Source organism: Methylobacterium sp. FW102-HT35C08 (assembly GCF_058790235.1).
This window is the reverse complement of the sequence record NZ_JBYTCL010000002.1, coordinates 6249938-6305861: the sequence shown is the minus strand read 5'-3', so window position 1 is coordinate 6305861 and position 55924 is coordinate 6249938. Positions and strand designations below refer to the sequence as shown.

The window sequence follows — 55924 nt, the reverse complement described above, 5'->3', positions numbered from 1 at the left end:
AAGCGGCTTCTATAGTCAGAGGGCCGCCCTGCGTCAACGCGGAACAGACCGCGCGCCACGGAGCAAGCCACGTGTCTTAAATCTTGACATTTTTCCTAAGTTCTTGTGTTGTTTGGGCTGAACCGCGGAACGGCGGAGCGAGGCGACGATGCGTGACAAGTCTCAACGCACGGCGAGGCGATCATGCTGCGCAACGTTCTTGCCGGCCTCGCCCTGGAGACCAAGCTGATCCGCCTGCAGCGGCAACTCCAAGACAAAGGCTGGGAGACGCAGCCGCACGCACCAGCGGGACAGCCAAACGGCGGCGAGTGGGTGCAAGGCCCCGGAGGTGGCCGATGGGCCTCAATCCACGAGGATCAGCCCAGCGGCCCCTCTCCTCAAGACCCGCCCCCACTCCCGGAAGCCACAACGCTGGAAGATGGGACGCGCGTCCTGTCGGTCCGAATACACACAGGGCGAAAGCCCTTCGACGAACAACACACGGTCATCGCGCCGGATGGTGAAAGCCGGATCTTCGAGACATCCGGGGAGACGCAGACGATCCAGGACGGTCAGAACGGTGATGTGCTGTCGCGCAGCACGTTGACGGCGACGGACCTCGTCTCGGAGCCCCTCGTGCAGCCGGCCTTTCTGCCAGCTGTGCCGTTGGCGATCGAAGGTGCGCTCGCCGCGATTCAGTCGGCGCGAACACTCGATCTCGCTCTATCGCCGCTGACGGTTCTGTCCGCGCGCAAGAATGGCTTCGGAGCGGCACTGGGTCTGACCGCACACGAATATGCGATCGACGAGAATTCTCAGGCGAACGTGGCGATCTGGGTCGGCCCGATTGGCCAGCAAGCTCTCAACGGTGCTTGCCCACGCAACGGCGAAGTTCTAGCCATGACCAACGATGTCGCGAAGGCGGTCAGGGCGTCGGGAAACTATCTGAACGCGACGGATTTCGGCAACAAGGTGCATATCGAAATTAAGAGGCGCGTAGATCTACATAACGATCAAGATTTCAAAGCCGAGATCCTGCTCGATCTCACTGGAATCAGGCCGAACGCACGAAACCCTGGAAACGTTAGGCTCGACCTGCTGGAAAACGTCAGAATCTCGCAGACCGTGTGCATCTACGACTACAAAAACCGGCAACGGGGAGATCTCAATGGCTCGTGCCGGACGATCTCCGGACCGACAGCGCTCGAGCGTCAAGCCTCACTCCGGCCAGCGCAAAGCCGCCGCCGCCGCCAGCGTTCCCACCACGGCGGCGATCAGCGTCAGAGCGCCGAGCACGGCCAGCGGCACGAGAAACGGCACCGTCCCGCCGCTCGCCGCCTGAGCGGCGGAGACGCCGAAGATCAGCGTCGGAATCATCAGTGGCAGCACCAGCACGGCGAGGATCAGCCCGCCCCGCCGAATCGACGCCGTCAACGCGGCCCCCACCGCGCCGATGAAGCTCAGCGCCGGCGTGCCGGCCAGCAGCGTCAGGGACGTCGCGCCCATGGCGGTGCCGTCGAGGGCAACGAGCAGGCCGAAGAGCGGCGCGGCCAGCGCCAGCGGCAGGCCGGTGGTCAGCCAGTGCGCCGTCACTTTGCCGAGCACCACGAGTTCGAGGGGCACCGGCGCGGCGGTCATCAGGTCGAGGGACCCGTCCTCCTCGTCGGCCTGGAACAGGCGGTCGAGGCCGATCAGCGTCGCCAGCACCGCGGCGAGCCACAGGATCGCCGGGCCAATCCGCGACAGCAGGTTGAGGTCGGGCCCCAGCGCGAAGGGCACCAGGGCGACGATCATCAGGAAGAAGACCAGCGACAGGGCGCCGGAGCCGCCGACGCGGCCGGCGAGGCGGAGGTCGCGGGCGATCAGGGCGAGGAAGGCCTGAATCACGCCCATTCCTCCAGCACGTCCGATGCAGGCGCCGTGGCGGCCGCCTCGATGCGCAGTTCCGCAGCGCCGGCCAGGCCGAGGGATTGGTGGGTCGCCGCGATCACCAAGCCGCCGCCGGCCCGATGCCCTTCCATCAGCTCGGCGAGCACCGCCTGCGAGGTGGTGTCCAGGGCCGCGGTCGGCTCGTCCAGGAGCCAGAGCGGCCGGGCGCAAACCAGCAGCCTGGCCAGGGCAACGCGCCGCCGCTGGCCCGCCGAGAGATAGGCCACCGGCAGGTCATGGGCATGGCCGAGACCGAGGCGCTCCAGCGCGGCGCGCGGGTCGAGGCGCGGCGCACCGAGGAGCCGCTGCGCGAACAGGAGGTTCTCCCCAGCCGTCAGGGACGACTTCAGCCCGTCGCGGTGGCCGACCGTGTGCAGGCATTCCGGCAGGCTCGCCTCCCCGACATCGGCGACCGTGATCCGCCCGGCATCGGGCCGCAGCCGCCCTGACAGGATCGCGAGCAGGCTCGACTTGCCCGCGCCGTTCCGCCCGGTCACCGCCAGGGCGTCTCCGGGTCCGAGGGCGAAGGACAGGTTGGAGAAAATGCGGCGCCCGGAGCGGCGGCAGGCCAGATCGTCCACGCTGAGCCGCACTCGATCCCCCGCCCCCGTCCCGACGCCGCGCAGCTGTTCTGCGAAGTCGTCTCCATGCCCGATTGCGCCGGGGAACGGAACCGCACGGTCCAGCTGCGCTTTCGTACTGCAACGGAGGATTGCCCATGGCCGAGGCGAGAAACCCGAACGAGGCGGACGTCGCCGCGACGCCGGACGCGGTGGCCGGCCGCGCCAAGGTCGAGGCGCGGATGGCCCAATGCACCGTCGAGGAGCAGGCGGCGTTCTGGGAGGCGGTCGGCCGCTGCTTCGGCGGCGGCAAACCGCCGGAGATTGAGCCGGCCTCCGGCTGATCAGGCCCCCTTGCGGGTCAGGGCCCGCAGCGCGCCGCGGAACGTCCGCACATCCTGCTCGGTCAGGCTCATGCGGTGGAGCATGTCGCGCATGTTGCGCGCGATGATCTCCTTCTTCTCCGGCGGATAGAAGCCGGCCTCGTCGAGCGCCGCCTCCAGGCTTCCAAACAGCGCGATCAGCGCTTCGCGGGTCGCCGGCGGCGAGAGCAGCTCGCCCGAGAAGGGCAGCCGCGCCCGCCCGTTCGCCTGCCGCCACGTGTAGCCGACCAGCAGCACCGCCTGCGCGAGGTTGAGCGAGGGAAAATCCGGCGAGACCGGGAAGGTGATGATCGCGTCGGCGAGCGACACCTCGTCGTTGGTCAGCCCGACCCGCTCGCGCCCGAACATCACCGCGGTGCGCTGGCCCTCCCGGGCCACGAGCTCACCCATGGCCTCTTCGGGCGCGAAAACCCGTTTCATCTGCCCGCGCTCGCGCGCCGTGGTCGCCAGCACGTACCGGCAATCCGCGATGGCCTCGGCGACGCTGCCGAAGATCACGGCCCCGTCCAGGACATGCGTCGCACCCGAGGCCGCCTCGCGGACGCCCTTCTTGGGCCAGCCGTTCTTCGGGTTGACGAGGCGCAGCTCCGAAAGGCCGAAATTCGCCATGGCGCGGGCGGTCATACCGATATTCTCGGCGAGCTGCGGCTCCACCAGGATCACGGCCGGGGCGATCCCCGGCGGGATTTCGGTGGCCTTCCTCTGGGCGACGTCCTGGGAATCGCGGCTGGTCATGCAGGCCGTCTGGCACGGTCGGCCCTCGCCCGTCGAGGGTTGGGTGACGAAGCCGGCCGGATGACAGCGCGCGCCTTCCGTCGCCGGAAGCCCCGCGCTATGTCGCGGGGCGATTCCGGCCCGAGACGCCCACAACGGCTCTCAGGGTGGCGACCGCACGGCCCTTGCATGCCGTGCACCGGAACAAGGCGGGAAGGCATCGGCCCATGGCGAAGATCAAGGTAGCAAACCCCGTCGTCGAGCTCGACGGCGACGAGATGACCCGGATCATCTGGGCCGAGATCAAGAACAAGCTCATCCACCCCTATCTCGACGTCGACCTCGAGTACTACGATCTCGGCGTCGAGCACCGCGACGCCACCAACGACAAGGTCACGGTCGATGCTGCCGAGGCGATCAAGCGCCACGGCGTCGGCGTGAAGTGCGCGACCATCACGCCCGACGAGCAGCGGGTGCAGGAATTCGGCCTCAAGGAAATGTGGCGGTCGCCGAACGGCACGATCCGCAACATCCTCGGCGGCGTGATCTTCCGCGAGCCGATCATCTGCAAGAACGTGCCGCGCCTCGTGCCCGGCTGGACCCAGCCCTTCGTGATCGGCCGCCACGCCTACGGCGACCAGTACCGCGCCACGGACTTCAAGGTGCCCGGCAAGGGCCGCCTCACCATCAAGTTCGAGGGTGATGACGGCACCGTCATCGAGAAGGAGGTGTTCAAGTTCCCCGAGGCCGGCGTCGCGATGTCGATGTACAACCTCGACCAGTCCATCATCGACTTCGCCCGGGCCTCGATGAATTACGGCCTCGCGCGCAAGTATCCGGTCTACCTGTCGACCAAGAACACCATCCTCAAGGCCTATGACGGCCGGTTCAAGGACCTGTTCCAGAAGGTCTACGAGGAGGAGTTCGAGGCCAAGTTCAAGCCGCTCGGCATCACTTACGAGCACCGCCTGATCGACGACATGGTCGCCTCGTGCCTGAAGTGGTCGGGCGGCTACGTCTGGGCCTGCAAGAACTACGACGGCGACGTGCAATCCGACACGGCCGCCCAGGGCTTCGGCTCGCTCGGCCTGATGACCTCCGTGCTGATGACGCCGGATGGTCAGACCGTCGAGGCCGAGGCCGCCCACGGCACCGTCACCCGCCACTACCGCGAGCACCAGAAGGGCCGCGAGACCTCGACCAACTCGATCGCGTCGATCTTCGCCTGGACCCGCGGCCTGTCCCACCGCGCCAAGCTCGACGGCAACGACGATCTGGCGAAGTTCTCCGCCACCCTGGAGAAGGTCTGCGTCGACACGGTCGAGGCCGGCTTCATGACCAAGGACCTGGCGCTGCTGGTCGGGCCCGATCAGAAGTGGCTGTCCACGACGGGCTTCCTCGACAAGGTCGACCAGAACCTGAAGACCGCCATGGGTGCGTGAGGCACGCGCACGACCTTGAGAGCGGCGGGCGTTCCGGACGCCCGCCGTTTCCCGTCGGCACCCCGTCCGCCGAGAAAGCTTCGACCGGGGCGCGGAACGAACGGGCGCTCAGGCGGCAACCAGCAACGCGGCGCCGGCGACGCCGGACAGAACGAGCCGCAGGCGGCCCAGCCAGAGCGGTGCGAGGCCGCGGCGGGGTAGGTCCTGATCGATAAGCCCCCAGGCCAGCACGAGACCGCCGAGGATGCGCAGGTCCCAGGGCGCCGGCGCCGCCATGGCGGCCCAGGCCACCAGGGACGGGACGATCGCCACGATGTAGTCGCCGTTTCCGGCATTGCGCGCCGCCGCGGCACCCCAGCGGATTCCGCCCAGGAAGGAGGCGATCACCGCCCCGTAGGCGGAGAGGATGGTGCGCGGCGCCAATCCGATGCTGCTCAACCCGCCATCGGTGCCGGAGACGGCCAGGGCCGCAAATCCGAGAAACGGGATCAGGCCGGCCACACCCAGAACGATGGCGCTGATCGGGACAGGGTTCCGGTGCGCCATCCATCCTCCGAGCGGCGGCCAGGGTGGGTCACCCGCACGATCCGGAACCGGTCCGACGCCGCCCGGCCGGAGCGTTCCCGCATCGCGGCACGGCGGTCAAGCTCGGATCGCGGGCCTCGCGGGGCGGCAGCTCGCCGCTAGGTCCGCCGTGCGGGCGCCGAGAAGGCCACCGTGTTCGGCGCGGGCGCGCCGAGGAGCGACATCGGGGCGTTTGCACCGGCCCTCGGGGCCGGCGGCTCGTTGACGGCCGCGTCGATCTTTCGCGGCTTGAACGTCGCCGCCAAGCCCTTCGCCTTGGCGAGGTCGGCCGGGCTCAGCTTGTTGGCGACGTCGTCCCGCTTCTTGGCGGCGTCGTCGTCGCCCTGAGCTGCCGCCGCCGCGAACCACGCATACGACTGCACGAGATCCTGCGTCAGCCCCAGCCCCCGCGCGTACAGCACTCCCAGATTGTATTGGCTGTCGCGGACGCCGAATTCGGCGCCCTGTCGAAACCACGAGGCGGCGGAGGCGAAATCCGGCTTGCCGCTGGCGGCGGGATTTTCGGCGTAGAGCACCGCGAGATTGTGCATCGAGCGGGCGTGTCCCTGCTCGGCGGCGCGGCCGTACCACAGCTTCGCCTTGTCGAGATCCCGAACGAGGCCGGATCCCTTCTCGTACTGACCGCCGAGCTTGTACTGAGCCGGGGCGTAGCCGGCCGTGGCGAGCTTCTCGTAGAGCTTGGCCGCGACCGCGAGGTCGCGGGGCATGCCGCGGCCGTCGGCCTCCCGGGTCGCAAGATCGAAGATCGCCGCGCCGTCGCCGTCCAGTGCGGCCGCCTTCAGCTTCGCGAGAGCCGGCGGCAGGTTGCCGAGATCAGCCTGCAGGCTGTTCATCCCCGAGATCTGCGGCACCGACGCCTTGGAAGCCGGCGGGTGCGCCTCGGCCGGAGGCGGGGTCGGCAGGGCCTGCGTGGTCGTCGGTTCGCTGACCGGCGCCTTCGCAGCCGGCGTGTCCTTCGGCGCTTCCTTGGTCTCGTCGCGGCCGGCATCCGGCACAGCCGCCTTCGCCGGCTCCTCACGGACCGGGGCGGCCTGGCTCGCGACGACCGGACGCTGCTCCTCCGCGCCGCGCATGGTGATCGCCTGAAGCGCGCCCAGGGCCAGCACGATGGCGGCCAGGCCGAGCAGCAGCGGCCGGCGGCGGCGGTCGATCTCGGCGCGCAGGCGCGCGAAGCGGCCGTCTTCCGACACTGACGGCGTCAGCACCATCTTCTGGTCGCGCGCGTCGCGGCGCTCGGCCGGTGCCTCCGCGGCGAGTTCCGCCTGAGCGGCTTGCGCAGCGCGGCGCGCCGCCGCGATGAAGCTGGTCTTGATATCGGTTTCGGCGGCAGCCTCCCCGGTCTCACCGGCCCGGATCAGGTCCGCGGTGCGCTGCTTCACAGAGCGGCGCGCACCGGCCTCCCGGCCCGCACGCGAAGCACGGTTGGGACGCCCGCTGCCCGGCTCGAGGAGGTCGTCGGAGATCCGCAGGGACTCGGCGCCGTCCTGCCGGGCCGCAACCCTTGCCTCCGCCGGGGCCAGAGCGGCCTCCGGGCTGGTCGAGGATTTCAGGCGCTCGTCCAGGGATGGCGCCCGCGCGCCGACGGTATCCACCGGGCCGAGGCGGTCGATCAGCCGTTCGAGCGCGGATTGCACCCCGTTCAGCGTGGCGCCGAGGCGCTGATCCGAGGTGACCTGCCGCGCCTGCATGTCCGCCAGGCTGGCCCGCAGCAGGCCGATTTCGCCGCTGTCGGCGCCGATCGCGGAGCCCTTGAGGGTCTGGGCCACGGCGCTGCGCGCGGCGCGTTCCACCACGGCCTCGCTCGGCGCGGCTTCGCGCAGGGCCGTCACCTGCCGCAGCAGCTCGCCCATCGTATGCTCGAGGCTGACGAGCGCCGGATCAGAGACGCGCGGGGCGTCGAGCCGGCCGGCCAAGGTGACCACCTGCCGCTCAAGCGCATCGAGCCCTTCGTGCTCAGAACGAATGCCGACCTGGTCGACCTTGTCGGCGAGGCTGCGCAGCATGGCGTGGATGGAAGCCATCTCGCCGGATCGCGCACCGGTGCCGTCTTCGGCGTGCTCGGACCAGTCGTCCCGCGCGCAGAGAAGATCGACCTTGCCGGCCATCGCCTGGATCTGCTCGGCCAGGGCCGCCGGCGCGGCGATCTTCACGTCGCTGCGGATCTCCTCCAGCAGCGGCCGCAGATCCTGGCCGGTCCCGACCCGCTGCAGCTGCGCGATCTGCGCGCTCACGGCCTGCAGGCTGTTCGCGAGGCTCTGAATCCGCTCGGGACCCGCCAGGGTACCGATCAGGCGGCGGATCTCCTCGAGTTCCGAGAATAGGCCGGCGAGGGTCTGCCCGTGGGGATCCGCGGCACCCGTGGCGGCGATCGTGTCGAGGCGCTCGGCAAGGCGGCGCACATCCTCGGCGACGCGGCTGTGAACATTCTCGGCGACCTCTTCGGCCAGGCGCTCGACCTGAGCCCGGACCTGCTCGATCGGGACCGCGATAGCGGTGAGATCGGTCCCCGCCTGGGCGCGCTCGACGCCACTCGCCAGCGAAACGACAGCCTGCTCCAGCGCACCGATATCGCGGCTCGTGGCCAGCTGATTGATCGCCTCGCGCAGGCGGGCAGTCTCGTCCTGCAACTCGGACAGGGCCGCAGAAGGCGCGGCAACCTCCTCGATCCGGGCTTCGAGCCGGCGGGCGAGGTCCAGGCGCATGCTGGCGACCACGCCCCCGTCGGAGGCGGCATCGAGCGTGGGTCCGGCGGCGACCTCTTGCGACAGCTCCCGCTGCCGCTGGCGAATATCCTGGACCGCGTTGCGGATGTCGGCGGCTGCGGGACGGGCGCGGCGGCCCGGCGGGCGGGTGGCGGCGACCTGCTCCCCGAGCTGCGACATCCGGCGCTCAATATCGCCGAGACGGTCGGTGACTTCCTGGACGGGCGCAGCCTTCAGGGCGCGCTCGATGCGCGCCTCGATCTCGGCGAGCCGGCGTGCCTCGGCCTCCTGAGCGCTGCGCCGTTCCTCGTCGAGCACCCGGTTGAGGCCGTCGAGGCGGTCCATCAGGGCGTTGATGCCGTTGCCGTAGCCTTCGGCCGATTCGGCCTTGGCCGTGCGGCGTTCCTCGGCGGCCACGGTCTCGGACCGGCCGGTGGTATGCGCGAGTTGCTCGGCGCGATGACGGCGACGGTGACGCCGATTGCCTCCCGGCGCCGGCTGCCCCTGCGGCACCACCGAGGCGATCCAGGTCTCCAGCGGAACGCCCGCGCGCGCCGCGACATCCCGGGCGGCATCCAACACCTCGGGATCGAAACTGTCGAGCTGCGGCATCGCGTTGCGGGTCATCGGTGGCCTGTCGTCGGCAGCGTTCGGCAACCGATCCTGTGCGCGACGGAGACATCCCGGCTGGGTATCCGCGGAACGCGCACATCGGATCGTTCGAGCGTGACGATTAACTTTCTTGGTAAACACGAGGTTAAGGGCTCGATGGTCCGGTAATTACCTAGCCCAGAAGCCCGTGATGGCAGAGGCCGGTCGTCACCCTGCGGCAAGGCTTCGCCGTTGATCGCCGGGCGGCGGACCGTTTACATGCGGCCAACGCGGCGGATCGATGCAAGAGGTCCGCGCACAGCCGGGGGAAGCCAGAGATGCCGCAGTACCGCGCACCGGTCGACGACACGCTGTTCCTGCTCACGGACGTCCTGGGATTTCACGCGCGCGACAACTTGGCCGGCTTCGCCGATGCTTCGCCGGACGTTGTCGAGGCGGTCCTGCGCGAGGGCGCAAAGCTGGCGGAAGAGGTGCTGGCCCCGCTGAACCGGACGGGCGATGTCGAGGGCTGCCGCCGGGAGGCCGACGGCACCGTCCGCACGCCGACCGGCTTCAAGGCGGCCTACGATACCTACGCGCAAGGCGGCTGGATGGGCCTCTCGGTCCCCGAGGCCTATGGCGGACAGGGGCTGCCGCACACGCTCAACACGGCGATCCAGGAATTTGCTTCGGGCGCCAATCTCGCTTTCGGGATGTATCCCGGCCTGACGCAGGGGGCGATGGCCGCCCTGCTGGTTCACGGCACGGAGGAGCAGAAGGCGCTCTACCTGCCCAAGATGGTCGAGGGCGCCTGGACCGGCACCATGAACCTCACCGAGCCGCATTGCGGCACGGATCTCGGCCTGCTGAAGACTAAGGCGGTTCCGAACGGCGACGGCTCCTACAGCCTCACCGGCACCAAGATCTTCATCTCGGCCGGCGAGCACGACCTCGCCGAGAACATCGTGCACCTCGTCATCGCCCGGATCGAGGGCGCGCCCGCCGGGACCAAGGGCATCTCACTCTTCGTCGTGCCCAAGTTCCTGGTAAACGCCGACGGGTCGCTGGGCGCGCGCAACGGCGTGTCCTGCGGCTCTCTCGAGCACAAGATGGGCATCCACGGGAACGCCACCTGCGTCATGAACTACGACGGGGCGACCGGCTGGCTGGTCGGCCAGGAGAATCGCGGCCTCAACGCCATGTTCGTGATGATGAACGAGGCGCGACTCGCCGTGGGCGTCCAGGGCCTCGGGCAGTCGGAGGTCGCCTACCAGAACGCCGCCGCCTACGCGAAGGACCGCCTCCAGGGCCGGGCGCTCACCGGCGCCAAGGCACCCGAGAAGGCGGCCGACCCGATCATCGTCCATCCAGACGTGCGGCGCACGTTGATGCAGATCCGTGCCTTCAACGAGGCGTCGCGCGCCCTGATGCTCTGGACCGCGCTTCAGGCCGACATCCTGCACCGCTCCGAGGATGCCAAGGAGCGGCAGGCTGCCGACGATTATCTCGGGCTGATGACCCCGGTGGTGAAGGGCGTGCTCACCGATCGCGGCTTCGCCAACGCGGTGGAAGCGCAGCAGCTCCTCGGCGGTCACGGCTACATCGAGGAATGGGGCATGTCGCAGTTCGTGCGCGATGCCCGCATCGCCATGATCTACGAAGGCGCCAACGGCATCCAGGCCATGGACCTGATCGGCCGCAAGCTGCCCAAGGACGGCGGCCGGGCGATGATGGCCTTCCTTGGGGAGGTCCAGACCTTCCTCAAGGATCACGGCGAGGACTCGGCCATGGCGCCGTTCGTCAAGCCGCTTCAGGCCGGGGTGAACGACCTGCAGGGCGCGGTGATGTGGCTGATGCAGAACGCCTTCGCGAAGCCCGACAATGCCGGGGCGGGCGCGACCGACTTCATGCACCTCTTCGGCCTCGTGGCACTGGGCTACATGTGGGCGCGGATTGCCAAGGCGGCCTTGGCCAAGCACGCCGAGGCGCCCTCTCCGCGCTGGGAGTCTAAGCTGGCAGGCGGCCGGTTCTTCATGGAGCGGATGCTGCCGGAGACCGGCCTGCGCCTGACGCGGATCAAGGCCGGGGCCGAGAGCACCATGGTCCTCGAGGCGGACGCTTTCTGAGCGTCTCGCCGACCGCGCCCTTGGAGGCGTAGCGCGCGGCGGACGGTCAATCCTTCTCCGCCGTCCTTGCGAGCGGAGCGAAGCCATCCAGGCAGCACCGCGATCAGATCGCGCGTTGCTCCGGGTCGCTTCGCTGTGCGCGCGATGACGCGCGGGATCAGCCGCCGAGTGCCGCGTCCAGATCCTCGATCAGGTCTGCCGGATCCTCCAAGCCGATCGACAGCCGGACCACGTCCGGACCCGCACCGGCGGCAGTTTTCTGCGCGTCGGTCAGCTGGCGGTGCGTGGTGGAGGCCGGGTGGATGATCAGCGAGCGCGTGTCGCCGATATTCGCGAGGTGCGAGAACAGCTGCAGGTTCGAGACGAGCTTGACGCCGGCCTCGTAGCCGCCCTTCAGCCCGAAGGTGAACACCGCCCCCGCCCCATTTGGCGTATAGCGCCGGGCGAGCTGGTGATAGCGGTCGCTCTCCAGCCCGGGATAGCTGACCCACGAGACCGCCGGATGCGTCGACAGATGCTTGGCCACCGTCAGCGCGTTGTCGGAATGGCGCTGCATGCGCAGCGGCAGCGTCTCGATGCCGTTGAGGATCAGGAAGGCGTTGAACGGCGACAGGGCCGGCCCGAGATCGCGCAGTCCTAGGACCCGGCAGGCGATAGCGAAGCCGAAATTGCCAAAGGTCTCGGCCAGCACCATGCCGGAATATTCCGGCCGTGGCTGGCTCATCATCGGGTAGCGCGCATCGCCCGCCCACTGGAACGAGCCGCCGTCGACGATCAGGCCGCCGATCGAGTTGCCGTGGCCCCCGAGGAACTTCGTCGCCGAATGCACGATGATGTCGGCACCGTGCTCGAACGGGCGAATCAGGTACGGCGTCGCCATGGTGTTGTCGACGACGAGAGGAATGTTGTGCTTCTTGGCGATCTGCGACAGCGCCGCGATGTCGGTGATGACGCCGCCGGGATTGGCGATCGACTCGCAGAAGATCGCCTTCGTGCGTGGCGTGATCGCCGCCTCGAAGGAGGCCGGATCATCGTTCTCGGCCCAGGCCACCGACCAGCCGAAGTTCTTGTACGAGTGATTGAACTGGTTGATCGAGCCGCCGTAGAGCTTGTTCGAGGCGACGAACTCGTCGCCCGGCTGCATCAGTGCGTGCATCGTCAGGAACTCGGCGGCGTGGCCGGATGCCACCGCCAGAGCAGCCGTTCCGCCTTCGAGCGCGGCGATGCGTTCCTCCAGCACGGCGTTCGTCGGATTGGTGATCCGCGTGTAGATGTTGCCGAAGGCCTGGAGCCCGAACAGCGAGGCTGCGTGATCGACGTCGTCGAACACGAAGCTGGTGGTCTGGTAGATCGGCGTCGCGCGCGCGCCCGTAGCTGCATCAGGGGCGGCGCCCGCATGGATCGCCAGCGTGTTGAAGCCGGGCAGGCGGTCGGTCATCGTCGAGTCTCCTCGGATCACCCAAGCCTGTACGCCCGCGCGGGAGCGTGGCGCAAGGTCGAGCCGTGCGCCACGCCCGGGCCGAGACCGCTAAGGGTCAGGCGCGTATCCGATGTCGACGTGGGGCTGTCCGGCATCGACCAAGGCGCGGTCCACGGCCTCGATGGCCAAAAGCGTCCGCGTGAGATCCTCGGCCATCGAGATCGGCGCCACGTCGAGGCCGCTGAGCCGCCGCGCGATGGCGTTCCGCTGCCGCGCCAGCGCCGCGCGGGCCCGGTTCAAGTCCTCGATCTCCTCGGGCGTCATCTGCACTCCTCCACCGGATCGGTCCCCGCTCAGCCGCCCGGCGCCCAGTCGATGTTCGGTCGCTGGGCCAGCATCCGCTCGAAATAATTGGCCACCGCCTGGGCACCATCGGTGTGCATCATGGCGACGGGATGCGCGAGGTAGGCGCGCGCGAGATCCAGGGGAATCTGGCCGGATTGGAGCGCGCTCAAGACCTCGTCGATGAAGGCATCGTTGGCCTCATTGAAGTCGTTCGACAGCTTGTTCCGGTCGTTCAGGGCCTTGATCGGCATTCCGCGTCCTTGTCGCTCGGTGGTGGTATCGAACCCGATCGTTCCCGTCCCGCCCGAACCGGACGGGACCGCCGAAGGTTCCGGCGATGGACGCGGGACCCGATACCGTGTGTGCAACGCCGCATCTCAGTAACCGTCCGAACAGCGCGATTGGAGCGGAAGTCCGATCCTGGACGTTAACCCGGCATGTCGATCGAATCTGCCCGCACCCACTCCGTCGAGATCGTCCCCTGCGTGGACGATCCGCGGTGTTACCGCTGGATCATCCGCGCCCGCAGCGGCGCGGTCGTCGAGCACTCGCCCTACGCGTTCGTGACATCGAACGGCGCGCGCATCTCCGGTGAGTGCTGGATGCGCGAGCATTTCGACGAGGGATGCGGCGGCTAGCCTCTCTCCTGATCCCGTTTCGACTTGGTGGACGGCGACGAGGCAAAAAGACGTGACCTCCCGCATTCCCGCCCGGGAGTAGGCTCCTCTTCGCAGAAATTCCGGCGCGGCAAAGCGCAACGCTTCATCCTGCCAGACGAACGCACGTGATCGCAGTCGCCGCTGCACCGTCTTTTCGAAAGCCCGAAGCGAGACGCAATATGGCGTCCGGTCAGCGCTCATTGTCCCTCCCTGCATGTCGTGAGCCGGGACGGGAGGAGCGGCATCTGGGACCGGGCCTCGGTCGAGCGCACGCACGATGCCTTAGCATCGTTTGAAAGCATCGTGACCGCATGCACGTGGCGCCAGCGCGTGTCGCAACGATTGCGCACCTCGCTATGCAACTGTTGATACAGGCCAGGATCTAAGCCGCATTACTCGATGATCTGAGTAGGCAATGATTAATCATCTCACCGCCTGAACTCTATCATAGTTGGATCTTTAATACCGCTCGTGCAGTCTCGGCGCACGTCCGAGAAGCGGCCGAGGAGTGAGCGATGCTGAGCGCCGACAGGATGGACCGGGATGGGGCGCCCATGGCTCGAACCGGCTCCGTCACCTCCATCGACGGATCCAAGGTTCATCTCGCCCTCGCCGGCCAGCATGGCCGTCCGGACGTACGTGTGACCGTCGGCAATTTCGTCCGGATCCACGCCGGGAACGCCCTGCTCATCGGCATCATCACGACCCTGTCGTCGGGCAGCGACCACGGGCGCCAGCCCGGCGCCTATGCCAGTCTCGACCTCCTCGGCGAAATCGTGATCGAGGAGGGCGCGCAGCGCTTCCGTCGGGGTGTCACCGCCTATCCTGCCATCGGCGACTCGGTCGATCTGCTGCCCCCCGCGGAGCTGCGCGTGGTCTACCAGGCTACGGCCTCCGACACGGCTTCTGTCGGCGCGCTGTATCAGGACCCGGATATCCCGGCCTGCATCAAAATCGAGGACCTGCTCACGAAGCATTTTGCGGTGCTGGGCACGACCGGGGTCGGCAAGTCGAGCGGCGTCGCGGTCATCCTCGATCAGGTGATGCGCGCGCGGCCGAGCGTGCGCATCTTCCTTCTGGACGTCCACAACGAGTACGCCGCCTGCTTTGGCGACCGTGCCAGCGTCATCAATCCGCGCAACCTCAAGCTTCCGTTCTGGCTGTTCAACCTGGAAGAGATTGCCGACGTGATCTACGGCGGCCGTTCGCCGGTCGACGAAGAGATCGAGATCCTCGCGGAGGTGATCCCGCTCGCGAAGAGCAAGTACGCCCAGTACAAGGAGGCGAGCGATCGACAGATCGTCAAGCGCTCGATCGGCAAGGGCGCCGGCTATACGATCGACACGCCCGTCCCCTACATGTTGCAGGACCTGATCGCGCTGATCGACGAGCGGATGGGGCGTCTGGAGAACCGCGTCTCGCGGATGCATTACCACCGCCTGATGACCCGGATCGAGGCGCTCCGGAACGACCCGCGCTATGCCTTCATGTTCGAGAACGCCAATGTCGGCGGCGACATGATGGGCGAGATCCTGGCGCATCTGTTCCGGCTCGATCCGGACGGGCGCCCGATGACGATCATGCAGCTGGCGGGCCTGCCGATGGAAGTGGTCGACGCCGTCGTCTGCGTCCTCTGCCGCCTCGCCTTCGAGTTCGGGATCTGGAGCGAGGGCGCGATCCCGCTCCTGTTCGTGTGCGAGGAGGCGCACCGCTACGCCTCGGCCGACCGCTCGGTCGGTTTCACTCCGACGCGCCGCGCCCTGTCGCGGATCGCCCGTGAGGGCCGCAAGCACGGCATCTATCTCGGTCTCGTGACTCAGCGCCCCGCCGAGCTCGATCCGACGATCATGTCCCAGTGCAGCACGCTGTTCGCCATGCGGATGACCAACGACCGAGACCAGGCCTTCCTGGCGGCGGCCGTCTCGGACGCGGTCAATCTGCTCACCTTCGTCCCCTCTCTGGGCACCGGCGAAGTCATCGCTTTCGGCGAGGGTGTGCCGATGCCGGCGCGGATGACCTTCTATCCCCTCCCGCCCGAGCGGCAGCCGCGCAACGATATGAGCGGGCGCGCGCCCGAGGATGGCGCGTCAATCGCCGGCGCGGCCTTCGTGGGCGCCGTCGTGGAGCGCTGGCGCGGCGCGACCATGAGTAAGGTGACCGGGCTTGAGGCGGACCAGTCAGCGCTTTCGCGGCTCGGCCGCGAGGCGGGCGGCGATGGCGGACACGGCGCGGCTCTCGATCAGGTCCATCGCCGCCTTCTCCGGCGGCCCCTCGATGGAAGCGACGCCGCCGCGGAGGCCGGCTTGCGGTCCGCCAAGACGCTCTGGCAGCAGGGCTGAGCGTGAGCCAATCCCTGCCCAGCGACCGGCAGAGCCTGCTGGAAGCCGCGATTCAGACGCTTCCGGTCGGCGTGGTGGTTCACGACGCCCACGGCCTGTGCGTGTTGGCCAACGCGGCCGCGCGCGCCCTTGGTCCGAAAGCACTTCACGACCTGCCGGAGGCGGCCTGCAATCAGCCCGAAGGCGCTGTGATCGAGGAGATCGGCGAGCGCGTGGTCGAGGCGCGGGCTATGCCGCTGCACGCCGAGCTGGATACCTTCACGCTCACCACCCTCGCCGACGTCACGCAGCATCACCGGATCCAGCGCGAGCTGATCGCCCGGGCGTTCATCGATGCCCTGACAGGCCTGCCGAACCGCACGATGTTCGAGCAGAGTATCGAGGAACTCCTCGCGGAGGTGGGACCAGCGGATCGCTTCGCCCTGGCCTTCATCGATCTCGATAACTTCAAGCATATCAACGACTATTACAGCCACGACGCGGGCGACGCGCTGCTGCGCAAGGTTGCCGACCGGGTTCGCGGCGCGTTGCGTCCGAGCGACTTGCTGGCGCGGATCGGCGGCGACGAATTCGTGCTGCTGCTCAACCCGATCTCCGATCCGAGCAGCACCCTGGCGACGGTGCAGGGCATCTCCGAACGCCTGAAGCAGCCGTTCTTCATCGACGGTCACGAGATCTTCGCGTCGGCGTCCATCGGGCTAAGCCTGTTCCCGGAGCACGGCACCACCTACGAGGTGCTGCGACGCCAGGCCGACAACGCCATGTACCGGGTGAAGGGTGGTGTGAAGGGCGGCGTCAGCGTCTTCGAGGAGACGATGAGCCACGCCGCCACCGCGCGCATGGCAGTCGAGCAGCGACTCAGGCTGGCGATCCGCGACCGCTGCTTCTGCTGCGCCTTCCAGCCGAAGGTCGACATGCGCACCCACGCGGTGCTCGGCGTCGAGGTGCTCCTGCGCTGGCGCGACGAACTGGGCATGATTCAGGCCCCCGGCGACTTCATCGAGCTCGCCATCGAACTCGGCCTGATCAACGAGATCACGCTTCAGGTCCTGACCGAGACCGTGCGGGCGATGCCCGACATCGACGAGATTTTCGGGCCCGACGTGTCGGTGAGCCTCAACATTGCCGCCAAGCAGGCTTGCGACGTCCCGTTCATGGCGGCCTTCTGCGACGCCCTCGGCGAGACCGGCCTGGCACGACGCTTCGTGCTCGAACTCACCGAGGAGGCCTTCTTCACGAAGGGCCGCTTCCAGCGCGATGTCCTGCCGCGGATCCGGGCCATCGGCGCGCGGGTCTCCATCGACGATTTCGGCGTCGGCTACTCGTCGCTCGCGGCGCTCGCGGAGATCACCGCGGACGAATTGAAGATCGACCGCTCGTTCATCACCGACATCGACAAGCGGCCGCGCAGTCAGATCGTTCTGAAGGCGATCGAGTCACTCGGGCTGGCACTGGGCATGTCGGTGGTGGCCGAGGGTGTCGAGACCTTCGAGGAGGTCGCCTACCTGCTTGGGGCGACCCAGATCCGTTGCGCGCAGGGCTTCTACTACGCCAAGCCGATGCTGATCGATCAGATCCGCCTGACGGAAGAGCGTGCGGCCGGGCCGCGGGCTACGATTGCGCACAGCCGGAACTCGGATTTCCGGTCTCCGAACCTCCTGAGGCGGGCCTAGACGGCCGCCGAGAAGCTGGGACGCTTGGGGCGCCGATCTGGCGCTCCTCTTCAGGTCGACGAGCCCACTTGGTCCATGCGGCTCGTCCAAGGAAAGGCTGCCACGGGCAGCCAGAAACGACAAAGGCCGCAGAGAGCTGCGGCCTTGGAAATCGTTCGTCTGGTTGGGAAAACTGGAGCGGGCGAAGGGATTCGAACCCTCGACCCCAACCTTGGCAAGGTTGTGCTCTACCCCTGAGCTACACCCGCTCACTGTACCGTGCCGCCCGGACTTTCGTGCCGGCGGCCCCCGGCGGCGCTCTCTAAACACCATTCCGCCGGGCGACGCAAGCGCCACTTTTGCGAACCGTGACGATTCACCAATTCGGGTCCGGCGGAAGCCCGTCGCGGATCTCCCGCAGGCGGGCGCGGGTCCCGCGGGTGGTGCCCTCGGGCAGGGCGTCGACCGGAAAGAAATCGCAGGCCGCGATCTCCCGGTCTGGCGCTTTGGGGCGCAGCATCGTGAAGGCCGGCAGGACGAACAGGGCGACGTGATCGCGCGGCGCGGCCACCACGTTCCGGTAGAGCCCGTGCAGGCGCGGCTGCCCCTCGGGGACGATCTCCGCCTCCTCGCGGAACTCACGCACCATCGCGTCGAGCGCGGTCTCGCCGCGCTCGACGCCGCCGCCCGGCAGATGCCAGCCGCTGACGTAGGTGTGGCGCACCAGCGCCACGCGGCCTTGCGGGTCGATGGCGATCCCGCGCACGCCGAGGGTCATGCCGCGGGAGGCAAGCGCACCGAGATGGAACAGGTGCCGCAGCAGGCGCCGGTCGAGGAGCATGCCGGGTCAGACGACGTCGAGGGTGATGTCCCCGAGGCCTTCGACAGCACCGACCATGCGCTGACCGCGCTCGACGGGGCCGACGCCGGACGGCGTCCCGGTGAAGATCAGGTCGCCCGGCTGCAGATCGAAGTATCCCGACAAGTAGGCGACCTGCTCGGCCACCGACCAGATCATGTCGGCGAGGTCGCCCTTCTGGCGCGTCTCGCCATCCACCGTAAGGGTGATCGCGCCGCGCGCCAGATGCCCGATCAGCGAGACCGGATGGAGCGCGCCGATCGGCCCCGAGCCGTCCGCGGCCTTACCGGTATCCCAAGGCCGGGACATCTTCTTGGCCTCGTCCTGGAGATCGCGCCGGGTCATGTCGAGGCCGACCGCGTAGCCGTAGACATGATCGAGGGCGCTCTCGACCGGGATGTCGCTGCCGCCGCCTGCGAGCGCGGCCACCATCTCGATCTCGAAATGGTAGTTGCGCGTCTTTGGCGGATAGATGTGCTTGGCGGGTTCGGACCCGACGATCTGAAGCGCGTCGGCGGGTTTCATGAAAAAGAACGGCGGCTCGCGATCCGGATCGGCCCCCATTTCGCGGGCATGGGCCGCGTAGTTGCGCCCGACGCAGTAGACGCGGCGGACCGGGAAGAGATCGCTGCTGCCGACGATGGGGAGCGCGACGCGGGGCGGGTTCTGGATAACGGAGAGCATCACTGCCTCTGCGGTGGATCGTCCGGATGGCCGGGCGCTGAGCCGCCCGAGACCTAGGAAATCGTTGTAAGGTGCGCATCGCCGCGCGCCATAGCGGCGCTTGCCAAGACGGCGCCCTGGCCTACAAAATTTTACCAATGACTCCGAACGCGGTCTCCCCAGGCACCTCCCAAGACACCCTGCTCACGGCGCTGCGTGACGCGCTCGGCGCGCGGCATGTCCTGACCGACCCGGAGGATCTGGCGCCCTATCTGGTCGAAACGCGGCGATTGTTCACCGGCTCGGCCCTGGCAGTGCTGCGGCCGGCAAGCACCGAGGAAGTCGCCTTCGCGGTCCGCGCCTGCACGCAGGCGGGCATCGCCGTGGTCCCGCTCGGCGGCAATACCGGGCTCACCGGCGGCGGCGTGCCCTCAGGCGGCGTGGTGCTCTCCCTTGAGCGGATGACCCGCTTGCGCGCGGTCGATCCGGTGGACGCCACGATCACAGTCGAGGCCGGGATGATCCTGCAGGATGTGCAGGACGCGGCGGATGCGGCCGGCATGCTCTTCCCGCTCTCCTACGCGTCCCGCGGCTCGGCGCGGATCGGCGGCGGCATCAGCACCAATGCGGGTGGGATCGCGGTCCTGGCCTACGGCAATGCCCGGGACCTCGTCCTCGGGCTGGAGGTGGTCCTGGCCGACGGGCTGGTCTGGAACGGGCTCAAGGCCCTGCGCAAGGACAATGCCGGCTACGATCTCAAGCAGCTGTTCATCGGCTCCGAAGGCACGCTGGGCATCGTGACGGCGGCGGTCCTCAAGCTGTTTCCGAAACCGCGCTCGACCAGCGTCGCCTTCGTCGGCCTAAATTCGGCGCAGGCCGCCCTGGATCTGTTCGTGTTCCTGAGGGGCCGGATGGACCGCGACCTCACGGCCTTCGAATACCTGCCGCCCTTCGCCCTGGAGGTCGTCCTGCGGCACGTTCCGGGCGCCGTACGCCCGCTCGACGGCGCCCACGGCGCCTACACGCTGATCGAGGCGGCCTCGGCGCGTCCGGATGCCGACACCCGTGCCGAGCTGGAATCGGCACTGGGCCAAGCGCTCGAGGACGGGCTGATCGCCGATGCCACGATCGGCGCGAGCGGCGCCCAGAACGACGCCCTGTGGCGTCTGCGCGAGGGTGTGCCGGAGGCGCAGACCCGTGAGGGCGCCTCGATCAAGCACGACATCTCAGTGCCGCTGTCGCGTCTGCCCGCGTTCCTCGACCGGGCAAGCGCCGCCTGCGTCGCCGCGATGCCGGGTCTGAGGCCCTGCGGCTTTGGCCATTTCGGCGACGGCAACATCCACTTCAATCTGACGCAGCCGGCCGACATGAAGCCGGCCGCGTTCCTAACCGAATGGGGCCGGTTCAACCGGATCGTCCACGACATCGTGCACGAACTGGGCGGCTCGATTGCGGCCGAGCACGGCGTCGGCCTGATCAAGCGCGACGAATTGGAGCATTACGGCGATCCGGTCGGGCTCGACCTGATGCGGCGGCTCAAGGCCGCCCTCGATCCGCAGGCCCTGCTCAATCCAGGCAAGGTCGTCGCCGCGCCCGAACGCGACCCTCCCGCCGGCTAAGAAATTTGTGCGGCGCGCCATAATTCGGCGCGCAGACGGGTGCAGGAGTGCCACGCGTCGTCGCGTTCCGCCGCGGACGCGCGGGGTGTTAAGCGGCTGCTAACGCTTCGGACTGACCTTTATCACAGACGGCGGGGACATGTCTGTCACATCAGGCATGGCATTTGCTCTCGGTACTACCTATCTCGCAGATGCGAGATCAATCGACGACCCGTCAACGACAGACAGCTTGCCATTCTTCTGGAGACCGACGGAATGCCCACCTCACAGGCCCGCGTGCAGACCACGGAAGCGAGCCGTTACCTGCAGCAGCTCTGCCGGCACTGGAGCCACAAGTTCAAGGTCGAGGCGACCCCGGAGCACGGCACCGTGCCGTTCGGCGAGGACCGTGTGTGCACGTTCGACGCCGAGCCGGACGCTCTGGTGATGCGCATCGACAGCGCCGACCCAGTCAACCTCACCCGGCTGGAGAACGTGGTCTCCGACCACCTCGCCCGCTTCGCCTTCCGCGAGAGCCTCGGCGATATCCGCTGGTCCCGCGCCGCCTGACGACGTTCACGCGGCCGGTCTGATCGGCTGATCTGCCTGCGCCCGGTGCCAGGCCGGGCGACTGAACCCGTTCGGCTTCCAGCCGGGCGGGTTTTCTCGTTCTCGGGCGCCGGGATGCCGAGCCGCTGGCGTAGCATTTGCGAACGCCGGGCCGCGCGCCCCTTCGCCGGCGCATCGGGGACCCATCGATGAAGCGACGCACGCTGCTGCGAGGCGCCGGCGCCCTGGTTGCCGGGACGCTCGCCCGGCCGGCTCTGGTCCGGGCAGCCTCCGCGACGACGCTGAAATTCGTGCCTTACGCCGATCTTGCGCTGCTCGATCCGATCATCACCACCAACTACGTCACCCGCACCCACGCGCTGATGGTGTTCGACACCCTCTACAGCCTGGATGCCGGGTATCGCGCACAGCCCCAGATGGTCGCCGGTCATCAGGTGTCGGATGACGGTCTGACCTGGCAGCTCACCCTGCGCGACGGCCTCCGCTTCCATGACGGCACGCCGGTGCTCGCCCGCGACGTGGTCGCGAGCCTCAAGCGCTGGGCGTTGCGCGACGCCTATGGTGGGGCGCTGTTCGCGACGGTGGACGCGCTGACGGCACCGTCCGACACGGTTGTGACGTTCCGCCTGAAGCGGCCGTTCCCGCTCCTGCCGGACGCGCTTGCGAAACCGACCTCCTACCTCCCCGCCATCATGCCGGAGCGGCTGAGCACGATTCCGGCAACCCAGGCTGTCTCGGAGATCGTCGGCAGCGGACCGTATCGCTACGTCCCGGACGAGCGGGTGCCCGGCTCGCTCAACGTCTATCGGCGGTTCGAATCCTACCGCCCCCGCGAGGGCGGCACACCGAGCTTCACGGCGGGGCCGCGGATCGCACATTTCGACCGCGTCGAGTGGCGCACGATTCCCGACGGCGCCACCGCGGCCGGCGCCCTGCGCTCCGGCGAGATCGACTGGTGGGAGCAGCCGCTGGTCGACCTTGTGCCCGACCTGCTGCGACAGCCGGCGGTGCGCGTCGATCTCGTGGAGACGGCCGGGCTGATCGGACAGATCCGGCTCAATCACACGCTGCCGCCGTTCGACAACCCGGCGATCTGCCGGGCCCTGCTGTCGGCCGTCGACCAGGCCGAGATGATGGACGCGGTCGCCGGCAGCGATGCCGCGATCCGGCGCGGTCCGGCGGGCGTGTTCACGCCCGGCGGCCCGATGGCGTCCGAAGTCGGCCTGGAGTCGCTCACCGGCCCGCGCGACCTGACGGCGGCGAAGCGGGCGCTCGCGGATGCGGGATACAAGGGCGAGCGAATTGTCCTGCTCGCCGGCACGGACGTGCCGCGGATCAACGCGATCTGCGAGGTGATGGCCGATCTCTGTCGCAAGCTCGGGATGAACGTCGATCTCGTCGCGACCGACTGGGGCACGGTGAACCAGCGCATCCTGAGCCCGAAGCCCCTCGACCAGGGCGGCTGGTCGATGTTCGGGATCTTCTCCGGCGGCCTGGACCATCTGTCGCCGGCCTATCACTTGGTCATCCGCGGCAACGGTCGAGCCGGCGTTCCGAGCTGGCAGACCGACACCGCGTTGGAGGAGCTGCGCAGCGCCTGGTTCGCTGCGCCCGACCTCGCATCCCAGAAGGCGGTGGCGGCGCGGATCCAGGCGCGCGTGCTGGAGATCGGCGCCTACATTCCGTGCGGCCAGTACTTCCAGCCCACCGCCTACCGACGAGACCTCGAGGGCATGCTCACCGGCCTGCCGCTGTTCTGGAATCTGCGCCGCTCGGCCTGACCACCGACGCGGTCATCAGCCGACGCTCATCAGGCTGGCATTGCCCCCCGCCGCGGCCGTGTTGACCGCGGTGGAGACCTCGTCGACGAGCCCGATCGCGGTGTAGAGGTCGCCCCCTGCCAGCGCCTCCGGGGTCCGGGCCTGGACCGGCAGGATCGCCCCGGCGCGCGCCGCGACGGTCCGGTTCAGACCCCGAAGGCCGTCGGCATCGCCCTCGAACAGGATAGCCGCGACGTCGCCAGCTGCCTCCAGAGCCGGAGCGTCGGCAACGCGTGCCGCGCAGGCCTGCGGCAGACCGCGAAGGGCGGCCCGGATCGGCTCCGGCGCGATGACGACGGCGCGATTCCCGCACGCCAGGATCGCGCCGACCTGAAGGAAGAGACCTGGCTCCGTCGCGGCGATGGCCGCGACACGCCCGCGTGCTCGGAGGCCGTAGAGGTTCCGCTCGCCGACCGGCCCCGGGAGGTCAATCTGCGCGGCGGCCGGGTATCGAGCGGATGAGAGGGCCTCCGCCAACCGACCGTGTCCCTTCGATCGCAGCCACGCTGCGTAGGGACATAGGAGCGTATCGCCGGTTCCGAGCCCGTCCAATGAAGCGGCCGGCGGCCTCCGGACCAGTCGGCCGAGATAGAGCGGGCCGCCTGCCTTCGGACCCGTCCCCGACAGCCCGGATCCGCCGAAGGGCTGCACGCCCACCACCGCGCCGATGATGTTGCGGTTCACGTAACGGTTTCCGGCCCGGACACGGTCCAGCACATGCGCGATCGTCTCGCCGATGCGGCTGTGCAGGCCGAAGGTGAGGCCGTAGCCAGTGGCATCGATCGTATCGAGGAGCCGGTCGAGATCCGTGCGGCGGTAGCGCAGCACGTGCAGCACCGGCCCGAAGACCTCGCGCTCGACATCCGCGACGCGGCTGATCTCGATCAGGGTCGGCGGCACGAAGGTTCCGTTTGCCGCCTGCGTCGGACACGCGAATTGCTCAACGGCAAAGCCGCGGTCGCGCATCGTCGCCACGTGGGCGGTGATCGTGTGCGCGGCCTCGGCGGTGATGACCGGGCCGACATCGACGGAGAGCTGGCGCGGGTCCCCGAGCGCGAGTTCACGCAAGGCGCCCCGAAGCATGTGCAGCGTGCGATCTGCGATCTCTTCCTGGAGGCACAGGATCCGCAGCGCGGAGCAGCGCTGGCCCGCGGAATCGAACGCGGACGCGATCACGTCCGCCACTACCTGCTCGGCCAGCGCCGAGGAATCGACCACCATCGCGTTCTGACCGCCGGTCTCGGCGATCAGCGGCACCGGCTCACCATGGCGGCTCAGGCGCTCGGCGAGGATGCGCTGGATGCCCTTGGCCACTGCCGTCGAGCCCGTAAACATCACCGCTTCGATGCGCCTGTCGCCAACGAGGGCGGCACCCACGGCGCCGTCGCCGGGCACAAGCTGGAGCGCGTCTTCCGGGACGCCAGCCTCATGCAGCACCCTAACCGCTTCGGCGGCGGTCAGGGGCGTCTCCTCGGCCGGCTTCGCGAGGACCGGATTGCCCGCCACCAGGGCGGCGGCGACCTGCCCGACGAAGATCGCCAGCGGGAAGTTCCACGGCGCGATGCAGGTCACCGGCCCGAGGGAAACCTGCGCGCCGTCGAAGGTGCGCTGTGCTTCGGCCGCATAGTAGCGCAGGAAGTCCACGGCCTCGCGGATCTCCGCCACAGCGTTGGCATAGGATTTCCCGGCCTCGCGCACGATCAGCCCGATCAGCACCGGCATTCGCGCCTCGAGCATGTCGGCGGCGCGGCGCAGGCACGCCGTGCGGGTGCCGAGCGGGGTCGAGGCCCAGGCTTCGGCGGCGCGTTCGGCGCGTGCAAGCGCTGCCTCGATGTCCGGCGGCGCGGCCGGACACCAGGCCCCGACACGGTCCCGACGATCGGCGGGATTGCACACCGGTCTGTCCGCCGAGGCCGGATCCGCACCGGTCGGGACCGCGTGCCACGGCATCCGGCCGCTCGCCACCAGGGCCTCGGACAACCGGACCAGCTCGGCCTCGTCTGTGAGATCGAGGCCCGCCGCGTTGGTCCGGGCCGGGCCGTAGAGGGCGCCTGGGCGCCCGATGTCGTCGTGCGGGGCGCCGGGCCGCGGCATGGCTTCCACCGTCGCGACCGGATCGGCGATCAACGTCGCGATCGGCACCGACTCGTCGGCAACCCGGTTCACGAACGACGTATTGGCGCCGTTCTCCAGAAGCCGCCGGACCAGGTAGGCGAGCAGCGTCTCGTGCGTGCCGACCGGGGCGTAGATCCGGCACGGCCGCCGCAGGTCGGTTCCGGCGACGACGGCTTCGTAAAGCGGCTCGCCCATCCCGTGCAGGCATTGGAATTCGTACTGCCCGAGCCGGAACGCCGGGCCCGCCATCTCGACGATGCTGGCCAGGGTCTGAGCGTTGTGAGTCGCGAATTGCGGGAAGACGGCGTCGGACGCGGCGAGAAGCCTGCGTGCGCTGGCGAGATACGATAGGTCGGTGTGGACCTTACGGGTGAAGACCGGGAAGTCGGCCAGCCCATCCACCTGCGCGCGCTTGATCTCGCTGTCCCAGTAGGCACCCTTCACGAGGCGCACCATCAGACGGCGCCGGCTGCGCCGGGCTAGGTCGATCAGCACGTCGATGACGAACTGGCAGCGCTTGCCGTAGGCCTGAACGACGAAACCGAGCCCGTCCCAGCCGGCAAGCGCCAGATCCAGCGCGAGGGCTTCGAGGATGTCCAGGGACAGATCGAGGCGGTCGGCCTCCTCGGCGTCGATGTTGAGGCCGATGTCGTAGCCCTTCGCCAGAACGGCGAGCGCCTGCACGCGGGGGACCAGCTCCGTGAGGACACGGCCGCGCTGCGCCCGCACGTAGCGGGGATGGAGTGCCGAGAGCTTGATCGAGATCCCCGGCCCGCGGAGCACGCCCCGCCCGGCGGACGCCTCGCCGATGGCCCGGATCGCCCCCTCGTAGGAACGGGTGTAGCGCTCCGCATCGGCGGCGGTGAGCGCGGCTTCGCCGAGCATGTCGTACGAGTAGGTGAAGCCCTTCGCTTCCATGCGGGCGGCGTTGCGCAGGGCTTCCGCGATGGTCCGTCCGGTCACGAACTGCTCGCCCATCATCCGCATGGCGAGATCGACCCCCGTGCGGATGACCGGCTCGCCGCCGCGGGCGATCAGCCGGGTCAGCGCGGCGGAGAGGCCGGCCTCGTCGCGCGTGGCAGCCAGGCGGCCGGTGACCAGCAGGCCCCAAGTCGCCGCATTGACGAACGGCGACGGGCTGTGACCGAGATGGGCGCGCCAGTCGCCGCCCGCGATCTTGTCGCGGATCAGCGCATCGCGGGTCACCGCGTCGGGGATGCGCAGGAGCGCCTCGGCGAGGCACATCAGCGCCACGCCTTCCTGGCTCGACAGCGCGTATTCGTGGATCAGGCCCTCGACCCCGCCGCGGCGGGTCTGCCGACGCAGGGCCTCGACCAAGTGCCGGGCCTGATCGGCCACGCGCCGGGCGGCATCGGGCGAGAAGCGCGCCTGATCGAGGAGCGGCGCGACGCAATCCGGTTCGGGCCGGCGGCAGGCCGCGACGACGGCCGCCCGGAGCGGAGACAATTCGGGCAGCGCCGCCGCGAAGGCGTCGAACGGCCCGGCAATACCGTCGATCGCATGGGATGCGTGCATAGATCATCCCCCCGGGTGCGGCTGGCAATTCCTCTCGCCGGCCCGGGTGCAGGCTACGCCGTCTGCTGCTGCGATTTAAGCGCCACTCACCGCTCGAGGGTGCGTCGTGCGATCACGGGGCGGCGTCCGGGGCATCGCGCAGCACCGGCGACGCTCACGCGGCCCGCGCGTTTTGACACCGGCGAAAGCGGTGGCAGAAGCCCGACATGACCGCGATCCTGATCTACGGCGCCAATGGCTATACCGGGCAGCTCCTGGCCGAGCACGCCGTCGCCCAAGGTCTGCGCCCGATCCTGGCGGGTCGCGATCCGGACAAGCTGCAGCCGCTGGCCGCGCGCTTGGGGCTGGAAACGCGCGCCGCGCGCCTCGACGATCCCCCGCGCCTGCGCGCCATTCTGGCAGGGGTCGCGACGGTGATCCACGCGGCCGGTCCGTTCTCCATGACGGCGCGGCCCATGGCCGAAGCCTGTCTCGCCGCGGGCGCGCATTACCTCGATATCACCGGTGAGATCGAGGTTCTGGAAGCCCTCGCGGCGCGGGATGCGGACGCGATGACGGCTGGGATCGTCCTGCTTCCGGCTGCCGGCTTCGACGTGGTCCCGAGTGACTGCCTCGCGGCTCATGTGGCGCGCCGCCTGCCAGGCGCGACGCAGCTCCGGATCTCGATCGGCGGCTTCGGCGGGTTCAGCCGCGGCACCGCCCGCACCATGGCCGCGGGCATCGCCTGGGGAACGCGGGTGCGCCGGGACGGCCGCATCGTGGAATTGCCGAGCCCGCCCCGCAGCAGCGCCGATTTCGGCCGGGGCCCGCGGCGCACCGTCGGGCTCGGCTGGGGCGACGTGTCGAGCGCATGGTATTCCACCGGCGTCCCCAACATCGACGTGTATTTCGAGGCGTTCCCGGCCATGGCGGCGGCGGCCGGGCTGCCTGCCGGCCTTAGGAAGATCATCGCCGGACGCACCGCGCAGCGTCTGATCAACCGCGGCATCGACCGGCTGCCGGCAGGGCCATCGGCCTCGGCGCGGGCTTCGGCCCGCAGCACCTTTCTGGCGGAGGCCTGGAATGCGGCCGGCCACCGGACGGCGAGCCGCATGGAGACGCCCGAGGGCTACACCCTGACGGCTTGGACGGCACTGGAGGTCGCCCGGCGCCTGGCCTCCGGCGCGGTGGCGGCGGGCTTCCACACGCCGGTCACCGCCTTCGGCCCGGACTTCATTCTGGGCTTTCCGAACGTGGCTCGGACGGATCTCTGACGATCATCTTCCGTCGTCATCCCGGGGCCGTGGAGCGGAGCCCGGGATCCAGACACACCGAGGTGTCAGGCATTGGCACTGACCGCGGTTCTGGATTCCGGGCCCGCCTTCGGCGTCCCGGAATGACGGGGCGGATTACCGGAGGTGAACCAGAATACCTCCGGGGGCGAGGGTCTCGACGTATCCCGGCGGACGCAATCGACACCCACCGGATCACACCGTCGCGCCGATCTGCCAGGGCGCGAACTCCGACGATCCAAAGTCGAACTGCTCGCTTTTCGTCCGCTCGCCGCCGGCGACCTGCAGGATCAGCTCGAAGATCCGCTGCCCGGCCTGCTCCACGGTCTCCTCCCCGTCGAGGATCGTGCCGCAATTGACGTCCATGTCCTCCTCGAGCCGCCGGAACATGGCCGAGTTCGTGGCGATCTTGATCGACGGCGCCGGCTTGCAGCCGAAGACGCTGCCGCGGCCGGTGGTGAAGCATACGAGATTCGCCCCGCCCGCCACCTGCCCCGTCGCCGAGACCGGGTCGTAGCCGGGCGTGTCCATGAACACGAAGCCCTTGGCGGTGACCGGATCTGCGTAGCGCAGCACCTCGACCAGGTTGGTGCTCCCAGCCTTCGCCATGGCGCCGAGCGACTTCTCCAGGATCGTGGTCAGGCCGCCGGCCTTGTTGCCGGGCGACGGATTGGCGTCGATCTCCGAGCCCTCCTTGCGGGTGTATTCCTCCCACCAGCGCATCAGGTCGACGAGCTTTTGGCCGACCTCAGGGCTCACCGCGCGGCGGGTGAACAGGTGCTCCGCCCCGTAGGTCTCGGTGGTCTCCGACAGGATCACCGTGCCGCCATTCTGCACCATGAGGTCGCTGGCGATGCCGAGCGCCGGGTTCGCCGAGACGCCCGAGTAGCCGTCCGAGCCGCCGCATTGCAGGGCGACGATCAGCTCGCTTGCCGGCACCGGCTCTCGATGGACCACGTTCGCCTCAGCCAGGATGCCCTTCACGAAGTCGATGCCGGCCTCGACGGTCTTCCGGGTCCCGCCGAGGCTCTGGATGTTCATGCTGCGGATCCGGTCGCCGAGGCCCTGCTCCTCCAGGAAGGCGCCGATCTGGTTCACCTCGCAGCCGAGCCCGATCATCACGATGTGCGAGAAGTTGACATGCCGCGCGTAGCCCGCGAGCGTCCGGCGCAGGAGCCGGAGCGGCTCGCCCATGGCCATGCCGCAGCCGGTCTTGTGGGTCAGTGCCACGACGCCGTCGACGTTCGGATACGCGGCCAGCGGATCGAGCCCGAGGATCGGGTGGCGCCGGAAGGCGTCGGCAATCAGATCGGCGACGTGGGCGCTGCAATTCACCGACGTTAGGATGCCGACATAGTTGCGCGTCGCCACACGGCCGTCGGGGCGGCGGATGCCCTGGAAGGTGGCCGGCGGGGTGACCAGACGCGTCGGCCTGGCATCGACGCCGAACGCGTAGTCGCGGGCGAACTCGCCCATCCCGAGATTGTGGACGTGGACGTGCCGGCCGGCCGCGATGTCGTCCTTGGCGAAGCCGATGATCTGGCCGTACTTGGTCACCGCCTCGCCGCTCCGGTGCGGACGCACCGCGACCTTGTGGCCGGCCGGGATCCGCTCGGCGGCCGTGACGCCGTCCGCGACCGGCGTGCCCGGTTCGATGGCACCGCGGGCAACGACGACGCCGTCGTCGGGGCGGAGGATGATGACGGGATAGGCGGACATCGGTCTCTCCTGACAATCCGTCGTTGCGGCTTCGCTCACCGGGCCGCTTCGGGCCGGAAGGCCGGGGCGCGGGCGTCCCGGACCGGCAGCGGCGCGATCTCGCCGACGACAAAGAGGTAGATGAAGGCGCCCAGCAGGCAGAAGCCGCCGGCCACCATCAGCGGGATCGCGAACGAACCCTGGGTCACGGTCAGCATGAACCCCGTGAAGGTGGTCGTCACGATCCCGGCGACGTTCGAGGCGAAATTCTGGATGCCGCCGATCGACGCGACGTGGGCGGGTGTCGGCGCGACATCCCCGGGCAGAGCCCAGATCGACGCGGCCGTGAAGGCGAGGCTGCCATAGGCCACGGCGAAGCAGAGCAGCGCCACGTAGATGTTCGGCGCGATGATCGACAGGGTGATCACCGACGACATCAGCATGCCGCCGACCAGGCAGGTCTTGCGCGCCGCCGTGAGGCTCCAGCCCCTGCGGTAGAGCGCGTCCGACGCGAAGCCGCCGAGCCAGCCAGCCGGGATCGAGGCGAGCGCCGGGAGGCTGCCCAGCGTGCCGAGCTCCGCGAGCGAGAAGCCGCGCGCCTTGACCAGGTAGGTCGGAAACCACGTGATGAAGAAGTAGATCACGAAGTTCAGACAAAAAAATCCGGCCATCATCCCCCAGACCGTGCGGTAGCGGAACAGGGACAGCCACGGCACCTGGTTCTGGGCATCGGCGGCATCGACCGCTTTCGGCCGCTCCTGCGCGGCCCGCAGCGCCGCGAGTTCCTCAGGTGTCACCGCCGGATGGTTCTCGGGCTCGCGGTAGAGCCACATCCAGAAGACCGCCCAGACGAAGCCGAGCAGGCCGGTGATGATGAAGGATTCGCGCCAGCCGAGCGTCGCGATCACCCACGAGACCAGTGGGATCGCGAGCGCCGATCCGACCCGGGAGCCGCTGTCGAAGATGCTGCTGGCGAAGCTCCGCTCCGAGCGCGGGAACCACGAGGCCGCGACCTTGGCGAAGGATGGATAGGCCCCGGCCTCGCCGACACCCAGCAGCATGCGCAGTCCGAGCAGGGACAGGAAGCCCCGGCCGACCGCGGTCAGCGCCGTGCAGGCCGACCACCAGACCACCGCGACCATCAGAGACAGTCGCGCCCCGACCCGGTCGGCGACGTAGCCGAAGGGCAGCTGCATCACCGCGTAGGTCCAGAAGAAGCCCGATAGGATCAGGCCCATGTCGGTGGCGCTGAGGCCCAGCTCCTTCGACATGGTCGGCGCGGCCACCGCGAGGTTGGCGCGGTCGATGTAGTTGATGGCGTTGGCGGCCATGCAGAGGCCGATCATGAGCCAGCGCAGTCTGGACATCCTGTTCCTCCCGAGTCGCGGGGATGGCGTCCCCGGGCAGTGCGGCGCCCCGTTATCCGAGGGTCTTCCGCAGGCGCATCTCGTCGAGTCCGGGGTGCGCGGCTCCGGTTCAATCGCGATAAGCGTTGCCGTCCAGCCCGTGCGGACATCCGGCGGCGAGCAGGGTCTCCCAGACGGGTTCGGGCAGCGGGACGCCGTCGGCGAGGCGTTCGGTTCGCATCCGCCGCTCCGGCTCGCCGGGCAGCAGCACCTCCGCGCCGGGCATCGGCTTGGCGCTCTTGAAGAAGTCGAGGTAGGTCCGCGCCTCCGCGGCGAGGGCGTTCTCGGTCCCGAAGGCCTCGGGCATTACGTAGATCGACAGCATGCCATTGCAGATCCGCCGCTTGCCCGGCCCGGCGGCGCCGGACCCGGTGAACGCGCCGGCGAGAAGCTCGCAGATCAGCGCGAGACCCGAACCCTTATGCTCGCCGAAGGCCCGGATTGCCCCCGCGCCGCGCTGGTTGTCGCGCTCGACGCCCTCGAGCGGTCCGAAGAGCGTGGCCGGATCGGCGCTGAGGCTTCCGTCCGGCTCGATGAGCGCGCCCTCCGGCAGCGGCTTGCCGCCCCGGGACGCGACCAGCACCTTGCCCTCAGCCACGGCCGAGGTGGCGAAGTCGAGGATGATCGGATCCGCGCCCGGAACCGGGAAGCCAGCGGAGAACGGCGCCGTGGAGAACCGGCGTTCCACCGAGCCGAACGGTGCGACCAGCAGGCTCCCCGCCACGTTGACGAAATGGATCGAGATCAGACCGGCCGCAGCGGCGCGCTCCGCCCACTCGCCAATGCGCCCGAGATGGCCGGCATGGCGGAGCGCGACAATCGCAACGCCCGTCTCCTTGGCCTTGGCGATGCCGAGATCGGTGGCGAACGGCCCCGCCGTCTGCCCGAAGCCGTATTGCGCATCGAGGAGCGCGAAGGACGGGGCGTCGGTGATGATCTCGGGCGTTCGGCCGGCCTCGACCTCGCCCGACCGCAGCCATTCCACGTAGCGGGTGACGCGGACGACACCATGGGAGTCATGGCCGGTGAGGTTGGCGGCCACGAGGAAGCGGCCGATCCGCTCGGCCTCCGCCTCCGCGCAGCCCTCGCGCACGAAGATGTCTCGCACATAGGCAGACAGCCTGTCGGCCGAAATCCGCATCCCGTGTCCTCCCTGACCGCGCCTCGTCGGGCGCATGCGGGATGAACCTAGCGCCCTCACACGTGCTGCGCGAGCACCCGGGGTGACGGCACGGCGGTAGATGTCGTCCCGGTCACGGCCCCGGTTCCGGCGGATCGCCGTAGGGGAAGAAGTCGGCCGCCCGCATCTGGCTGTAGGGCAGATGGTCGAGCCGGACCGTGCCGAGGAACGGCTCCGGCGGCTCGACCAGCAGGATCGTCCGCGCGTAGCCGCTGTCGTCGAAGCCGCGCCGGAAATGGACCCGCGATTTGATCGCCATAACGTCGAACGCGGCCGAGTCGAGGCCGAGGCTCCAGAGCTCAGCGGGCTCGACGATCTGGGCGAGTTGCGGGCTGAGCACCAGAACGTTGCCGGATCCGAAGCCGATACAGATCCAGTGGCCACCTCCGCCACCGCTCCCGGCGACGCCCGGCGCCGGCGCGGCGACCACCTGCAGCACGGTTCCGGTGATCCGCACCGGCGTTCCGGCGGACGGGTCGGCGCCGCCGCCCACGTGCGCATCGAAGGCGTCACCTGGCCCGAGACCGCGGGCCAAAGCGTCCGCGACGGTTTCAGCCGATGCGACCGTAGCGACGAGGGACCGCGTCAGGCCCTGCGCCACGATCTCGCGCAGCAGCCACGTGGCCTGCCCGGAGCGGTCGCTGTGGTCGGCCAGCACGACGGGCCCCTCCCCTGCGGCGACGGCCTCGCGGGCGCGCCGCACGCCGTCCGCGATGGTGTAAATCCGCGTCGCGTCCAGCAGACCTCGTCGGTGGCGCCAGGCGAAGGCGGCGACGTCCCGGGCCACCTTGTCGGCGAGGTCGGGATCGCCGTTGGTCATCGCCTGCACGGTCATGCCGCCGTCCACTGCATCGCCCCAGGGGAAGCCGAAGAAGACGTTGACGTAGACGTCGGGCTCGCGCGCCTCCCAGACCAAGGCCCGCTGGACGAGATCGGACCACGGTGCGGCGCCGGTCCACTGCACCACGGTGGGCGTGAGGATCGGGACCTTGATCACGCGGTGGGTCGGCCGGTAGTCGCCGCGCACGGCCCGGACCAGCATGCGGGCAGCGCGCTCGCCCTGGAGGTGGCCGTCGTAGTGGGGAAAGTACTTCACCGCGAATGCCATGTCGGCGTGGGCGAGGAACGCGTCATCCTCGTTGCCGTGCAGGTCGAAGGTTCCGGCGATCACGGCCCGCTTCCCGACCGCGTCGCGGACCTGCCGGGCAATGTCGGCCTCCGGACGGGGTACCCCGCGCACCGCCATCGCACCGTGCAGCGCCAGATAGACGCCATCGAAGGGACCCTGCGCGTGCAGCTCCGCGACCATGTTTCCGAGGAAGTACGCGTAGGCGTCGGCGGTGATCCAGCCCGAGGCGGTGCCGGTGCGTGGCCAGAGCGGCGAGGTGATCCCGACGAGTTCCACGCCTGGGTACTCGCGCGCCACCCGCACGAAGCCGCCCATGTAGCCCTTCGGATCGGTGGCGAGCAGCGCCTCTCCGGAGGCGGGCGAGCCCGGATAGATGAAGTCTTCCCGGGCCGTGTCGTTCGGCAGGAAGGTCACGGTCTCGTGCGTGAACTGGAGCACGGCGATGCGCATCGGGGAGCGATCCTCGGCGGTACGGGGGCGGGTCAGGAGATCTCGCGCACCAGCTTGGCGATGAGGGCGCGCCCGAACGCCGCGAAGCTCTCGGCGCTCATCACGAAGGCCCCTTCGCCTCCGATCACGACGGACCGGTAGTAGGCCGCCAGACCGCCAGCCGGGTTGGTGTGCTCCTTCAGGAAGCCGGGCATGCCTTCCGGATCGGTGAGGATGACGATGCCGTTGACGGTGCTGCCGGCCGCGACAGCCGCGTCCCGGGCCTCCGTGACGGACGGGCCCGCATTGCCGGTGCCGTCGCCGGAGATGTCGATCACCCTGCGGTCGGTCCGATACGGCGCCTGTGCCAGAAGCGTGGAGGCGAAGCGGAGCGCCGAGCCGATCGCCGTACGGCCGTAGAACGGTCGCGGCGCCGCGGCGAGCTTGGCCGCGAAAACGTTCGCGTCCCGCGGGGAGGCGATCACCATCCAGTCCACCGCGATCTGCTGCTCCCCGGGTCCCGCCCAGTCGAACAGCGCGACCCCGATGCGGCCGGTTGGCCCCTCTCCGATGGCGCGCAGGACGCGCGGATCGCTGAACGCCTCGGCATAGCCGCGCCGTTCGAGTTCGAACCTGTCCTCGCTGATGCTCAGCGACACATCGACGGCGAGGACCAGCAGGACATCGACCGACTGCTCGGCGGCACCGGCGCGGCGGCCCGCCAGCGACAGTGCGGCGAGCATCCCGGACAGAAGATGGCGTCGCCGCATGGCCGACACTCGGTGAGGGGCGCCCACACGGGACGGCGGACGGCCACCTCCATGCAACGAGCCTGCCGCTCCTCTGGTTCGGCTCGAGCCGCCCCGGGACGACCGGCCGCTGTGGCACAAGGCCGGAAAGTTCCGCGCGTGGCGCTCGGGGCTGCGCCGCTTTCCGCCTCATCCCGACCGGACACCGGCGCGCTACTTCGCCCGCTCAGCGGTGCGGTCAGCACTGTCTCCAGTGAGGTGTGACATATGCGGATTGTTCATCGGATCGGACGCGTCATCGAGACCCTCGTGGTCGGAGGTGTCACCGGTACGGTCGCGCTGATCAGCCGTGCGCTCGACGCGACGATCGGGCTCGTCGGCCGCCTGTCCGAGCGCCTGGATGCGCAGCTGGCGGCACTGGCCCGCGAGTCCAGGGCGCGGCGCAGGCAGCAGGGCCGCCGACAGATCGATCCCGTTACGCTGAAATGAACCCGGCGATCCCGCGGCCGGTCGCTACAGCCCCGGGCCCTTGGCCGCCCCGAAGATGCGGCCCGGGCGACCATCCGCCGTGCCCTGCAGCAACACCACCCAGCTGTCGGCGTCGGCCGTCTTCGTCTGCGTGAAGGGCACGTCGAAGCGCGTCGCCTGCCCGGTCCAAGACCCGAGACGCTGCATGCCCCGCACGACGTTGACGTAGGTCGCCGTGCGGCCGCCATTCTCGCCGCCCTGGATCGCGATCGCCCGACTGCGCAGCACCGGCACCAGCCAGACGTCGCCGCGCAACTCGGTCTTGGCCTCGGGCGCGGCGCCGACCTCGACGAGGATTCGGTCACCCTGCCGCTCGCTCTGCACCGGGACCGGCAATCCCCCATGCTGCGCGGCATCGCGCAGGAGCCGATCCAGCGTGCTCCTGTCGGAACCGACCGCGAAGGCGCTGCCGTCGACCACAACCTGCGGGGTGAAAACCTGGCGCGCGCCGCGGCCCCTGGCATAGGCACGCTGGCGCTCGGTGAGCGGGCGCAAGGCCAGCGTGTCCTTCCAGCCGAGATAATCCCAGTAGGTCACCGGCAGGGTCAGGGCGATCACGCCGGGCTGACGGGACAGATCGCGCAGAACCGGATCGGCCGTGCGGCACGCGCCGCAGCCCTGGCTGGTGAACAATTCCACCACAGCGCGAACCGGTTCGGCCCGCGCCGCCGACGCAAGCACCAGGGTGGAGAACAGAACGGCAGCGCAGAGCGCGCGGCTGTCGCGAGTCAGGGCGCGGTGCCGGGGCGTCATTCGGGTATCAGAACGTCTGGGACGCCGTCTGTGAAATCACGTTGGCTTGAGAGCCATCTACCATCGGTTGAGGCGCCGTCGAGGTCGGCCGCGGCTTCGGCAGCATGTCCGGGCGCCAGCGCCGGTGCATCCAGAGCCACTGGCCAGGATTCTCACGCACCCAGCCCTCGACTACGGCCGTCATCGCCTGCATGGCCCCCGCCACGTCGATGGTCCCGTCGGAGGCGCGCGGCAGGTCGAGGGGCGGCGTCAGCTCCAGCCGGAAGCACCCTTCGGGCAGCCGGACGACGCGGACGCCGTGCACCGGGCACTCGTAGTGCCGGGCGAGCTTGGCCAGCAGCGGGTTGGCAAGGCACGGCCGACCGAGGAACTGGACCACGACTCCACGGGTGAAGTGCTGGTCGATGAGCTGACCGAGGTGCCCGCCATTCGCGACGACATCGCGCATGGCGAAGACAGCGCCCGGCGTCGAGGCGGCCAGCCCGCCCATGGATCGGCGGCGGACCTCCTGGACGAGGCGGGCCGCGGCCGGATTGTTGGGCGGTCGGAACACGGCGGTTGCGTCGAGGCCGAACCGGGCCGCGCAGATGGCCGGCAGCTCCCAATTGGCCAGATGCGCCGAGAAGATCAGGCCCGGCTCGCCGTCGTCGCGCAGGGCGAAGAAATGCTCGATTCCCGCGACCTCGGTCCGCGTGGGTGCCGTGGCCGCGGGATCGTAGTCGAACAGGCTGTCGAGATGGGCGTACTCGGCGCCTGTCCGGCCGAGATTGTCCCATGCCTCAAGGGCGATCCGCTTCCGCTCCGCCTCCGTCTTCTCCGGAAAGGCGGCCCGGAGGTTCGCCAGGGCGGTGCGGTGTGCCGGCAGGAGCGGGCCGATGACCCGCAGCAACGCGGCCCCGAGAGCGGTCGACCGCTGCGGCCCGAGGGCCCGTGCGAGCCAGACCAACGCTCGGATCAAGGGGATGGTGGCGAAGCCGGCGAGGCGCGGATACGACCGTTTCAACAGGAGAGCGAGACGCAGCACAATCGAATCCTGGGCCTGACACGGGCGGCCCCCCGACGCGTCCGTAGGGCGAAGCTTAAGCCATGTCTCCTGCAGTGCGAAATGGGCGCGACCGCCCCGACGTTGATCCTCGCCGTTAGATCCGGTTCGGCGCCATCGTTCCGGGGCGCCGAAGGCGAGCCCGGAACCCAGAATCGCAGGCAGCGCCAGGATCCAGCCCGCCAGCGGCTCTGGATCCCGGGCTCTGCTGCGCGGCCCCGGGATGACAACGCGCGTGCGGCGCAGCCATCACTCAGAGGCTGACGAGGATCTTCCCGAAGACCCGGCGCGATTCCAGCCGCTCGAGGCCCTGCGCGAAGTCGGCCAGCGGGTACACGGTGTCCACCACCGGCCGGATGCCGGCCGCCATCTTGTCGAGCGACTGGCGGATGTTGGCGAGCGAGCATCCGAACGAGCCGGTGATCCGGTACTGCTGCTGGAACAGCTGCATCAGGTTCATGGTGGCCGAGACGCCGGAGGTCGATCCGCAGGTGACGAGCCGGCCGCCGCGTTTCAGGCACAGCAGGGAGCCGTTCCAGGTGTCGGCCCCGACATGCTCGAACACCACGTCGACACCCTTGCGCTTGGTCAGGCGCCGGACCTCGCCCTCGAATCGCTCGGTGCGGTAGTTGATCACGTGGTCGGCGCCGAGTTCGGCGGCCTTGCGGCCCTTCTCGTCGTCTCCGACCGTCGTGTAGACCGTGCAGCCGATCGCTTTGGCCATGCGGATCGCCGCGGTGCCGATCCCCGAGCCGCCGGCATGGACCAGCACGCTCTCGCCGGGCTCCAGGCGGGCATTGTCGAACAGCATGTGCTGGACCGTTCCGAAGGCGATGCCGGCGCAGGCCGCATCGGTGTCGCTGACGCCGTCCGGCACCTTCACCACCAGCCGCGCCGGCATCGTCACACGCTCGCGGGAAAACCCGTCGAGGTGAAAGCCCATGACCCCCGAGACATCCTCGCAGAGGTTGTCGCGGCCCTCGCGACAGGCGCGGCACCGCCCGCAGGTCATGGCGCCGTAGGGGACGACCCGGTCGCCGGGTGCGAGATCGGCGACACCCTCCCCCACCAACTCGATGATCCCGGCGGCCTCGGCCCCGACGATCAGCGGCATCTTCCGCTTGGCGAAGGCCATGCCGCGGAACCCCCAGACGTCGATGAAGTTGAGGCCGACCGCACGAATCCGGACCTGCACCTCGCCAGCGCCGGGCGCGGGCGGCGCTTCGATTTCGCTCAGGCGCAGATCGCGGTCACCGAACAGCTGAAGGGCTTGCATAAGCGTTGTTTTCCGTTGGCGGCGCGGCGACGCGGTTCGTGCATGGCAAGGAAGGTCGGGCGTCGGAACCCGCCGCTAGTCCGGCGCCAGGTAGCGTCGCCGCGCCCAGCCCAGAACCCGGCCGGCCTTGACCCGGCACCACGTGGTACGGCTCGGGGTCTCGTTGGTGCAGCCGAAGACCAGGGCGCGCGACCGGATCTCGCCGATCTGCTCGGCCGAGGGATCGGGCTCAGAGCGAATGCTCAAAGCCTCGCCGGGCGCCAGGCCCGAGATGCGGTACGTCTCAGGCTCGGCCCGGGCTGGGTCCGCCGCGAGCGGCGCGATGCAGAGGACGACAGGGAGGGCGAGGCGGGTGCGCATCGGCAGGGTCGTCCAGTTCGGCGGCGTCACCGGTCAGGTCCGATGCACGCCCATCATGGCGGTCAGGCCGCCATCGACGGGCAGCACGGCCCCGGTGATGTAGGAAGCGCCATCGCCCAGCAGGAAGGCCGCGAGCGCGGCGACATCCTCGGGACGCGCGAAGCGGCCCGCGGGGACCTGGCGCTCCATGCCGCCCCGATACGCGGCGTAGCGCTCCATCATGGCGGTGTCGACGAAGCCCGGCGCGATCACGTTGACGGTGACGCCGCGCTTGGCCGTCTCGATGGCGAGGGTCCGGCAATAGGCGATGAGCGCGCCCTTGGTCGCCGCGTAGGCGGCGTTGCCGGCATTGGCCCGCAACGCAGCGACCGACCCGATCGCGACGATCCGGCCGGTCCGCGCCCGGGTCATCTCGCGCACAAGGGTCTTCGCGAGGCGGGTCAGCGAGAAGAAGTTGACCTGCATGGCGGCCTCGGCGCGCTCCTGATCGAGCATGGCCGCGAGCGCATCGCAGGATTGGCCGGCATTGTGGACCAGCCCGTAATAGCCCGCCGCTTCCGCGGTCTCGCAGAAGCCGTCGAGCGCCGCCTTGTCGGCGAGGTCCAGGGCATGGGCCGCGAAGGCGCGATCCGGATGCGCGGCGCGCAGATCGGCGAGCAGAGTCTCCGCCGCGTCGGCCGAGGCGCGGTAGGTGAAGTCGACCGCGTGACCCGCACCGGCGAGCGCGCGCACGATCGCCGCGCCGATCCCGGAGGTGCCGCCGGTGACGAGGACGCGGCGCGGGGTGGTCATGCCGCTCACGCCGGTTCCGCGCCGAAGACCAAGCAGGTGTTCTGGCCGCCGAACCCGAAGGAGTTCGACAGCACCGTGCGGACCGGCAGATCGCGGGCGGTCTCGACCACGTCGAGGACGATCGTGGGATCCGGCACCCGATGGTTGATGGTCGGCGGGATCCGGCCGTTCCGCAGCGTCAGCAGCGACACGGCCGCCTCGATCGCACCGGCGGCGGTGAGGGTATGGCCGATCATCGACTTGTTTGACGTCACCGGCAGGGTGGCGGCCCGGGCGCCGAAGACGGCCCCGAGACCGAGACCCTCCATCTTGTCGTTCTCCGGCGTCGAGGTGCCGTGGGCGTTGACCGTGTCGATCGCGTCGGCCCCGATCCCGGCATCCTCCAGGCTCGCCTGGATTGCCGCGATGATCGGCGCACCGTCCGGGCTGGATCGGGTGCGATGGAAGCCATCGCCCTTCTCGCCGCAGCCGAGGACGTAGCCGAGGATCGCGGCGCCGCGGGCGGCCGCGGCCTCCGCGTCCTCGAGGACGAGAGCCGCCGCGCCCTCGCCCATGACGAAGCCGTCGCGATCCTTCGAGAACGGCTTCGAGGCCGCTGCCGGATCGTCGTTGCGGGTCGAGAGTGCCGAGAGCAGCGAGAAGCGGATCAGCGATTCGGGATTCACCGACCCGTCGGTTCCGATGCAGAGCGCCGCCGCGGTCTCGCCGCGCCGGATCGCCTCGACGCCGAGCTGGATGGCGGTGGCGCCCGACGAGCAGGCGGTCGACAGCGAGATCGGCGAGCCCTTGGTGCCGAAGCGGTCGGCGATCCGGTCGGCGACGGTGCCGAAGATGAACAGGTCATGCCAGGGATCGAACCGGCGCGTTGCGGCGGCCCGGAGCAGGCCGGCATAATCGACCGGCCCGTCGCCGCCGGCGGCCTCGGCCAGAGCCTGCCGCTGCGGCCATTCCATCTCGACCGGCGGCACCGCGATGAATAGCGCCCCCGGGAAATCGCCCTTGGTCCCGATCCCGGACTGCGCCACCGCCTCCTCGGCGGCGACGGCGGCGAAGCGCTCGGACAAAAGCGGCGCCACCAGCGGCTCGGTATTCAGGAAATCCACCGTGCCGGCGATGCGCGTGCGCAGGCCGTCCGTGGGGAACCGGCCGATGGCGTGGATCCCGGACCGGCCCTCGGTCATGGCGGCCCAGGTGTCCGTCTGGCCCTGGCCGAGGGAGGAGACGACGCCGATGCCGGTGACCGCGACGAGCGGCCGGCCCTTGGCGTCGCGGTACGATCGCGCGCTCATGCGGTGGTCCTTAAGGGATTTTTACGCTTTCGCACACCGGGCGACCCAACGTGGTCCGAAGCGCCGCCACCGGCTGCGGCGATCCGGACCACGCTCCGGCCGGTCAGGCGGCTGTCGCCGCCTTTGGGGCGTTGGCGAGCCGCAGCACCGTCTGCAGCAGCACGTCGGCTCCGGCCGCGCAGTCGCTCTGGGTCGCGGATTCCGCCTCGTTGTGGCTGATCCCGTCCTTGCAGGGCACGAAGATCATCGCAGCCGGCACCTTGCCGGCGAGATTACAGGCATCGTGGCCGGCGCCCGAGATGATCCGGCGGCGGGCATGCCCCAGCCCTTCGGCGGCCGCGTCGATGGCCGCCACGATGGCGGCATCGAACGGCACCGGCTCCTTTCGCCAGATCCGGTTCAGCGCGATCTCGAGCTTGCGCCGCGCCGCGATCTCGGCCGCCGCCTCTTGGAGCGCCGCCTCCATCGCGTCGAGGGTTTCGGAGCGCGGGTCGCGGACGTCCACCGTGAAGGCGACCCGGCCCGGCACGACGTTTCGGGACGGAGCCAGGATCGCGGCCTCGCCGATCGTCGCCACCGCCGAGGGCGCGTGCGCCAGGGCGCTCCGCTCGGCGGCCAGAGCGAACTCCGACAGGGCCAGCAGCGCGTCCCGGCGGCGCGGCATCGGGGTGGTGCCGGCGTGGCTCTCAAAACCCGTGATCACGCCGTCGAACCACATGATGCCCTGGCCGCCCTCGACCACGCCGATGGTCTTGCCCTCGGCCTCCAGGATCGGTCCCTGCTCGATGTGCAGTTCGACGAAGGCGCCGATTTCCTGCGCGCCCACGGCCTCGGCGCCGCGATAGCCGATGGCGTCCAGGGCTTCCGCGACCGTCGTGCCGGCCGCGTCGCGCTTGGCCAGGATCGCGTCGGTGGTGAACTCGCCGGCATAGGCGGCCGAGGCCATCATGGCGGGGGCGAACCGCGAGCCCTCCTCGTTGGTCCAGTTCACCACCATCAGCGGCGCCTCGGTCTCGATGTTGGCGTCGTTCAGACTGCGCATCACTTCGAGACCGGCCAGGACACCGAGAACGCCATCGAACTTCCCGCCGGTGGGCTGGGTGTCGAGATGTGATCCGAAGGCGATCGGCTTCCGGCTCATGTCGCGGCCGGGCCGGAGGGCGTATTGGGTGCCGAGCGCGTCGACCGAGACCGTCAGCCCGGCCGCCTCGCAAGCGTCCCGGAACCAGTCGCGCACCCGCCCATCCTCGGGCGAGAGGGTCAGCCGGTTGATGCCGCCGGCCGGCGTGCCGCCGAACGCGGCGGTTTCCAGAATCGTGGACCAGAGCCGCGTGCCGTCGGCGCGCAGATTGTGGGTCTTGCTCGGGATCGTCTCGGCCATGCCGGTTCCTTTCACGGCGCGACGCCGTGGGACAAGTGCTTTGTGAGGAAACGCCGCCGTCTCTGCGACGCACGCCCGTCCAGCAACGCCGATGCCAACCGCACCGGTCAGGCTGGCGGATGGCGGACCGGATTGGCTCGCAGAAGCCCGACGCCGTCAACCCGCAGCGCCGCCGCGATCTCGCCGAGGGCGCTCGCCTCGATGTTGCTGATCCCGTCCTGGTCGGCGACATCCGCGGCGATCAGGAACACGTTCTCGCGCTGGATCGCGGGTCGCTCGGAAATCGCCCCGACATGGCGCAGGTTCTCGGCACGGCCGAGGCGCGTGCGCGCCCGGGCGATCCCCTCGTAGAGCTCGGTCTCCAGCATCAACGCGTCGTAGCCTTTCATCAGCACCGGATCGGCGCGAAGGCCCTGGAGGGCGGCGTCGAATTCCCGACCAGCGACCTCGCCGTCGGCCACGATGACGTTGGCGGCCGCCGAGACGGCGGCGAGCATCAGCGCCTTGTCGCCCGCGTAAGCGGTCACGGTGCGGCCGACTTGGCCGATGATGTCGCGCAGGAGGCTCATGGCGGACGATCGCGAGTGGCTGCGGAAAACGCGTGAGGGATAGCAGAGCACGGCTGCGAGGGAAGCCGCTGCGGTGCAGGCCGTCGCCGCAACACTGGTATGGGCAGATGACAGACGGTTGGCTTCGCCGAATATAGGCCAATCGATCATTGGTTCGGCGGATAGACACGCTTCGGCAACATGCGTGTGCGACTCATCGTGACAACCGCGCCGCCAAAGCGCGGTCGGCGGATCGCAGGCTCCGACATCCCCCCTCAGCCGGATCCTGTCCCGTCGTCACGCCGCCGGAACGTTGTTCGGGTGCCCCCCAGGCCCGGGCGTCGTGCCGGCGGCGGTCTCGTTGGCAAGATGGTCCACCACGGCCGAGAGCGCTGCGCGCTCCGTGGCTCCGGACCGGCGCGATGCCGCAAACACCGCCATCTGGCGATCCGCGCTCGTCCCTTCGGCCGCGATCGTGCGGGCGTGTCTGCAGGCCTCGGCGCAGTGCAGGGCGTCTGCGTCCTCTCCGATCAAGCCGAGCACATCGTCGACGCACGTGACCAAAGGTATCGCTTCAGCGCGAGCCTCATCGATGAGCGTAGCCCGGATGCCGTCGCGCTCGGCCCGCCACAGGTTCTCCATGACGAAGCCCCGCGAGGCCGCGGTCAGGCCGGCATTGCAGGTTCGGTCCCGCACGACGTGCCGTACGAGACACCGGAACAGCGACGCGATGCAGAGCGCATCGTCGAGGCGCGTGCAGCTGTCGGCCACCCGCAATTCGAGGGTCGGATATTTGAGCGAGGCGCGCAGGTGCCACCAGAGATAGCTGGCATCCGCTATGGCGCCGGCCCTGGTCATGACGTCGACGTAGCGGGCGTAGTCGGCCGCGTCGGCGAACAGCTCCGGCACGCCGGTCCGCGGCAATTCGGCGTAGGCGCGCATCCGGTAGCCGGCAAGCCCGGTCTGCTGACCCTGCCAGAACGGCGATGAGGTCGAGAGCGCCAGCAGCACCGGCAGGAACGGCAGCAGCCGGTTGGTCAGCCCGATCCGTGCCTCCGGATCCGGAACCTCCACGTGGACATGAAGGCCGCAGACGAGGTTGCGCCGGCCCAGCATGCGAAGGTCGGCCATGATGCCGTGATAGCGCGCCTTGTCGGTGGGACGCTGGTCGCGCCAGCGCGCCGTGGGGTGGGTTCCCGCCGCGAAAGGCAGCACTCCCCGGTCGGCGCCGATCTCCGCGAGGCTACGCCGCAGGCCAGCGAGGTGCTCCCTGGCCTCGGCGATATCGTCGCTCGGCGGCGAGGCCACTTCGACCTGACACTGAAGCTGCTCGCGTTCGGCATGGTCGAGGCGGGCCCGCACGGCGGCATGAAAGGCCCGGAGCCCGGCGCGCGGTGTCCCGCGCGTGCGCGCATCAGCGAGGAAGAACTCCTCCTCGATACCGAACCTATAGGCGTGGGCCATCGGCGCTCCCTGCCCGCGCCCGGGCGGACCTTCCGGCGAACGCCACCGCACCGGCCGAGTTCCGGACCGTGCGGCGGCGCGCGCGACGCGTCAGCGCCAGAACGGCTTCACGTCGAGGAGCTCGGCCCGGGCTTCCGCGGCCGCCTCAAGCAGCCTCTGTGCCCCCGGGTCGTCCGGACCCGGCATCGGCGGCCCGGACAGGCTCTCGGTCATCGCGCGGGCGGTCTCCTGATCGTTCAGCACGCCGAGATGGTCCTGCAGGTCCGACAGGGCCGCCCCGAACTTGTCCTGCCGCCGCCGTGACTTCTTCTTGTGGAAGAGGCCGGCGAAGAACTCCGCGCCGTAGCGCAGCTTCTTCGCGGCGATTCGGGCACGGTGGCGGGTATGGGGGTCGAGCTTCTTGAGGCCGCGGCCGCGCTTCTTGAGCCTCAGCCGAGCCCGATCGAGCACGCGGGCCGCGAAATCGCGACCGTCCTCGTTAGCCGCGGGCTGTGCCGCCCAGGAGCCGGTCTCGATCCAGCCGGCGAACTCGATGATGAGGCCGCGCCATTGCGGACTTTCCAGGGTTGCGAGGAGCGCGTCGTAGGCGCGCTCCCGCTCCGCCTCGGCCCGCTCGCGCAGGCCGTCGAGACCCTGATCATCCGGACGCTCCTCGACCAAGCTCGGCAGCGTATGCCCGAGGAAGACATCGAGGTTGCGGGCATGGCCGAACGGCTCGGTCACCCGCTTGATCTCGTCGTTGAAGCCCTCCGCGCGCGGGTCGCCCTCCAGCATGGGCGCGAACAGCGACAGGGCCGAGCGCAGCCGGCGCAGCGCCACACGGATCTGATGAAGCGCCTCCGGAGGCCGGCCGCCCTCCAGGAACGCCGTCTCGTTGAGTCGCATGTGGCGCAGGCAAGCCCGCGCGACGCGACGGAAGACGTCGCCGGCGCTCGCGCCCTCGGGAAGGTCCAGCGTCTCTGCCTTGACGATCGACGGGCCCTTGCCGTCGAGCAGCGCGAAGCCGACGGTACTCTTGGCCTTCACCGACAGGCGCAGGGGCACGGTCTCGGCGAGCCCCTGAGCGACCAGGAAGAGGTCGGCCGGGTCGCCCTCCTGAAGCTCCAGCTCGATCTCGCAGAGCGGCGCATCGCCGGTCGGGGCCTCGACACGGCCTTCGTCCAGGGTGACCAGGATCTTCGACGCGCCTTGCTCGACCGGGATCTCACGGCGCCTCACCACGGTGGAGAACAGACGCTCCACGGGCGCATCGGCGTCGCGTAAGACCTGCTCTGCCGCAGTCTCGGCCCAGGCCGCCGGGTCGGGCGTCTCGCCGGCGATCTCGGATTCCCACTCGGCCCGGTTGAACAGGCCGACATTGCCGCCGCCCGCCTTCACGGTCTGGATATAGCGGCCGCCCTTCGCGCGCACGCGCAAGGTCAGGCCCGCCGCCCGGAGGTCACGGCCCGGCGTGTCGTAGTAGGTCGTGACCAGGAGCTCGGGGTCTACGGCCGCAGCGCCCTGGAGCCGCGGATGGGCGGCGAGCGCGGTCAGGTCCGGACCGGCGCAGTCGAGCTTCAGCTCGATCTCACGGGGCTCTGCCGGGGCGGCGCTATCGGTGTCGCTCATGCTCTCCTCTTTGTGACCTGCCTTGCCTAATGGCGCGAGGCGCTCATCCGGTTGCATCGAAGAGTCGCGCTGCTGCGGCTCGGGCTGGCCATCCAGCAAAGCATTCTGAGGGACATAGACGCTTCCACGACGTCAAGCAGGACGCAAGAGCACCGCCGTATGCGCATGAGGCATGTTGCGCTGCGTTAAAAACGCGCTTTCCCAAATTCGAATCGCGTGGCAAAACAAATTGTCCACAATCCAATCTACCTCGCACGCTCCGGTCCCGACCGTCCGGCGGCTCGCGGTTCAACGTTGAGCCGGTGAGGCAGACTTCCCCTGCTGCGAGAGTGGTGCGCCCGGCGTGGACGGCGGCACCGCGGAGATGGTCCGGTCGGTGGCTGCGTTGAAGACCCTCCTCGTCGGCGTGATCGGGCATGTCGATCACGGCAAGACCGCTTTGGTGCGTGCGCTCACCGGGATCGAGACGGACAGGCTCAAGGAAGAACAGGCCCGCGGCGTGTCGATCGTCCCGGGCTTCGCCCTGCTGTCCTCGGACCAGGGTGAGATCGACCTCATCGACCTGCCCGGTCACGAACGATTCGTGCGCGCCATGGTGTCGGGCGCCACCGGCATGCGGGCCGTCCTTCTCGCCGTCGATGCGCAGGAAGGCATCAAGCCGCAGACCGTCGAGCACCTGGAGATCGCCCGCCTGATCGGCGTCCGCCGCGGTGTGCTGGCGCTGACCAAGACGGATCTCGCGTCGCCCGAGGCGATCGCGGCGCGGTCGGCCGAGATCGCCGCCGCGGCGTCTCGCGCCGGGATCGAGGCGGGTCCCGTCATCACCACCTCGACGATCACCGGCGCGGGCCTCTCTGAGCTTGCCGCGGCTCTGTCCGCGCTGCTGGTCGAGGCAGAGCCCGGCATCGACGGCGGCTTCCCCTATCTGCCGGTCGACCGGGTCTTCTCGCGGCCGGGTTTCGGCACGGTGGTCACCGGCACGCTGCGTCGCGGTCCGCTCGCGGTCGGAGACAATGTGGAGATCGTGCCTGGTGGCCGGACCGCAACGGTGCGCGGCCTTCAGATTCACGGCCGCCCGGTCGATCGCGCCGAGCCCGGACGTCGGACCGCTGTCGCTCTGCGCGGCGTCGGCCTCGACGAGATCGCCCGGGGTCAGGCCCTGTCGCTGCCGGGCCTGCTCGCCCCGAGCCAGTGGATCGACGTGGCGATCACGGCCGCGACCAGCGCGGAGGCGGCGCTGGCCGGCGGCACCGGTTGCCGCCTGCTGGTCGGCACCACGGAAGTCGAGGCTCGGCTTCGACTGCTCGACCGCGACGCCCTCGAGCCCGGCGCGAGCACCCAGGCGCAGCTGCACCTCGCAGACCCGGTTTCGGTGCCGGCTCGGGAGCCCTTCGTCCTGCGGCTCGACTCGCCGGCGGCGACGGTGGCGGGTGGCCGCGTGATCGATCCGGCCAGCCGGCGGCGCCGGCGAAATGATCCGCGCGTGATGGCCGATCTCGCCGCGCTGGCGACGGGGCGGCCGGCCGAGGTGATTGCGGTCCGTCTCGGGCAGGCCGGCGCGGCCGGCGCGTCGCTGATCGAGCTGGCACGCCTCGCGGGCGTGGCCCCGGACCGGGCCGGGGCGTTGCTGCTCGAATCCAGCGCGCGGGAGGTCGGAGAGCGGATCATCGGGGCCGGAGCCTTCGAGGCCCTCCGGACCGGCGCGCTGGCAGCCCTCTCCCAGCACCATCGTGACAACCCGATGGAGCACGGCATCGCAATCGAGCGTCTGTCCCGCTCGCTGTCTCTCACCGAGGCGCTCACCGGCACGGTCCTGCGGGCTCTCGCCGCTTCGGGTGCGGTCACTCAGGCCGGCACTCTGTGGCGGCGTGCCGATTTCGATCCGGCTCGGAACGAGAACGAGGTCGCGCGCCGGCTGGAGCAGCTCTTCCGCCGCGCCGGCCTCAACCCGCCAGACGAAAGCGACGCCGTGGGTCGCGACGTGCGCCGACGCGAGGCCCTGACCTATCTGGTCGGCGCCGGCACGGTGATCCGCGCCGTCGATCGCGTGCAACGCCGCGCGGTGCTGTTCCACCGGGAGGCGGTTGCCGGTGCCCGGACACGTTTGACCGAGGCCTTCCCGAACGCCACCACGGCCGAGTCGGGCTTCCTGGCTCGAGAGGCCGGAGCGACCCTGGGGATCTCGCGCAAGTTCTCGATCCCGCTCCTCGAGCACCTCGACGCGGTGGGCTTCACCCGGCGGGCCGGAGATCGCCGGGTGATCGTCGGCCTGGAGCCGGGCTTTCCCAGCCGGGGTTCGGCCTAGAAATCCTCGCCGGGCCAGTCGCCGGGACCCGGCTCGTAGCAGGTGTAGCCGATCAGGCAGTTCGGGTTGTCCCGGGTCGGCCGAAACGCGCGTTTGGCGATCTCGGTGGGCTCGCAGAACGAGCGGTCCCGAACAAAGCGATCGTAGGTCATGCCGCCGGTCCCGAGCACCAGGGCACCCCGCGCCTGGATCAAACGCACAGTCTGCTGGCAGGTCATGCTCGTGCTCGAGGGCCGGGTCTGCGCTACGGCCGGGGTTGCGGCCAGGATCAGCGCCGCGGCAATCCGGATCTTCATCGCCTCTGCCTGTCGTTCGCGGAGAGATGTGCGAACAACCCGGCCGGTCCGGGCGCTTTCCCTGTGTCGGTTCGCCACGTCGGCTCCCAGGCGAGAGCCTATTCCTCGAAGGACTCGATGTGGACGGTTCCGGGGCCCTGGCGGCGCGCCGACGTCTCGATCCGGGCCAGCTGGGCTTGTGCCCGGCCGCAGGGAAAACCGTAGCGGGCGCGAACGCGCTCGCTGGCGATACCGAGAGCCAGGCGGCTCAAGGTCACGAACTCCTCGACGGGGTAGTCCTGCCCGACCGCGAGGTGATCCTTGATGACCAGCGACGGCGAGTAGCACGTTTCCCGGGACCCGTCCGGCCAGCGGATGTGGAAGTGCATCTCAGGCATCGCGCGGGAACCGCTGAATATTCCAGGCTGCCGAGCCCGTGGCCACCGGCATCAGAGGTGCGGGCCCCGGCGCGAACGATTCGTAGGTCGGCAAGTGGCGGGCCGCGCATGTTGCCCAGGTGTGGGCCCGGGCGACCGCGCGGCCGGCGTTGCGAAGCTGTGCGCGGCGCGCCGGCACCAGGCTGGTCCGCATCGCCGCTGCGATCGCAGCGGCATCGTCCGGGTCGGCCGCGAGGGCCTCGACCGACGCGGTGCCAACCACGCCGGGCTCCCGCGCCGAGATGATCGCCGGCGTCCCGCACGCCATCGCTTCCAGGACGCAGAGACCGTAGCCGCCGGTCAGCGACGGCGCGACCAGCGTATCGGCGAGCCGATAAAGGCCTGGCATGTCCGCCTGCGCCGTCGGACCGGTGCGGATCACCGGCTGGCCCGGACCGACTGCCAAGCCCGCGCGCTCCAGCGACGCGCAGCACCGGGCCTCGAAGCCCGCATGGTCGGGGCGCGCCGCGTCGCCAGCCACGACGAGTTGCGCATCCGGCACAAGCTGCCGGACGGTCGCGAAGGCCTCGATAATCGTGAGCGTGTTCTTGCGTGGCTCGAACCCGCCGACGCTGAGGAAGACGGGCCCTGCGCCGAGCCCGAGCCGCCGGCGCAGATCACCGTCGCCGGGCTCGGGTTCGGGCCGATACACGGCGCTGTCGACACCATGGCCGACCATCTCGGCCCGTGCCCCGTACGCGGCCAGCAACGCTGCGGCGCCGGTCCGGCTGACGCAGAGCAGCCGGGCGGCATCGACGATCGCGCGCTCCTGCCACTGCGCCATCTGGGGGTCGGAGACCGCGTTCACGCGATGCACCGTGCGCACGAAACCGGCGATGAGGCGCCGGCGGGTCAGGGTCGCCAGTGCATTGCCGCTGATGCCGCATTGCGCGTGAAAAACGTCGAAGTCACACGCCGCCGGCGTCGAGAAATGGGCGAGGTAATCGGCGATCCGGGTCTGTACCTGGACCGCGGCCGATCCGGTCACCGGCTTGGCCGACACCGAAACCACAGGGCAGCCTGCATCCCGGAAGAAGCCGCGCCCGCTGGGATCCGGGACGTGGACCACAGCTTCGTGCCCCTGCGCACAGAGGGCTTCGCCGAGGGCGAGCGCGTGGACCGTGCTGCTGCAGGGTTGGCTCGAGCGCGTGAGGATCGCGATGCGCAAGCTGTCGACCCTGGGACGGTCAGTCGTGGCTCGCAGCCGGTCCGGGCGTCGCGCCCGCATTCCCGAACCGCGTTCTCCGCCGCCCTGCCGGAGATCCGCAGCCGGCTCGACGCATGGTTCGTGCCGCGCGCAGATCTCGGCGCCGGCCTTCATCATCGGGCCGTTGACCGACACGGCCCGCCGACGACAGGCGCCGGCACCAAGATCAGCCTTGCCCGCATGGCGGGACCTGATCTTTGGTCGCGGTCGCGGTTCGGATCCGCGAAGGGAGTCGGAGCAGCGCCTTGGCAGCCCAGCTTCGCTAATTTTGTGTTACGAATTCATCATGCTTTCAAGCGGAGGACGGAACCCCACTTTGCAAGCCCATGTGTCAGATTGTATCCGTTACTCACGAGAGCCGGAGCCGTCGGTCCCGTGTCCCAGACTATGAACAGCTTTGGTCCCGCCCGGCCCGTCCGCAAGATGCTGCGACGGCTTGGTGTCCTCTGTAGCCTCCTCGTCGTGCCGACAGCTGTCCTGGCCTACGCGGACCTGCTTCCGGAATCGCTGGATCTTCTCGGGCTCGACCTGCGCGAGAGCCCGGACCTGCCGCACGTTGCCCGTCAGATCGCGATCGGCGCTCCGTTGAAGATCGTGGCGTTCGGCTCGTCCTCGACGGAAGGGGTGGGCGCTTCCAGCCCCGCGAACGCCTATCCGGCCCGTCTCCAGATCAATCTGCGCAAGAAGCTGCGCGGGATCGACGTCGCCGTGATCAACCGCGGCATCGGCGGCGAGCACGTGGACGACATGCTGGCACGCCTCGATCGGGATGTGATCGCGGCCGAGCCGCAGCTGGTCATCTGGCAGACGGGGAGCAATGATCCTCTGCGCGGCGTCTCGATCGACCATTTCCGCGAAGCCACGGTGGCGGCGATTCGGCGGATCCGCGAAGCGGGCATCGATGTCGTGCTTATGGAGCCGCAATGGTGCCCGAAGCTCGAGGCGACGCCCGGTTCGTCGCGGTTCCTGGAGGCGGTGCGCAGCATCGGCGATGAGCTCGACGTGCCGGTCATCCGCCGCGCCGACCTGATGCACGGCTGGGTTCGCGAGGGAAAGCTGACTCCGAAGCAGCTTTTCGCCTCCGACGGCCTGCATATGGCTGATCGCGGCTACGCCCTGCTCGCCGAGGCTGCGGCGCAATCGATCCTGCAGGACGCCGGCAGCACGCAGACGGCCGAGGCCGTCGCGGAATAAGCCTCGCCATCGCGAAGGGTGCGGGTGACGCGAAGCGAGCACCGTGGGTCAGCGGCTGGACGGCGCCGACAAGGCTCCCCATCTCGGCGCGATCGAGAGCGGAGCCGAAACTTGAGCCAAGACGCATTCAGGTACGACGACCGGGGCAATCCGTCCCAGATGCACGCGACCACCATCCTGATGGTCCGGAAAGGCGGCCGTGTCGTGCTCGGCGGCGACGGTCAGGTGAGCCTCGGCCAGACGATCGTGAAGGGCAATGCCCGAAAGGTCCGGCGTCTTGCGAAGGGTGCGGTGATCGGCGGGTTCGCGGGTGCCACGGCCGACGCCTTCACGTTGTTCGAGCGCCTCGAAGCCAAGCTCGAACAATATCCCGGCCAGCTGACCCGCGCCTGCGTGGAGCTCACGAAGGACTGGCGGACCGACCGGTACCTGCGCCGCCTCGAAGCGATGATGCTGGTCGCCGATCGCGACGTCAGCCTGCTTCTGTCAGGTTCAGGGGACGTGCTGGAGCCGGAGAGCGGCGTGATGGCGATCGGCTCGGGCGGCAATTATGCGCTCGCGGCCGCACGCGCCCTGGAAGACGGCGAACTCGACGCCGAGGCGATCGTGCGCCGCGCGATGGCCATCGCAGCCGAGATCTGCGTCTACACGAACGGCAATCTCGTGATCGAGGCGCTCGACGCGGCTTGAGGCCATCCGGCAGGCCCGCCTGATCGAAACGCCCTGACGGGTGAGACGGAGATCCGAAGAGCGATCCTGATTGGGCCAGTCCGCGGCGTCGACCGCAGACTGGCCCCGCATCGCGTTCCCGACCCCAAGGGAGTCCAGCGCGGGCATCTTCGCCGAGACCGAGAATACGCGTTCAGGCAATTGCTTTCTCCACGCCTGAACGAAGTCTGATATTCGGCCGTGATTTGACTGGCAAGAATTCGGGCACGGCACCTGCTCGCTCACGAAGTACCTAGCCGCTCGCCGCGCCGACGTTCTCAATACCCGGTATGAATACTTGCGGCTCGACTGCGAAGCGTCCGGCGCTCACGCCGTCAGATTCTTGTCTATGTCTTCGAGCGCGCACCCGGCCCGCATGAAGTAAGACAAACTTTACATCATGCAAGTTAATACGTTCGTGCGAGATCAGCAAATCGCCGATGTCGCCGCGTAATGGGAACTGCAGGATGCGCTTCATCAACGACACCAGAATCGTGACCAAGCTGTCGGTCGCATTCGGAACGCTCGCTGCAGTCACTATCGGCATCAGTGCGATCGGATACAGTCGCCTATCGGCTATCGAGCTCACCAATGGCATGACGGAACACAGCTATAAGGTTCTGACAGAGCTCGAAAGCGTGACCACGTCAATGGTCAATCAGGAGACGGGTCTGCGCGGATACCTGCTGTCGGCCGATCCGAAGTTCCTTGAACCCTTTCGGGCCGGCCAGAAGGCCTACAGGGCCTCCTTCGAGGCGGTGCGGGCCTTGACTGCCGACAACGGCGAACAGCAACGGCGCCTCGACGCTGTCGGTCAGTCCGCCCAGACGTGGTCCGACGTTGCCGCCAAGGAGATTGCGCTCGTCGAAGCGGGCAATCTCGCGAAGGCCCAGCAGAGCGAAGCCGGTGGCGCCGGAAAGGCATCGATGGACGCGTTGCGCGCCAAGGTCGGCGATGCGGCGCAGGCCGAGCGGGATCTTCTCGCCATCCGGAGCACCGCGCAGGAGCAATCCTTCAGGACGGCCTATCTCACGAGCATCTTGGGCAGCGCAGCCAGTGTCGTGATCGCAGGTCTGCTGGGGATGCTGGTCTTCGCAATGCTCACACGGCCGCTGAGCCGGCTCGTGGCCGTGCTTCAGCGGATGGCGCGGGGCGAGATCGAGGCGCCGATTGCCGAGGCGCAGCGCGGCGACGAGATCGGTGCGGTCGGGAAGGCCGTGGAGGGTATCAAGGCGATGGTGGCCAAGAAGGCGGCCGAGGACGCCGAGATGAAGCACATCGCCGATGCGGCGGCCGCGGCCGAGCGGCGGAAGACCATGATCGAGCTGGCCGATGGCTTCGACCGCGCCGTCGGAGGCATCGTCGGCATGGTGTCATCCTCAGCCACGCAGTTGCAGGCCACGGCCAGGACCATGTCGGCGACCGCGACCGAGACGTCGAGCCAATCGACCACCGTGGCGGCCGCGGCCGAGGAAGCCGCCTCGAACGTCAACACCGTCGCGGCGGCGGCCGAGGAGCTGGGATCGTCGGTCCAAGAGATCGGCCGGCAGGTCAACGGCTCGGCCCAGCTGGCCCAGCTGGCGGTGAGCGAGGCCGACCAGACCGGCGCACTCGTCCAGGAGTTGAGCGGGTCGGTGTCCCGGATCGGCGACGTGGTCGGCCTGATCTCCAACATCGCCGGACAGACCAATCTTCTGGCGCTCAACGCGACCATCGAGGCCGCCCGGGCCGGCGCGGCGGGCAAGGGCTTCGCCGTGGTGGCCGCGGAGGTGAAGGCCTTGGCCGAGCAGACTGCAAAGGCCACGCATGAGATCTCCGGCCAGATCGCTCAGATCGAGGCTTCGACCGGGCAGGCCGTGGCAGCCATCGGCGGCATAACCGGGCGCATCCGCGAGATCAGCAGCGTCGCCACGTCGATCGCGGCGGCTGTCGAGGAGCAGGGCGCGGCCACGCAGGAGATCGTTCGGAACGTCGCTCAGGCGGCACTCGGCGCCGGCGAGGTGACGACCAACATCTCCGGCGTCGCGGGCGCCGCCGAAGAGACCGGCGCCGCAGCTGATCAGGTCCTGAACGCGGCTTCGGAATTGTCGCGCCAGTCCGGAAACCTCACGTCCGAGGTCGGACGCTTTCTGGCAACCGTGCGGGCGGCGTGACGGAGACAACCGGACTCGTCGAACTGACAGGCGCACCTCTCGGCCAGTGGAGGTCGGGAGGTGCAGGTCGGAGAGCGCCGAGGTTGGTCTTCAAGCAGACGATCGGCCGGATGTTCTATCGCGCGTGGTCCGGGGATTGCCGGACGCCTCTCGGATCTCGCCGGGATTTGTCGGATACCGATATCGCCCCGGGTCTTGAATTAACGACCCCTTGAACAATTGACGCCATTTTGCCTCCAACCACGCCTCAGGGTTGGAATACAATGCAAATCGGCGGAAAGATCCTGGGGTTCGTCGGCGCCTGCAGCCTGACGACGCTGGTCGTGGCCGGTGTCAGCGTCGCGACGCTTCAGAGCTTCGAACGCTCGTTGACCAGGGTCGAGAGCGCCTCGATCCGGTCGCTGAATGCTGCGAACTTCAACCGCCTCGCCGCCGAAGTCACGATGGATTCGCGCGGCGTCTACGCGTCCGCCGACCGGACCGAGGCCGCGAAATACGCCGCCGGCGTCCGCAAGGGCTTGGCCGACATGGACGCGCTGCGGGCCGAGTGGGCGCCGCAGGTGACAGAGGCGGAGCGTCCGCTCTTCGACGCGATGGCGCGCAATGCCGACGCGTTCCGCGCGCTGCGCACGGCCCTCGCCGAAGCGGGCGAGACGGTGAGCCCGCGCGCCGCCGCCGATCTCGGCTTCAACGACGCGAACCGCGCCAACCGCAAGACCTTCCAGGCGAGCATCGACACCCTGGTGAATCAGGGGCGTGCCGAGATGGCGGCGATCAAGGGCGAGACGCAGGCGCTGTTCCAGGCGCGGACGCTGCTCCTTCTGGGTCTCGCCCTCGCCGGAGCCCTGATCTGCGGTGCGCTCGGCCTGCTGGTCGGGCAGCGCCAGATCGCGCGGCCGCTGCGGGCGGTCTCGGACGCGATCCAGCGCCTGTCGCGCGGCGATCACGCCCTGCCGGCCATCAAGCCGGGCCGCGACGAGATCGGGGCGATCTGGACGAGCATGCAGGTGTTCAGCGCGGCGATGCGGGATGCGGAGGCCCTGCGCCAGGATCACGAGCGCATCGATGCCGAGGCGGCGATGCGCAAGCGCGCCGAGATGTCGAGCCTCGCGGACCGGTTCCAGGGCAGCATCGGCGGTCTCGTCGATCATCTCGCAGGCGCCGCGAACGGGATGGAGCGTGCCGCCGCCGCGATGGCCGGCAATGCCGAGCATACCGGCACGCAGTCGCAGGCCGTGACCCGTGCGGCCGAGACGACGGCCCACAATGTCGAGGCGGTCGCGGCCGCGACCGAGGAGCTGGCCGCCACCGCCAGCGAGATCGGGGTCCAGGTGACCCAGACCTCCACGGCTGCCGAGAGCGCCGTCGAGGCGGCGCGCCGGACGCGCTCCAGCGTCCAGGCGCTCGCCCGGAGTGCCGACGGCATCGGGCAGGTCGTCTCTCTCATCTCCACGATCGCAGGCCAGACCAATCTCCTGGCGCTGAACGCCACGATCGAGGCGGCCCGGGCCGGCGAGGCCGGCCGCGGCTTCGCGGTGGTCGCCACCGAGGTGAAGGATCTCGCGACCCAGACCGCCAAGGCCACCGAGGAGATTGCCGGCCAGATCGCCGCCATGCGTGCCGCGACCCACGAGGCGGTCGCCGCCATCGAGGAAATCGGCGGCACGATCGAGCAGGTCCACGGCATCGCGCTCGGCGTCGCCGCGGCGGTGGAGGAGCAGCAGCTCGCCACGCAGGAGATCGCCCGCAGCGTCTCCGAGGCCGCGAGCGGCACCCGGTCGGTCACCGAGACGATGGCGCATGTCCTCGAGGCCGCCCGCCAGACCGGCGCCAGCGCGGCCGAGGTTCTGGACGCCGCCGCCGACATCGCGCGCCGCTCCAACGGCCTCGGCGGCGAGGTCGCCGGGTTCGTGGCACAGGTGCGCGCCGCCTGAGCCGCGGCGGCACTTCGCGGCGATGTTGCATTGCAGCGCCGGGCCCCGTAGGGTCCGGCCATTCGCAAGGACCCGGTGAAAGCCCGGGTGGCTCTTCCGGCCGCCGATCCGCCGGACCACGCATTCGAGACGCTGATCGCTCCGCCCAAGCCGGCGGACCCGCGTCCCGTGCGGAATGTTCATGTCACGCAATATATTCGGAACTGCCGGCCTCCTTCACG

Annotated in this window: 47 protein-coding genes, 1 tRNA gene and 1 other annotated feature (1 of these 49 only partly in view); of the genes, 17 read left to right on the top strand and 31 right to left on the bottom strand. The window is 69.4% G+C overall.

All coding sequences use genetic code 11. The annotated features are described in order from the left end of the window. Nucleotides 1-1197 precede the first annotated feature (1197 nt). Both ccmB and ccmA read right to left on the bottom strand, forming a co-directional pair. On the bottom strand, nucleotides 1198-1872 hold the full coding sequence (ccmB, locus tag AC3WSN_RS30155; RefSeq protein WP_492542968.1) for a heme exporter protein CcmB: 675 nt from the start codon (nucleotides 1870-1872) through the stop codon (nucleotides 1198-1200). Then, entirely contained in the window at nucleotides 1863-2501 is a 639-nt protein-coding gene (ccmA, locus tag AC3WSN_RS30150) for a heme ABC exporter ATP-binding protein CcmA (protein WP_492542966.1), read from the bottom strand. Before ccmA ends, ccmB begins: the two co-directional genes overlap by 10 nt. Nucleotides 2502-2626: 125 nt before the next feature. Between ccmA and AC3WSN_RS30145 the strand changes: the two genes are divergently transcribed. Then, nucleotides 2627-2812, top strand: a complete 186-nt coding sequence (locus tag AC3WSN_RS30145) for a hypothetical protein (protein WP_192706830.1) — start codon at nucleotides 2627-2629, stop codon at nucleotides 2810-2812. Here AC3WSN_RS30145 and AC3WSN_RS30140 read toward each other — a convergent pair whose 3' ends face one another. Beyond that, on the bottom strand, nucleotides 2813-3586 hold the full coding sequence (locus AC3WSN_RS30140; protein WP_492542964.1) for an RNA methyltransferase: 774 nt from the start codon (nucleotides 3584-3586) through the stop codon (nucleotides 2813-2815). A gap of 206 nt (nucleotides 3587-3792) precedes the next feature. Here AC3WSN_RS30140 and AC3WSN_RS30135 point away from each other — a divergent pair, with 206 nt between their 5' ends. Beyond that, nucleotides 3793-5007, top strand: coding sequence for an NADP-dependent isocitrate dehydrogenase (locus AC3WSN_RS30135; protein ID WP_238194437.1), 1215 nt, complete (start codon nucleotides 3793-3795; stop codon nucleotides 5005-5007). A gap of 108 nt (nucleotides 5008-5115) precedes the next feature. Here AC3WSN_RS30135 and AC3WSN_RS30130 read toward each other — a convergent pair whose 3' ends face one another. Both AC3WSN_RS30130 and AC3WSN_RS30125 read right to left on the bottom strand, forming a co-directional pair. Further along, nucleotides 5116-5553, bottom strand: coding sequence for a DUF3429 domain-containing protein (locus AC3WSN_RS30130; protein ID WP_192706828.1), 438 nt, complete (start codon nucleotides 5551-5553; stop codon nucleotides 5116-5118). Nucleotides 5554-5690: 137 nt separating this feature from the next. Beyond that, nucleotides 5691-8921 (bottom strand): SEL1-like repeat protein, encoded by a 3231-nt coding sequence (locus AC3WSN_RS30125; protein ID WP_492542962.1) that lies wholly within the window; start codon nucleotides 8919-8921, stop codon nucleotides 5691-5693. 302 nt (nucleotides 8922-9223) lie between these two features. Between AC3WSN_RS30125 and AC3WSN_RS30120 the strand changes: the two genes are divergently transcribed. Continuing rightward, nucleotides 9224-11011 carry an acyl-CoA dehydrogenase C-terminal domain-containing protein gene (locus AC3WSN_RS30120; RefSeq protein WP_492542960.1) on the top strand — a complete coding sequence of 596 codons (1788 nt, stop codon included), beginning with the start codon at nucleotides 9224-9226 and terminating at the stop codon, nucleotides 11009-11011. A 157-nt stretch (nucleotides 11012-11168) separates the two neighbouring features. On the opposite strand, the gene AC3WSN_RS30115 is transcribed toward AC3WSN_RS30120, so the two are convergent. The 3 genes from AC3WSN_RS30115 to AC3WSN_RS30105 all read right to left on the bottom strand — a co-directional run bounded on the left by AC3WSN_RS30115 (nucleotide 11169) and on the right by AC3WSN_RS30105 (nucleotide 13027). Beyond that, entirely contained in the window at nucleotides 11169-12449 is a 1281-nt protein-coding gene (locus AC3WSN_RS30115; RefSeq protein ID WP_492542958.1) for an O-acetylhomoserine aminocarboxypropyltransferase, read from the bottom strand. A gap of 90 nt (nucleotides 12450-12539) precedes the next feature. Then, a complete protein-coding gene (locus tag AC3WSN_RS30110) occupies nucleotides 12540-12755 on the bottom strand; it encodes a hypothetical protein (protein WP_492542956.1) in 216 nt (71 codons plus the stop codon). Nucleotides 12756-12784: 29 nt separating this feature from the next. Then, the gene (locus AC3WSN_RS30105) at nucleotides 12785-13027 is read right to left on the bottom strand and encodes a hypothetical protein (protein WP_192706823.1); all 243 of its coding nucleotides are present in this window, start codon (nucleotides 13025-13027) and stop codon (nucleotides 12785-12787) included. A gap of 186 nt (nucleotides 13028-13213) precedes the next feature. Between AC3WSN_RS30105 and AC3WSN_RS30100 the strand changes: the two genes are divergently transcribed. The 3 genes from AC3WSN_RS30100 (at nucleotide 13214) to AC3WSN_RS30090 (ending at nucleotide 17447) form a co-directional block, all read left to right on the top strand. After that, complete coding sequence (locus AC3WSN_RS30100; protein ID WP_492542954.1) at nucleotides 13214-13414, top strand: hypothetical protein; 201 nt, start codon at nucleotides 13214-13216, stop codon at nucleotides 13412-13414. A gap of 536 nt (nucleotides 13415-13950) precedes the next feature. Next, nucleotides 13951-15774: an ATP-binding protein gene (locus AC3WSN_RS30095; protein WP_492542953.1), complete on the top strand. Its 1824-nt coding sequence runs from the start codon at nucleotides 13951-13953 to the stop codon at nucleotides 15772-15774. Nucleotides 15775-15776: 2 nt separating this feature from the next. Then, nucleotides 15777-17447, top strand: a complete 1671-nt coding sequence (locus AC3WSN_RS30090; protein ID WP_492542951.1) for a putative bifunctional diguanylate cyclase/phosphodiesterase — start codon at nucleotides 15777-15779, stop codon at nucleotides 17445-17447. A 173-nt stretch (nucleotides 17448-17620) separates the two neighbouring features. Here AC3WSN_RS30090 and AC3WSN_RS30085 read toward each other — a convergent pair. The 3 genes from AC3WSN_RS30085 to AC3WSN_RS30075 form a co-directional block, all read right to left on the bottom strand. Continuing rightward, nucleotides 17621-17695: transfer RNA gene (locus tag AC3WSN_RS30085), tRNA-Gly, on the bottom strand. 107 nt (nucleotides 17696-17802) lie between these two features. Then, entirely contained in the window at nucleotides 17803-18267 is a 465-nt protein-coding gene (locus AC3WSN_RS30080; RefSeq protein WP_192706819.1) for an NUDIX domain-containing protein, read from the bottom strand. Nucleotides 18268-18273: 6 nt separating this feature from the next. Then, on the bottom strand, nucleotides 18274-18969 hold the full coding sequence (locus AC3WSN_RS30075; RefSeq protein ID WP_492542949.1) for a fumarylacetoacetate hydrolase family protein: 696 nt from the start codon (nucleotides 18967-18969) through the stop codon (nucleotides 18274-18276). A 137-nt stretch (nucleotides 18970-19106) separates the two neighbouring features. Between AC3WSN_RS30075 and AC3WSN_RS30070 the strand changes: the two genes are divergently transcribed. From AC3WSN_RS30070 to AC3WSN_RS30060, 3 genes are all read left to right on the top strand, one after another. Further along, the gene (locus AC3WSN_RS30070; protein WP_492542946.1) at nucleotides 19107-20567 is read left to right on the top strand and encodes an FAD-binding oxidoreductase; all 1461 of its coding nucleotides are present in this window, start codon (nucleotides 19107-19109) and stop codon (nucleotides 20565-20567) included. Nucleotides 20568-20822: 255 nt separating this feature from the next. Further along, a complete protein-coding gene (locus tag AC3WSN_RS30065; protein WP_192706816.1) occupies nucleotides 20823-21116 on the top strand; it encodes a DUF2218 domain-containing protein in 294 nt (97 codons plus the stop codon). Nucleotides 21117-21304: 188 nt separating this feature from the next. Continuing rightward, complete coding sequence (locus AC3WSN_RS30060) at nucleotides 21305-22897, top strand: ABC transporter substrate-binding protein (RefSeq protein WP_492542944.1); 1593 nt, start codon at nucleotides 21305-21307, stop codon at nucleotides 22895-22897. A gap of 15 nt (nucleotides 22898-22912) precedes the next feature. On the opposite strand, the gene putA is transcribed toward AC3WSN_RS30060, so the two are convergent. Continuing rightward, the gene (gene putA / locus AC3WSN_RS30055) at nucleotides 22913-26587 is read right to left on the bottom strand and encodes a trifunctional transcriptional regulator/proline dehydrogenase/L-glutamate gamma-semialdehyde dehydrogenase (protein ID WP_492542943.1); all 3675 of its coding nucleotides are present in this window, start codon (nucleotides 26585-26587) and stop codon (nucleotides 22913-22915) included. A gap of 206 nt (nucleotides 26588-26793) precedes the next feature. Between putA and AC3WSN_RS30050 the strand changes: the two genes are divergently transcribed. Then, complete coding sequence (locus tag AC3WSN_RS30050; protein WP_492542941.1) at nucleotides 26794-27840, top strand: saccharopine dehydrogenase family protein; 1047 nt, start codon at nucleotides 26794-26796, stop codon at nucleotides 27838-27840. A gap of 213 nt (nucleotides 27841-28053) precedes the next feature. On the opposite strand, the gene AC3WSN_RS30045 is transcribed toward AC3WSN_RS30050, so the two are convergent. The 5 genes from AC3WSN_RS30045 to AC3WSN_RS30025 form a co-directional block, all read right to left on the bottom strand. Further along, nucleotides 28054-29577 (bottom strand): UxaA family hydrolase, encoded by a 1524-nt coding sequence (locus AC3WSN_RS30045; protein WP_492542939.1) that lies wholly within the window; start codon nucleotides 29575-29577, stop codon nucleotides 28054-28056. 35 nt (nucleotides 29578-29612) lie between these two features. Next, complete coding sequence (locus tag AC3WSN_RS30040; RefSeq protein ID WP_492542937.1) at nucleotides 29613-30923, bottom strand: MFS transporter; 1311 nt, start codon at nucleotides 30921-30923, stop codon at nucleotides 29613-29615. Between the two features lie 109 nt (nucleotides 30924-31032). Then, a complete protein-coding gene (locus AC3WSN_RS30035) occupies nucleotides 31033-32103 on the bottom strand; it encodes a malate/lactate/ureidoglycolate dehydrogenase (RefSeq protein WP_492542935.1) in 1071 nt (356 codons plus the stop codon). A 112-nt stretch (nucleotides 32104-32215) separates the two neighbouring features. After that, the gene (locus AC3WSN_RS30030; protein ID WP_492542933.1) at nucleotides 32216-33721 is read right to left on the bottom strand and encodes a M81 family metallopeptidase; all 1506 of its coding nucleotides are present in this window, start codon (nucleotides 33719-33721) and stop codon (nucleotides 32216-32218) included. Nucleotides 33722-33753: 32 nt separating this feature from the next. Further along, nucleotides 33754-34470, bottom strand: coding sequence for a DUF1194 domain-containing protein (locus tag AC3WSN_RS30025; protein ID WP_492542932.1), 717 nt, complete (start codon nucleotides 34468-34470; stop codon nucleotides 33754-33756). A 246-nt stretch (nucleotides 34471-34716) separates the two neighbouring features. On the opposite strand from AC3WSN_RS30025, the gene AC3WSN_RS30020 reads away from it, so the two are divergent. Continuing rightward, nucleotides 34717-34938: a hypothetical protein gene (locus tag AC3WSN_RS30020; protein ID WP_492542930.1), complete on the top strand. Its 222-nt coding sequence runs from the start codon at nucleotides 34717-34719 to the stop codon at nucleotides 34936-34938. 24 nt (nucleotides 34939-34962) lie between these two features. Here AC3WSN_RS30020 and AC3WSN_RS30015 read toward each other — a convergent pair whose 3' ends face one another. From AC3WSN_RS30015 to AC3WSN_RS29970, 10 genes are all read right to left on the bottom strand, one after another. After that, nucleotides 34963-35730, bottom strand: coding sequence for a DUF1223 domain-containing protein (locus AC3WSN_RS30015; protein WP_492542928.1), 768 nt, complete (start codon nucleotides 35728-35730; stop codon nucleotides 34963-34965). Nucleotides 35731-35737: 7 nt separating this feature from the next. Beyond that, on the bottom strand, nucleotides 35738-36754 hold the full coding sequence (locus tag AC3WSN_RS30010) for a lipid A biosynthesis lauroyl acyltransferase (protein WP_492542926.1): 1017 nt from the start codon (nucleotides 36752-36754) through the stop codon (nucleotides 35738-35740). A gap of 271 nt (nucleotides 36755-37025) precedes the next feature. Continuing rightward, nucleotides 37026-38048, bottom strand: coding sequence for a zinc-binding dehydrogenase (locus AC3WSN_RS30005; protein ID WP_492542925.1), 1023 nt, complete (start codon nucleotides 38046-38048; stop codon nucleotides 37026-37028). Nucleotides 38049-38123: 75 nt separating this feature from the next. Beyond that, entirely contained in the window at nucleotides 38124-38438 is a 315-nt protein-coding gene (locus AC3WSN_RS30000) for an SH3 domain-containing protein (protein WP_492542923.1), read from the bottom strand. Between the two features lie 3 nt (nucleotides 38439-38441). Next, nucleotides 38442-39200, bottom strand: coding sequence for an SDR family NAD(P)-dependent oxidoreductase (locus AC3WSN_RS29995; protein WP_492543340.1), 759 nt, complete (start codon nucleotides 39198-39200; stop codon nucleotides 38442-38444). Between the two features lie 5 nt (nucleotides 39201-39205). After that, nucleotides 39206-40489, bottom strand: a complete 1284-nt coding sequence (locus AC3WSN_RS29990) for a beta-ketoacyl-ACP synthase (protein WP_492542921.1) — start codon at nucleotides 40487-40489, stop codon at nucleotides 39206-39208. A 103-nt stretch (nucleotides 40490-40592) separates the two neighbouring features. Then, complete coding sequence (locus AC3WSN_RS29985) at nucleotides 40593-41870, bottom strand: Zn-dependent hydrolase (protein WP_492542919.1); 1278 nt, start codon at nucleotides 41868-41870, stop codon at nucleotides 40593-40595. A gap of 107 nt (nucleotides 41871-41977) precedes the next feature. Next, the gene (locus tag AC3WSN_RS29980; RefSeq protein ID WP_192706801.1) at nucleotides 41978-42439 is read right to left on the bottom strand and encodes a tellurite resistance TerB family protein; all 462 of its coding nucleotides are present in this window, start codon (nucleotides 42437-42439) and stop codon (nucleotides 41978-41980) included. A 276-nt stretch (nucleotides 42440-42715) separates the two neighbouring features. Further along, on the bottom strand, nucleotides 42716-43882 hold the full coding sequence (locus AC3WSN_RS29975) for a carboxylate-amine ligase (protein WP_492542917.1): 1167 nt from the start codon (nucleotides 43880-43882) through the stop codon (nucleotides 42716-42718). A gap of 90 nt (nucleotides 43883-43972) precedes the next feature. Next, nucleotides 43973-45490 carry a CYTH and CHAD domain-containing protein gene (locus AC3WSN_RS29970; protein WP_492542915.1) on the bottom strand — a complete coding sequence of 506 codons (1518 nt, stop codon included), beginning with the start codon at nucleotides 45488-45490 and terminating at the stop codon, nucleotides 43973-43975. A gap of 364 nt (nucleotides 45491-45854) precedes the next feature. Here AC3WSN_RS29970 and selB point away from each other — a divergent pair, with 364 nt between their 5' ends. Next, entirely contained in the window at nucleotides 45855-47795 is a 1941-nt protein-coding gene (gene selB / locus AC3WSN_RS29965; protein WP_492543338.1) for a selenocysteine-specific translation elongation factor, read from the top strand. Here the strand turns inward: selB and AC3WSN_RS29960 are convergent. The 3 genes from AC3WSN_RS29960 to AC3WSN_RS29950 form a co-directional block, all read right to left on the bottom strand. Next, nucleotides 47792-48091: a hypothetical protein gene (locus AC3WSN_RS29960; protein WP_492542913.1), complete on the bottom strand. Its 300-nt coding sequence runs from the start codon at nucleotides 48089-48091 to the stop codon at nucleotides 47792-47794. The genes selB and AC3WSN_RS29960 overlap by 4 nt on opposite strands. Nucleotides 48092-48189: 98 nt before the next feature. Further along, the gene (locus tag AC3WSN_RS29955) at nucleotides 48190-48468 is read right to left on the bottom strand and encodes an MSMEG_0570 family nitrogen starvation response protein (RefSeq protein ID WP_492542911.1); all 279 of its coding nucleotides are present in this window, start codon (nucleotides 48466-48468) and stop codon (nucleotides 48190-48192) included. Beyond that, a complete protein-coding gene (locus AC3WSN_RS29950; RefSeq protein WP_492543336.1) occupies nucleotides 48461-49735 on the bottom strand; it encodes an MSMEG_0565 family glycosyltransferase in 1275 nt (424 codons plus the stop codon). The genes AC3WSN_RS29955 and AC3WSN_RS29950 overlap by 8 nt, the downstream gene beginning before the upstream one ends. Nucleotides 49736-50089: 354 nt before the next feature. Between AC3WSN_RS29950 and AC3WSN_RS29945 the strand changes: the two genes are divergently transcribed. Both AC3WSN_RS29945 and hslV read left to right on the top strand, forming a co-directional pair. Next, on the top strand, nucleotides 50090-50908 hold the full coding sequence (locus AC3WSN_RS29945; protein WP_492543334.1) for an SGNH/GDSL hydrolase family protein: 819 nt from the start codon (nucleotides 50090-50092) through the stop codon (nucleotides 50906-50908). 159 nt (nucleotides 50909-51067) lie between these two features. Continuing rightward, on the top strand, nucleotides 51068-51598 hold the full coding sequence (gene hslV, locus AC3WSN_RS29940; RefSeq protein WP_192707359.1) for an ATP-dependent protease subunit HslV: 531 nt from the start codon (nucleotides 51068-51070) through the stop codon (nucleotides 51596-51598). 271 nt (nucleotides 51599-51869) lie between these two features. Here hslV and AC3WSN_RS29935 read toward each other — a convergent pair whose 3' ends face one another. Continuing rightward, a complete protein-coding gene (locus tag AC3WSN_RS29935) occupies nucleotides 51870-52163 on the bottom strand; it encodes a hypothetical protein (RefSeq protein WP_492543356.1) in 294 nt (97 codons plus the stop codon). Here AC3WSN_RS29935 and AC3WSN_RS29930 point away from each other — a divergent pair. The 3 genes from AC3WSN_RS29930 to AC3WSN_RS29920 all read left to right on the top strand — a co-directional run. Further along, nucleotides 52084-53769 carry a methyl-accepting chemotaxis protein gene (locus tag AC3WSN_RS29930; RefSeq protein ID WP_492542909.1) on the top strand — a complete coding sequence of 562 codons (1686 nt, stop codon included), beginning with the start codon at nucleotides 52084-52086 and terminating at the stop codon, nucleotides 53767-53769. The two genes, AC3WSN_RS29935 and AC3WSN_RS29930, sit on opposite strands and share 80 nt — an antisense overlap. Nucleotides 53770-54032: 263 nt before the next feature. After that, nucleotides 54033-55703 (top strand): methyl-accepting chemotaxis protein, encoded by a 1671-nt coding sequence (locus AC3WSN_RS29925; protein ID WP_492542907.1) that lies wholly within the window; start codon nucleotides 54033-54035, stop codon nucleotides 55701-55703. Nucleotides 55704-55768: 65 nt separating this feature from the next. After that, nucleotides 55769-55824, top strand: a sequence feature (sul1 is cis-regulatory element that is thought to sense ions involved in sulfur or methionine metabolism; They are found in Alphaproteobacteria). Between the two features lie 60 nt (nucleotides 55825-55884). Beyond that, on the top strand, nucleotides 55885-55924 hold the 5' portion of the coding sequence (locus AC3WSN_RS29920) for a SulP family inorganic anion transporter (RefSeq protein ID WP_492542905.1). The gene runs 1457 nt beyond the window's last position; only the first 40 of its 1497 coding nucleotides appear in the window; it begins with the start codon at nucleotides 55885-55887; its stop codon lies beyond the right edge, outside the window.

What these genes read in the sequence shown, in the direction of transcription:
- ccmB (WP_492542968.1), bottom strand. Translation starts at nt 1,872, where the DNA reads ATGGGCGTGATTCAGGCCTTCCTCGCCCTGATCGCCCGCGACCTCCGC.
- AC3WSN_RS30145 (WP_192706830.1), top strand. Translation starts at nt 2,627, where the DNA reads ATGGCCGAGGCGAGAAACCCGAACGAGGCGGACGTCGCCGCGACGCCG.
- AC3WSN_RS30140 (WP_492542964.1), bottom strand. Translation starts at nt 3,586, where the DNA reads ATGACCAGCCGCGATTCCCAGGACGTCGCCCAGAGGAAGGCCACCGAA.
- AC3WSN_RS30135 (WP_238194437.1), top strand. Translation starts at nt 3,793, where the DNA reads ATGGCGAAGATCAAGGTAGCAAACCCCGTCGTCGAGCTCGACGGCGAC.
- AC3WSN_RS30130 (WP_192706828.1), bottom strand. Translation starts at nt 5,553, where the DNA reads ATGGCGCACCGGAACCCTGTCCCGATCAGCGCCATCGTTCTGGGTGTG.
- AC3WSN_RS30125 (WP_492542962.1), bottom strand. Translation starts at nt 8,921, where the DNA reads ATGACCCGCAACGCGATGCCGCAGCTCGACAGTTTCGATCCCGAGGTG.
- AC3WSN_RS30120 (WP_492542960.1), top strand. Translation starts at nt 9,224, where the DNA reads ATGCCGCAGTACCGCGCACCGGTCGACGACACGCTGTTCCTGCTCACG.
- AC3WSN_RS30115 (WP_492542958.1), bottom strand. Translation starts at nt 12,449, where the DNA reads ATGACCGACCGCCTGCCCGGCTTCAACACGCTGGCGATCCATGCGGGC.
- AC3WSN_RS30110 (WP_492542956.1), bottom strand. Translation starts at nt 12,755, where the DNA reads ATGACGCCCGAGGAGATCGAGGACTTGAACCGGGCCCGCGCGGCGCTG.
- AC3WSN_RS30105 (WP_192706823.1), bottom strand. Translation starts at nt 13,027, where the DNA reads ATGCCGATCAAGGCCCTGAACGACCGGAACAAGCTGTCGAACGACTTC.
- AC3WSN_RS30100 (WP_492542954.1), top strand. Translation starts at nt 13,214, where the DNA reads ATGTCGATCGAATCTGCCCGCACCCACTCCGTCGAGATCGTCCCCTGC.
- AC3WSN_RS30095 (WP_492542953.1), top strand. Translation starts at nt 13,951, where the DNA reads ATGCTGAGCGCCGACAGGATGGACCGGGATGGGGCGCCCATGGCTCGA.
- AC3WSN_RS30080 (WP_192706819.1), bottom strand. Translation starts at nt 18,267, where the DNA reads ATGCTCCTCGACCGGCGCCTGCTGCGGCACCTGTTCCATCTCGGTGCG.
- AC3WSN_RS30075 (WP_492542949.1), bottom strand. Translation starts at nt 18,969, where the DNA reads ATGCTCTCCGTTATCCAGAACCCGCCCCGCGTCGCGCTCCCCATCGTC.
- AC3WSN_RS30070 (WP_492542946.1), top strand. Translation starts at nt 19,107, where the DNA reads ATGACTCCGAACGCGGTCTCCCCAGGCACCTCCCAAGACACCCTGCTC.
- AC3WSN_RS30065 (WP_192706816.1), top strand. Translation starts at nt 20,823, where the DNA reads ATGCCCACCTCACAGGCCCGCGTGCAGACCACGGAAGCGAGCCGTTAC.
- AC3WSN_RS30060 (WP_492542944.1), top strand. Translation starts at nt 21,305, where the DNA reads ATGAAGCGACGCACGCTGCTGCGAGGCGCCGGCGCCCTGGTTGCCGGG.
- putA (WP_492542943.1), bottom strand. Translation starts at nt 26,587, where the DNA reads ATGCACGCATCCCATGCGATCGACGGTATTGCCGGGCCGTTCGACGCC.
- AC3WSN_RS30050 (WP_492542941.1), top strand. Translation starts at nt 26,794, where the DNA reads ATGACCGCGATCCTGATCTACGGCGCCAATGGCTATACCGGGCAGCTC.
- AC3WSN_RS30045 (WP_492542939.1), bottom strand. Translation starts at nt 29,577, where the DNA reads ATGTCCGCCTATCCCGTCATCATCCTCCGCCCCGACGACGGCGTCGTC.
- AC3WSN_RS30040 (WP_492542937.1), bottom strand. Translation starts at nt 30,923, where the DNA reads ATGTCCAGACTGCGCTGGCTCATGATCGGCCTCTGCATGGCCGCCAAC.
- AC3WSN_RS30035 (WP_492542935.1), bottom strand. Translation starts at nt 32,103, where the DNA reads ATGCGGATTTCGGCCGACAGGCTGTCTGCCTATGTGCGAGACATCTTC.
- AC3WSN_RS30030 (WP_492542933.1), bottom strand. Translation starts at nt 33,721, where the DNA reads ATGCGCATCGCCGTGCTCCAGTTCACGCACGAGACCGTGACCTTCCTG.
- AC3WSN_RS30025 (WP_492542932.1), bottom strand. Translation starts at nt 34,470, where the DNA reads ATGCGGCGACGCCATCTTCTGTCCGGGATGCTCGCCGCACTGTCGCTG.
- AC3WSN_RS30020 (WP_492542930.1), top strand. Translation starts at nt 34,717, where the DNA reads ATGCGGATTGTTCATCGGATCGGACGCGTCATCGAGACCCTCGTGGTC.
- AC3WSN_RS30015 (WP_492542928.1), bottom strand. Translation starts at nt 35,730, where the DNA reads ATGACGCCCCGGCACCGCGCCCTGACTCGCGACAGCCGCGCGCTCTGC.
- AC3WSN_RS30005 (WP_492542925.1), bottom strand. Translation starts at nt 38,048, where the DNA reads ATGCAAGCCCTTCAGCTGTTCGGTGACCGCGATCTGCGCCTGAGCGAA.
- AC3WSN_RS29995 (WP_492543340.1), bottom strand. Translation starts at nt 39,200, where the DNA reads ATGACCACCCCGCGCCGCGTCCTCGTCACCGGCGGCACCTCCGGGATC.
- AC3WSN_RS29990 (WP_492542921.1), bottom strand. Translation starts at nt 40,489, where the DNA reads ATGAGCGCGCGATCGTACCGCGACGCCAAGGGCCGGCCGCTCGTCGCG.
- AC3WSN_RS29985 (WP_492542919.1), bottom strand. Translation starts at nt 41,870, where the DNA reads ATGGCCGAGACGATCCCGAGCAAGACCCACAATCTGCGCGCCGACGGC.
- AC3WSN_RS29980 (WP_192706801.1), bottom strand. Translation starts at nt 42,439, where the DNA reads ATGAGCCTCCTGCGCGACATCATCGGCCAAGTCGGCCGCACCGTGACC.
- AC3WSN_RS29975 (WP_492542917.1), bottom strand. Translation starts at nt 43,882, where the DNA reads ATGGCCCACGCCTATAGGTTCGGTATCGAGGAGGAGTTCTTCCTCGCT.
- AC3WSN_RS29970 (WP_492542915.1), bottom strand. Translation starts at nt 45,490, where the DNA reads ATGAGCGACACCGATAGCGCCGCCCCGGCAGAGCCCCGTGAGATCGAG.
- selB (WP_492543338.1), top strand. Translation starts at nt 45,855, where the DNA reads ATGGTCCGGTCGGTGGCTGCGTTGAAGACCCTCCTCGTCGGCGTGATC.
- AC3WSN_RS29960 (WP_492542913.1), bottom strand. Translation starts at nt 48,091, where the DNA reads ATGAAGATCCGGATTGCCGCGGCGCTGATCCTGGCCGCAACCCCGGCC.
- AC3WSN_RS29955 (WP_492542911.1), bottom strand. Translation starts at nt 48,468, where the DNA reads ATGCCTGAGATGCACTTCCACATCCGCTGGCCGGACGGGTCCCGGGAA.
- AC3WSN_RS29950 (WP_492543336.1), bottom strand. Translation starts at nt 49,735, where the DNA reads ATGCGGGCGCGACGCCCGGACCGGCTGCGAGCCACGACTGACCGTCCC.
- hslV (WP_192707359.1), top strand. Translation starts at nt 51,068, where the DNA reads ATGCACGCGACCACCATCCTGATGGTCCGGAAAGGCGGCCGTGTCGTG.
- AC3WSN_RS29930 (WP_492542909.1), top strand. Translation starts at nt 52,084, where the DNA reads ATGCGCTTCATCAACGACACCAGAATCGTGACCAAGCTGTCGGTCGCA.
- AC3WSN_RS29935 (WP_492543356.1), bottom strand. Translation starts at nt 52,163, where the DNA reads ATGCCGATAGTGACTGCAGCGAGCGTTCCGAATGCGACCGACAGCTTG.
- AC3WSN_RS29925 (WP_492542907.1), top strand. Translation starts at nt 54,033, where the DNA reads ATGCAAATCGGCGGAAAGATCCTGGGGTTCGTCGGCGCCTGCAGCCTG.